Origin of the sequence: Moraxella sp. E33BD (assembly GCF_041807865.1) — a bacterium.
GTDB lineage: Bacteria > Pseudomonadota > Gammaproteobacteria > Pseudomonadales > Moraxellaceae > Moraxella > Moraxella haemolytica.
In genome coordinates this window covers 94,494-148,732 of the sequence record NZ_JBGTZD010000006.1, presented here as the reverse complement: position 1 = coordinate 148,732, position 54,239 = coordinate 94,494, and the positions used below count along the sequence as shown (strand labels likewise).

The window sequence follows — 54,239 nt, the reverse complement described above, 5'->3', positions numbered from 1 at the left end:
AAGTGAAACGTCTTAGCACCGATGGTAGTGTGGTTCGCCCATGTGAGAGTAGGTCATCGTCAGCATCTTATTTCAAACCCCTCACATTGGAAGATGTGGGGGGTTTATGTTTGGGGGGGTTGACTGAATAATTTCATCTCTTATCTTTGAATTGTCTGTGCTTTTTTGAATAAAAACTGCTACAATACCCTGTTATTATTTTTTGTTTTGTGACCCATCTTACTCATGACAGATCTTACTCATATCCGTAATTTTTCAATCATTGCTCACATTGACCATGGTAAAAGTACACTTGCCGACCGCTTCATTCAGGTGTGTGGCGGACTTTCTGAAAGGGAAATGCAAGCTCAAGTCTTAGATAGTATGGACATTGAGCGAGAGCGAGGCATTACCATTAAGGCCCAGTCGGTTACTTTGTATTATAATCACCCAAATGGTGAGCAGTACCAATTAAATTTTATTGATACGCCAGGCCATGTGGATTTTAGTTATGAGGTTTCTCGTTCGTTAGCGGCCTGTGAAGGTGCATTATTGGTGGTAGATGCTGCTCAAGGTGTTGAAGCACAGAGTGTAGCGAACTGTTATACAGCAGTTGAGCAAGGGCTTGAGGTGCTGCCTGTGCTGAATAAAATTGATTTACCTCAGGTTGAGCCTGAACGAGTGATTGAAGAGATTGAGGATATCATTGGTATTGAGGCGGTAGAAGCACCTCGAGTATCAGCGAAAACAGGTCTTGGTATTGATGAGTTGCTACAAACTTTAGTGGAAACCATTCCTGCACCAACAGGCGATAGAGATGCTCCTTTGCAGGCTTTGATTATTGATTCTTGGTTTGATAATTATTTGGGTGTGGTATCGCTAGTGCGTGTGCGTGAAGGTGAGGTGCGTACAGGCGACCGTATTTTTGTTAAATCAACAGGTGAAAGCCACTTGGTAACTTCTATTGGTGTATTTACGCCAAAACGCTTGGAGACGGGTGTGTTAAAGGCGGGCGAAGTTGGTTTTATTATTGCAGGCATTAAAGACATTCAAGGTGCACCTGTGGGCGATACCATCACTTTGGCTAAGACCCCTGAGGTGGAGAATATTCCTGGCTTCCAGAAGGTAACACCGCAAGTTTATGCGGGTATGTTTCCGATTGATTCAAGTGATTTTGAAAAATTTCGTGAGGCTTTACAAAAGCTACAAATCAATGATGCGGCCTTATTCTTTGAACCTGATACTTCAGATGCTTTGGGTTTTGGATTTCGTTGTGGCTTTTTGGGTATGCTACACATGGAGATTATCCAAGAGCGATTGGAGAGAGAGTATGACCTTGATTTGATTACCACTGCACCATCGGTCATCTATGAGGTGGTTAAGAAAAATGGCGATGTTGTCTATGTTGACAACCCATCTCGTCTACCTGATGTGGGCGTGATAGCTGAATTTCGTGAACCGATTGCCAGATGTCATATCCTTGTTCCACAAGAGTATCTGGGCAATGTCATTACTCTTGCTATCGAACGCCGAGGCGTGCAGGTGGACATGAAATTTATGGCTCGCCAAGTACAAGTAATCTTTGATATCCCAATGGGCGAGGTTGTGATGGATTTTTTTGATAAATTAAAATCTGCTTCTCGTGGTTTTGCGTCGCTAGATTATGGTTTTGAGCGTTATCAAGCAGATAAATTGTCTCGTGTTGATGTGCTGATTAATGGTGAGAAGGTTGATGCTCTTGCCATGATCTGCCATCAAGAACATGCACGCCGTCGTGGCGGTCAGCTGGTTGAGAAGATGAAGGAGTTGATTCCACGCCAGATGTTTGATGTGGCGATTCAGGCCGCCATTGGTAGTCAGATTATTGCTCGCTCCACTGTTAAGGCAATGCGTAAAGATGTTCTTGCTAAGTGTTACGGTGGCGATGTCAGTCGTAAGAAAAAACTGCTTGAAAAACAAAAAGCAGGCAAAAAACGCATGAAGCAAGTAGGCTCTGTAGAAATTCCGCAAGAAGCATTTTTGGCAGTGCTAAAAGTTGATAGTTAATATGATTTGTGAATTTTGGTTGATTAATAAAGTTGGGGTGTTGTTGTGAATTTTGATATCAATTTAATACTGGTACCAGTAACCATCGTCTTTTTATTGGTGTGGTTGGTGGATAAATTTGTCCTAAAACAACATCAAGTCATTAAGTTGTCGGACAAAAAATTAAGGCAGGTACAAAAACAGCTTAATGAAGCTAAGCAAGTCTTGCACGGCCGTTTAAAAGAGCATGGGCTGTCAGATGATATTGATGTATTGATGCCAACACAAACCACGCCCCATGAAGTGATGCAGGCACACAATTCTTATCAGCGTGCTAAGCAAGAGCTTTTGTTGGCTCAAGTGGATAAAGAGGGGCGGTCTGAGAACTTCTTGGTGCGTTGGGCGTACGAATTTTTACCAATCTTATTGTTGATTGTAATTGTGCGTTCTTTTGTTATTGAGCCATTTACCATTCCATCAAGCTCAATGGTACCAACCTTGCATACAGGTGATTTTGTGGTGGTTGATAAGTCATCCTATGGGCTTCGCCTGCCTATTACCCACACCAAAATCTTAAATACAGGCAGTCCAGAGCGTGGCGATGTGGCGGTATTCCGCTATCCTTTAGAACCAAATATGTACTACATCAAACGAGTGATTGGTCTACCAGGCGATACAGTGTCTTATAAAGATGGAAATTTGTCTGTTAATGGCGAACAGGTTGCTACTAAGAAAGTTGAGCATGGGATTGATGATGAACTTTTAAATATCTTGATGCCTAAGCAGATTCAAAATTATGTGCTAAGCGATGATGAGCGTGCTAGACTGGGGCGTGAAGAAGAAAAATTTGCTCATTATTATCAAGAGTCGTTGGGCGAGCATCGCTATTTGGTGCGTTATCTGGGTGATTTAAACTCATCATCACAAGGTGATTTTCTAAAAGAAGTAGCACCTGAGGTCATCGCTTCAGAGGGTAAAGAATGGTCAATTCAAGTGCCAGCAAATCAATACTTTGTATTGGGAGATAACCGAGACAGCAGCAAAGATTCTCGTTATTGGGGTTTTGTGCCAGAGGAGAATTTATCAGGTAAGGCGACTTATATTTGGATGCATAAAAAGCCTGGATTGAATTTACCAAGTTTTTCTCGAGTGGGTGCGATCGATTGATAATATGGATTGTTAGGACGATAAATGAACCAATCAGATAAAATCATGACCCATGGATGCAAGGCAACTTCGTTAGATAAATTGACGCATTTTGCCAATTTTGAACAGGGGTTACCTGTTTTATGCGAAAAATTGGGTTATGAGTTTGATGACCCAAGTTTATTAAGGCGGGCATTGACGCACCGTTCGTATAACCCCAAAGAAAGTTATGAACGATTGGAGTTTTTGGGAGATGCGTTACTTGGTATGATGATTGCGGAGGCATTGTTTTTGCATTTTCCACGCCATGATGAAGGTAAACTCACTCGTATGCGTGCAACTTTGGTACGCCAAGAGACTTTGGTGCAGATTGCCGAACGGCTTGAATTATCTAGACATTTGATTTTGGGTGTGGGCGAGCGAAAGGGTGGAGGTCGTCATCGTGCGTCTATCTTGGCGGATGCGGTGGAAGCAATCGTTGCGGCGGTATATCTTGACAGTGGTGATATCAAGCTTGTCAAAAATTTAGTGAAAACTTGGTATGAATCGCTCATCTTGGAGGTGGGTGAGGAAAAAGTACTAAAAGATGCCAAATCTCGCCTACAAGAGTGGCTGCAGGGCAATCGCATGACCTTGCCAACTTATGAGCTTGATGAGATTATTGGCAATGCCCCCAATCAGGTATTTGTTGTAACTTGCTGTGTAAATATTGAGGACATCAAGCCTATTACACAAATGGGTGAGTCTCGCCGTATTGCTGAGCAAAAGTGTGCCGAGTTGATGATAAATCAACTTAACAAAACCCAAACTGCTTAAATTGGCACATTTCATCATACAAACCTTGATGAGTTTTTTAAACCCGCCTTTTAAATTGGGCGGTTTTGTGCTTTAATAGCATGGACTTTATCTGATTGATTTTAACGCTAAACAAATTTGAATAACAAGGAAAAATATGACTGACAACCGTTCGACTGCCGATAATGATGATGTGATTTTGGCATTTTTTGATGATAAACCAACATTAAATCTAGATGGCTTTAAGTCTGGCTTTGTGGCGATTGTGGGTCGTCCAAATGTTGGAAAGTCCACACTCATGAATCATCTGCTTGGACAAAAACTCTCCATCACCAGCCGAAAACCACAGACGACTCGCCACCGCATACACGGGATTTTGACTGATGAACAGATGCAAATTGTGTTTGTTGATACTCCTGGTATTCATGCCAAAGAGGTCAAAGCGATTAATGAACGCATGAATAAAGCGGCGGTGTCAGCGTTGTCTAATGTGGATTTGGTATTATTTGTTGTTGATGGATTGCAGTGGCGTGAAGATGATTTATTGACCTTGGAAAAACTTTCAGCGACCAATCTGCCTGTTGTACTGATTATCAATAAAGCAGATACCATTAAGGATAAGTCGCTGATGTTGCCTGTGATTGAAAGTTTTAATGAGAGCTTTGATTTTGCGGATATTGTACCAGTCTCAGCACTTCGTGGATATAATTTGCCACGCCTAAAAGAGGTAATTGGCAAGTTTTTGCCCATTCGTCCGCCTATTTTTGATGCCGAACAAATCACTGATCGTTCTGAGCGGTTCTTGGCAAGTGAGATTATCCGAGAAAAAATCATGCGTCAATCAGGCGATGAAGTGCCGTATGATTTGACCGTGCAAATTGATACTTTTAAAGATGAGCCTGCTCATAAAGACTCAGAGACAGGTAAATGGCGTAAGGCGATGACTTTTATTGATGCGACCATATTTGTTGAACGAGCAGGGCAAAAGACCATCATTATCGGTGATAAAGGCAGTCGCATTAAGCAAGTCGGCATCGATGCTCGTAAGGACATGGAGGCACTGTTTGATCGAAAAATCATGCTCACCCTATGGGTGAAGGTGAAAAAGGGTTGGTCAGATGATGAGCGTGCCTTGACAAGTTTGGGTTATTAAGGCAGTGATGAATGTGCTGATGATGCTAGGTGTGCTTGTCCCATTATTTGTGCAAATATTGGTAAGAGAATCAAGTATTGCCTAGACATCATCACATGGCTACTGTGCAATGCCAAATGAATGATGAGTTTTTAAGTAGGTGGTAAAAAGATTTCTTGTAGTTTCTTATTCAAGAAATTCCTAAATCATAGGCTCTTAGACAACCATGAAAAATCAGCGACTGACAGGCTACCTTTTACATACACGACCCTATCAGGAAAAGCGAGCTATTTATCAGCTATTTAGTCATGAATTTGGGTTGGTGCACGGAGTAGGTGCAAGAGGTATGCCTACTTTTGTGTTACTTGAGCTGTTTGCTGGCGGAAAAAATGAGCTTAAGACATTCAGTCAGATTCAGTTGTCAGCACGGTCAGTATTAAAGCCTGTCATGGGGCAGGTGCAATACGCACTACTGTATATGAATGAGGTGCTAAGTCGCCTGTTGCCTTTGGAGAGTCCTTGTCCAACGCTTTGGCAGGTTTATCATGAAGAAGTGATTGCACTGCAAGCATTGGGCAATCTTGAGGCATCAGACAACACTCGCCATCTTAAGGTGTCTTTACGGCGGTTTGAGAGGGCGTTATTTGATGAGCTTGGAGCAAGCATTGATTTTATCTATGATGCTGTGGGTAAGAAGATTGATGCAGAGGCTTATTATCGTTTTGTGCCAGAGATGGGGTTTATCTTGACTACATCATCCATCATTCATCAAGCACAAAGTGAGGGAAAGAAAGTAAGCCGAGTGTCTTATCTGGGTTGTGATTTGCTACTCATGGGGCGGGCAGATGGTGATGAGAAAATCTATTATCAAAAGATAGAAGAATTTGGTCAACTGCAACGAGATGTCATGAATTATCTGCTGGATTATAAACCATTGCACAGCCGAAAATTGTGGCAACAAAGTTTATTTTATCAGCAGTCATCATAGTTGGCAAACTTTGTTGTGTTGGTGTATGTTAATGTAAAAATGGTTAGGAAAAAGGTGTCTTATGTCAAATTTACCACTGCTTGGGGTTAATATTGACCATGTGGCGACACTTCGTAATGCACGAGGGGTTGATTACCCCTGTCCGATACAGGTGGCACTATTGTGCGAGCAGGCGGGTGCAGATGGTATTACGCTACATTTGCGTGAAGATCGCAGGCATATCAAGGACGCTGATGTCTATGCCATGAAAGATAGGTTAGCTACTCGCATGAATCTTGAGATGGCGGTAACCGAAGAAATGCTAGCCATCGCCCTTGATGTCCAGCCAACTTGGGTGTGCTTGGTGCCTGAAAAACGCCAAGAAGTTACCACAGAAGGTGGTCTTGATGTGGCAAATCTAAGAAGATTGCCGGAATTCATTCAAGCCTTGCAAGAAAAAAACATCTTGGTGTCGTTATTCATTGATCCAGAGTTTCATCAGATAGATACTGCCATCGCCTGTGGTGCTGATGCCATTGAGCTACACACAGGAGCGTATGCTGAGGCAGGGCTGTCGGGTAATATGCAACTTGTCAGTGATGAATTGAGTCGTATCAAACAGGCGGTGCGATACGCAAAAGAGCAGAGCGATACGCTACTTATGAATGCAGGGCATGGCTTGACACGAGAGAATGTGTCCAGTATTGCTTGTATCGAAGGTATCCATGAGCTTAATATTGGGCATTCGCTCATTGCAGATGCGATATTCATGGGGATTGACCAGGCAGTCAAAGAAATGAAAACGGCCTTTGCTTCAAAGCCTATTGATATACGCTAAAGTATGCTAAAATAAGTGCTGTTTAGTATTTGCTTATTTTTTGATGAATGGCTGTTTAAAATTTAAGAGCCATTGTAAATAATTAGCATTTTAATGTAATGTTATGTAACGATCATCCAAAAAAAGGTTGTAAAATTCACCCATTGCCGTTAAGCTAGATATATCAATCTTTAAATTAAGGGTTGTCTGCGAAAGTAACTGTTGGCAGATGACCAACTTAATGGTAGAATAAGACATTGGTAATGTTATATTACATAATTTTTTAAAACCAACCATTCCTTCGGAGGAAGTTATGAAATTCAATAAAATCGCTCTAGCGGTACTTGCTACTGCAACGACCGCAGCTTCTGCTGGCGTAACTGTGAGCCCACTACTACTAGGCTATCATTATAATGATGAGGCTCATGACAAACAGCGTGAAGTGTTGCGTACTGGTAAAACACTTGAGACCAACCAAAAGCATACTGATGGTGTTGCTCTTGAGAGTGATCTATGGGTAGGTGCTGCACTTGGCGTAGAACTAACCCCATCTACCCAACTACAAGTTGAGTATGGTTTGTCTAGTGCGGATGCACAAGCTTCTAAGAAATCAGCAGAAATGGCCGCAAACCGTTTTGATTCAGAGCAACAAACTATTAGCGGTAACTTCCTAATCGGTTTGGGTAATTCTAATGCCAAGTTAAAGCCATATGTTTTAATTGGTGCTGGTCAACAAAAAACTAAAGTTGAGAACCAAGTAGCTTATACTGCTGACGCAGCAAACGCACCTTATGGCGACATCGCTCAAAATCAACAAGTTGCTGCAGGCACTAAAGTTACTAGCTCAAAAGATACGATTGGTAACATCGGTCTAGGTGCTCGCTACCTAGTAAATGACGCATTGGCTCTTCGTGGTGAGGCTCGTGCGATCCACAACTTTGACAACAAATGGTGGGAAGGTCTAGCTTTGGCAGGCTTGGAAGTAACTCTAGGCGGTCGCTTGGCACCAGCTGCTGTGATTGTAGAGCCTGTAGTTCCTGTAGTTCCTGTGGTACCTGTAGAGCCTGTAGTTCCTGTGGTTGAAGAGCCAGTGGAAGAAATCACTGTTGTAGAACCTGTTGAGACTATCATTGATAGCGATTTTGATGGTGTGCCAGATCACCTAGATGCTTGCCCAGATACGCCACGCAATGTAGTGGTTGATGCACGTGGCTGCCCACAAACTGTCGTACTAGAGGAACAACTACGCCGTGAACTACGCGTATTCTTCGACCGTGACCAGTCTGCAATCAAACCACAATTCCGTGAAGAAGTTGCAAAAGTTGCACAGTCTATGAATGAGTTCCCGAATGCTACTGCTGTTATTGAAGGACATGCATCTAAAGACAGCAACCGTTCAAGTGCTAAGTACAACCAACGCCTATCAGAAGCGCGTGCAAACGCTGTTAAGCTAATGTTAGCTAACGAGTTTGGTATCGCACCTAACCGTCTAAGTGCTATTGGCTACGGCTTCGACCGTCCAATCGCTCCAAACACTACTGACGAAGGTCGTGCGTTGAACCGCCGTGTAATCGCTGTGATTACTGGCAACAAATCAACTACTGTAGAACAAACTAAAGATATGGTTATTCGATAATCAATCCCTTGATTATTAAGTGATTAAAAGAACCGTCATGATTGACGGTTCTTTTTTATTTTGGGTGGCTTCTTTTACTATGGCTAAAATCATGATATAATAGTTAACTTTTCTTATTGTACTTAAGTTCTAAGAAGACTGTCCCTATTGGGCAATTTATGCCCATTCAAGTTATTTTTTTGCTGAATTAGCAATCCTTATTTTATACGAGTATTTATGGCAGACGACATTAAGCATTTGCGTAACATCGCAATCATTGCCCATGTTGACCACGGTAAAACGACTTTGGTTGATAAACTATTGCAACAATCTGGTGCGTTAGGCGAGCGTTCAGGTGAGATTGAGCGTGTGATGGATTCCAACGCTTTGGAAAGTGAGCGAGGCATTACCATCTTGGCAAAAAACACCGCCATTCGTTGGACTGATGGTCGCACAGGTACTGAATACCGCATCAATATTGTGGACACCCCAGGCCATGCTGACTTCGGTGGAGAGGTAGAGCGTGTGATGTCGATGGTGGATTGTGTGCTGTTGCTGGTTGATAGTCAAGAAGGTCCAATGCCACAGACTCGCTTTGTTACTCAAAAAGCGTTTGCTCGTGGACTTAAGCCGATTGTTATCATTAACAAGATTGATAAGCCTGCCGCACGAGCTGATTGGGTGATTGACCAAGTGTTTGATCTGTTCGACAGCTTAGGTGCGACTGATGAACAGCTTGATTTTCCTATCGTCTACGCATCTGGAATCAACGGCATTGCAGGTCTTGAGCCAGATAATTTAGCGGCTGACATGACCCCACTGTTTGAGACCATTGTGGATATCGTAGAATCGCCTAAGGTTGATGCCGATGGTCCATTCCAAATGCAAATCTCAAGCCTAGACTATAACAGTTTTGTTGGTGTTATTGGGGTGGGTCGTATTCAGCGTGGCTCGGTGAAAACCAACACACCTGTTACCGTGATTGATAAAGATGGTAATAAGCGTAATGGACGCATCTTAAAAATCATGGGGTATCATGGACTTGAGCGTGTTGATGTTGATTCTGCTCAAGCAGGCGATATCGTCTGTGTAACAGGTTTGGATAGTTTAAATATTTCAGACACCATTTGTGACCCATCTAATGTTGAGGCGTTGCCTGCATTGTCGGTTGATGAGCCGACCGTATCGATGACTTTTCAAGTCAATGACTCGCCTTTTGCAGGAAAAGAGGGTAAGTTTGTTACTTCTCGTAATATTCGTGAGCGTCTTGACCGTGAGTTGATTCATAATGTCGCCTTGCGTGTTGAGGATACTGACAGTCCAGAGAAGTTCAAAGTTTCAGGTCGTGGTGAGCTACATCTATCTGTGCTTATTGAGAACATGCGTCGAGAGGGCTTTGAGCTGGGTGTATCTCGTCCACAGGTTATCATGAAAGAGATTGATGGCGTGATGTGCGAGCCTTATGAGAATGTTACTTTTGATGTTGAAGAACAGCATCAAGGTGCAGTTATGCAAGAGATGGGAGAACGCAAAGGCGAGCTAACCAATATGGAGGTTGATGGCAAAGGTCGTATTCGTATCGAAGCGACAGTGCCGTCACGAGGACTGATTGGTTTTCGCTCAGCATTTTTGACCATGACATCAGGCACGGGCATCATGACTTCAAGCTTTAGCCATTATGGACCTGCCAAAGAGGGTTCGGTGGCAAAACGCCAAAATGGTGTATTGGTATCTATGGTAACAGGTACTTGCTTGGGTTATGCCCTATTTAGCTTACAAGAGCGTGGTCGTCTTTTTGCTAAGCCACAGCTTGAGGTCTATGAAGGCATGATTGTGGGTATTAACTCTCGTTCTGATGATATGGTGGTAAACCCAACAAAAGCAAAACAATTAACCAACATTCGTGCGTCTGGTTCGGATGATGCAATCATCTTAACACCTGCATTGGATTACACTTTGGAGCAAGCTTTGGAATTCATCGAAGATGATGAGTTGGTTGAAGTTACACCAAAATCAATTCGTATTCGTAAGCGTTATCTAACAGAAAATGAACGCAAGCGTCTTGGTCGTAAGAAAGACTGATTTGATTATCCTTAAAAAACTGCCCATGAATAAGCTGTTTCATGGGCAGTTTTTTATTTATTATGTATCATTGATAAGCATAGTTGAGATGGGTGAGCGGTGATGTGGTAAGTTTAAGCATGATATCATGCTTTTAAATAGATGACTATTGAGTGATAAAAATCTATGGTTCTTAAGTTTTGGTGGTTTATGGCTATTCTTTGGTTGTGGATAATGGCTGACAAGTGGGACAATAGACGCTTGCTCGCCCACAGATTTTTTGATTTTCCAGAATACTACCGCATTGGGTGCAGGGCTTGCCGTGATTGCCATAAGCAAGCAAAGTCTGCTGAAAATACCCCGTTTTGCCACCACCTACTGTAAAATCACGCAAAGTTGAACCGCCTTTTTTGATGGCTTCTGCCAAAATCTGCTTGATGTGCTTGACCAGCTTGGCAATTTGCTCTTTGCTGATTTGATGGGCGGGTTTGGCAGGGTGAATGCCTGACAAAAAAAGACTCTCGGCAGCATAGATATTACCCACGCCTACCACGACCGTTTGGTCCATGATGAGAGTTTTAATGGGTTTGGTTATGGCTTTAGTGGGCTTAGCACAAGGACTATTGGTATCATTGAGTCTATGGATATGCCGATATAGATAATCAGTATTAAAAGCATCATCTAAAGGCTCAACACCCAGATGAGCTAAGAATCTATCTTTTGCATTGTCCTTATTATCAAGATGTGCGTCATTATCCGCCCAAAGTATGATGCCAAAACGGCGTGGGTCGTGGTAATGCAGGGCGACATCGCCAAAGCTGATGATGAGATGATCATGTTTTCTGGCGATGGGAGCATTGCTGTTGATGGGGTGTTGTTGCAAGCTACCTGACATTCCTAAATGAACAAGTAGTACCTTATTAGCATTATCTGCATTATGACGAAAATGCAAAAGTAGATATTTGGCTCGGCGTTCTACCAAGGATAATTGAAAACCAATTAAGCCATCTAAATCATGTGGCATCATGTAGCGTAGCTTGGGCTGATGTACATGAACAGCGGCAACGGTTTGATTAAGTAGTGGGTCTAAGCTTTTTTTGGTGGTCTCAACTTCGGGTAATTCTGGCATATCAATCACTATTAGTTGGTACTGCGTCTGGCGTGCAGAACATCAGGTTGTTGTTCAATCTTGGCAAGCAGGCGTGACAAGTGTGCCAAACCTGCCACTTCAACATAAAATTTCATATGACTGATGGTCTCGTCAGATGAGATGGTTTCGGCACGGTGAATATTAACTTTTTCTTTATCAATGATATTGACCAAATCACGAAGTAGCCCTTTGCGATTATAAGCTTCGACATGAACGGTTACAGGCTGATAACGCCCAAAAGATGTCTGCCAATTTGCACTGATATGGCGTTCAGGTTCTTTATCAATCAATCTTAGGTATTCAAGGCAACTGGCGTGGTGAATGCTTACGCCATGCGACACGGTAACAAAACCAGCAATCGGTTCGCCATGCACGGGTGTACAGCACCCAGCCAGATGGATTTCAACATTATCAAGCCCTTGTAAGTCAATTTGATATTTGTTGGGGCGAGATGGCGTTTTGATTTCAATGCTGCCTTCATCAACAGGTGGTGTGTTGAGATTTAGGCGATGACTGATTCTACCAACCAACTGCACCACGCCCACATCGCCCATCACTAAGGAGACGAACAAATCTTCTTCATTTTTGGCATTAAATTCTTCTAGATAGTCGCTAAGCTCTACCTGACTTGGGTTGATGGAAAATCTATCAAGCTCACGCAAGAACATGGCACGACCGAATTCAATGTTCTTGTCTCTATCTTGTTTGTTAAACCATTGGCGAAGTTTGGATTTGGCACGGTTGGTATGAATGTACCCAAGCGAAGCAACGAGCCAATCACGATTAGGCTCTCGGTTGGACTTGGTGATGATTTCTACTTGGTCACCTGTCTTGGGCTGATGTGTGAGTGGCACATAGCGTCCATTAACCTTTGCTCCTTGAGCTCGGTTGCCAACTTCAGTGTGCACATGATACGCAAAATCTAGGACGGTTGCTCCTTTGGGTAGCTCGGTAATGTCGCCATCACGGCTAAAGACATAGATGCGTTCGTTGTCTTCTAAATCGAGTTCGTCATTTAACTCAACATTTTCTAGTTTATCATTGCCAAGTAATTGGCGTAGTGAGCTGATTTTTTGAGTTAAATAGTCGTCTTTTTTGGCTTTTAGACCTTCTTTATAATTCACATGAGCCGCTTTTCCAAGCTCTGCTTCAAAGTGCATGTCAAAGGTGCGTATTTGTACTTCTAGTGTGCGATGATTGGCAATGACGGCAGTATGTAGCGACTTGTAGCCGTTCGGCTTAGGGTTGGTGATGTAGTCATCAAACTGATCTGGAATATGTCGCCATAGTCCATGCACAACCCCTAAGGTGTGATAGCATTCGGTATTGGTATCAACCAACACTCGCAAGGCACGAATGTCGTAGAGCTGGTCAAATGATAGGTTCTTCTTTTTCATCTTACGCCAGATGGAGTAGATGTGCTTGACACGCCCCGATACTTCTGCCTTGATGCCTGCTGTGATGAGTGCGTTACTTAAATCAGCTTGAACAGTTTCAATGTAGAATTCTCGTTCGCTGCGTTTTTCGGCAAGTAGGTTGGCGATTTTTTTGTATTCGTCAGGGGCAAGGTAGCGAAACGCCAAGTCTTCTAATTCCCATTTAAGCTGAGCGATAGATAGGCGGTGTGCCAGTGGTGCGTAGATGGTCATCACTTCACGAGCAACTCGCTTTTGGCGATCGGGGGGTGCAAAAGACAGTTCACGCATGGCAAAGGTGCGTTCAGCCAGCTTGATGAGTACGGCACGAACATCGTTGGTGGTGCTGATGAGCATACTATAAATAGTGGACAGCTGATCTCGTTGTTCGCTTTCAAAATAGTCTTCTAGGCGTTTGTTCTCTTCGATACTTTCAGACAGTCGCCCCATTGCCAGTGTGTCTGCGACCAGATGGGCGATGTCTTCGCCAAAATTATGTCTGATGGTGTCAAGGCTGACCAACTCTCGGCGTGCTGTGCGATAAAGCATGGAGGCAACCAAGGCGTTCTCATCTTGAAATAGATATGCCAAAATATCTGCCATGCCGATGCCTGTGGCATAAGCACCTGAGCGACTAGCGTGAGGCTTGCTTGCTTGCACCCTAACAAAGTCGCAAGCACGGCGAAGCATCGGCAAATCGTCTTTGCCAATGCGTTCAGCAACGGTGGATAACCAAGTTTCCACATCAATGTCGGACTCACTGATGGTGGCAGGGGTCTGCGTCTGCTCGGAATGATCTAGAGTGGTTTTTAGTTTTGGGTGAGCCAGCTGTGCCTTAAAATCTGGGTGTAGCTCTTTGGCAACCAAACTTGCCGCCAATGTCGCACTGTCGGTGTCGCTATTTTCGCCGCTTAGTAGTGGTAAGCCTTCACGAATTTGTACCACGATATGTCCTTTTGGTTGTTTTAGGGCGAATACCAATCCTAGCTTACTTAAAAGTTGATTTTGGGTTCGCCTAGAGTGTCAGTGGGGATATTATGGCATTTTCTGAATATTTTTGAAAGTAAAATCCCATAAATTAGCGTGCATTTATTGAGTAATTATCCATCAAATATATTTTAATATTTCTTCTAAATTGGTATCTTTTGTGATATAATTAACAAACTGTCAACTTGTTAGCCAATGGCTCAATGATGACAATATATAATTGATGACATCGCATTTTTTGAGTTTGTATGTTCGGTGCTTGGATGGGAAAACCCTTAAAAAAGTACACTTACTCTGCCGTGTGGCAAAAATACCTTTCTGATTCGCGATGATTTTGATGAGCTGTTGCTCAATTCCCACCCCGACAAAATGCCAAAATATTTCGCCTTAAACTCGCCATTGATTTGGTGGCTTGATGTTTTTTCTCATCTCGTGGTTTGATATATACAAGAATACATAAAGGTTATTTATGCCCCAATTTGATGATGCAGGTGCAATCGGCACGTTGCCTAATGATTCTGCTGTCCTTGAAAATAGCAAAGAAAAAAGTGAGTCAGATGGTCTGACTTTTGAAGATTTATCACTCAATAAGCCTATCTTAAAAGCTCTGGTTAAAAGCGGCTACACCAATCCAACACCCATTCAAGCAGGGGCGATTCCCCATGCACTATCAGGTCGTGATTTGCTACTGTCAGCACAGACAGGCTCAGGTAAGACTGCGGCATTTGTATTACCTATCTTAGATAAACTGAGTCGCCAAAGCTGTCTTGATAAGCACATCTATGCACTGATTTTGACACCGACTCGTGAGTTGGCTCAACAGGTACATGATAATGTACGCCGTTATGGGGCGAATTTGCGTGGAATGTATAGCATTCCTTTGGTGGGTGGTTCGCCTTATGGTGGTCAGATTCGTGCCTTAAGAAAGGGTGTTCAGGTTGTCATTGCCACACCTGGTCGTCTGATTGACCACATGAACGAAGGTCGTGTGGATTTGTCCAAACTTGAGGTGTTGGTGCTAGATGAAGCCGACCGCATGCTTGACATGGGCTTTGCTGATGATATTCAGACCATCTTGCAAAATGCTCCGGCATCTCGCCAAACCGTCATGTCATCAGCAACTTGGGATGGTGCAGTGGGCAAGATTGCCGAAAGTTTCACTAACAATCCTGAGAAAGTCTCTATTAAGGTTGAGAGTGGACATATTGAAGAGTCGGTGTATTTTTGTGATGATTTTCATCACAAAAATAAGATTCTGTTGGAGCTGTTGGGCAATCAAGATATTAATCAAGCCGTGATTTTTGCTGCCACCAAACGCAGTACAGAACAGCTAACTCAGACACTGACTGACGCAGGGCTAAAAGCACGCTATTTACATGGTGATTTACCACAAGGTAAAAGAAACCGCATCATCAGTGATGTCAAAAGCGGTAAATGCGACTTTTTAGTGGCGACCGATGTGGCGGCACGAGGCATTGATATCTCCGCCATCAGTCATGTGGTGAACTATGATTTGCCTCGTCAGGTTGAAGACTATGTACATCGTATCGGACGCTGTGGGCGTGCAGGGCGTACAGGTGTGGCAATGAACTTGTGTAGTTTTGATGATCGTGGGCAATTAAGAAATATTAACCGCTATCTAAAACGCACCATGAGCGAAGAGACCATTGAAGGTTTTGAGCCTAAGCGTCCCCCATTTGAACAAGAAGAATGCCGTAAGAATAACCCACGAAAAAAAGACGGTCGCCGTTTTGAGGGCAGACGAGCTGAGCAAGGTCATCGTCAGGACCGCACAAACAAAAAAGCGAGATCTTCTTATGACCGACAAGAACGCCAAGATTGGCATGACCGTCCAAAGCGTCAAGATCGTCGGCAGGAAAATTATACATCAGATGCTCCTCGTGAGCGTACCTTTGAAAGTAGGGGGCGTGAGTTTGATGGTAATCGTAGCTACCATCGCCAAAGTCACCACCAAGATGGTCGCCAATCTCGCCCACAACATGACAGACGCACAGATGGCTTGTATGCCAATACGCATGAGCATGGTAATACACGCCCTAAGCGTCATTCTGATAAAGAATCAGGGTATGGCGGTCATGGCGAATTTCGCAATCGCTCTCGCCAAGAGCATCGCAATGAGCGTCAAGATAGACCAACAAACAAGTTGTACAAGACGCCAAATCAGGGCATGAAAAAGCCAAGAGTGGTAGAAGAGGTATTTTCTTCTAAGCGTCAAGATAGGGCACCAAAACGCCGCTTCCAAGTAAACTAACAAAACCCAAATAAAAAAGCACGCCAATTGGTGTGCTTTTTTATTTGAGCTGACTTTATGATTGGTTGTTTTGAGTTGGGCTGATGGGGTGGATTTTTTCAAAGCGAGCAATGCTCTCAACATGACCTGTATGGCAGAACATATCCATAACGCCAGTATGCGTGAGACGGTAGCCTTGGGCGATGATGGTAGCGGTGTCTCTGGCAAGCGTGATGGGGTCGCAAGAGACATAGACGATGCGTTTGGCTTGAAAGTTGCCTAAATACGCCATGACGGTAGCAGCCCCTGAGCGAGGTGGGTCAATGAGCAAGGCATCAACACGCTTTGCCCAAGGCTTGTCTGAGAAATCTTGGCTTAAATCCTGAGTGTAGAACTCGGCATGACAAATGCCGTTTTGTGCTGCATTCATGGTAGCACGCTTAACCATCTCAGCACTGCCTTCAACACCTATGACACGCCCTGTTTCGCCCACACAGCGAGCCAAAGGTAAGCTAAAATTACCCAGACCGCAGAACAAATCAAGCACGGTCTCGCCTTTTTGTAAGTCTAATAGGTCGCAGGCGAGCAGAACCATTGGTGAGTTTACCGAAAGATTAACCTGCGTAAAATCAAGCGGTGAGCATTCTAAGCGTATGTCAAAATTTGGCAGTTGATAAAACAGCCCACCTGATGGCGGTGTACTTTGAGTGTTTGGCAATTCATTGCTATCAATACGATGCACACTGTTTTCACCATGCGGTTGTAAATACAATTGCCAGTTTAGATGTTGACAGAGCTTGATGAGTGATTGTCTGTCTTGTTTGTTGAGCTTTTGGGTATGTCTGATCACCATTGCTACTTGTGATGACTCATCACCTGTGGCAAATTCAAGGTGTGTAATACCACCAACTCCTTTAAGCTGGGCGAGCATGGCTTTTAGCGTCTTAAGATGATGGTTGATTCGATTATCCAAGATGGGGCAGTCATCAATATCGGTGAGAAAGTTGCTGTTTTTTTTACGAAATCCAACAATGAGCTGCCCACTTTTTGGTAAATGGCGAACACCAAGTCTGGCTTTAGTGCGATAGCCGGTACGCTTGCCGACCACAGGAGTGAGCCAATGGTTTGGGGTAACTTTGGCGTGATGAGTAAGATGATTGGCAAGCACGGACTGCTTATGTTTTAGTTGCTCATCAGCGTGCAGATGTTGCAAACTACAACCACCACACACACCAAAATGCCGGCAAAAAGGCATCTGTCTTTTGGGGCTGGGGCTGAGCACTTCTATAGCTCGTCCTTCATCAAAGGATTTTTTATTGCCTGTGATGGCGACTTTGACTGTTTCATTGGGCAAGGCAAAATCAACAAAGACTTTTTTGCCACTGTTGTTGCCATGTGTGTCGTCATAGCTTGCGATACCACGCCCATCGTGTGTTAAAGCATGGATGTTTAGGATAACAGGCTGTGTTTGGGTTTTTGCGTGCTGATGAATGGGGCGATGCTTGGTCATGCTAAAAGAGCTACTGATGAATTGCGGTTATTATAGCATGAAATGATGATGCAAAATCATCATAAAAATCATGATGACAGGGTTGTGTTATTTAGATGGTGCAACCAAAAAAGCCCACCATGACGGCGGGCTTTTTATGAGTTAGGCAATTTTTTTGACTTTTTTGCCTTTAATGGCACGGTAAATTGGTAAAATAACCATCACCACTGCCAATGCCCAAAGCACCATTGAAATTGGGCTTTGCCATAGTATGCCTAGGTCGCCTTGAGAGATGGATAATGCACGGCGAAGGTTGGATTCCATCAGATGACCAAGTACATAGCCTAAAATGAGTGCTGATAATGGGAAATGTAGTTTACGCAGGAAGTAACCAAACACACCCAATGCAATCATTAATGCCAAATCAAAAATGGTACTGTGAATTGAATACACACCCACGAAGCTCACTGCAGCGATGGCAGGTATTAAGATGTAGTTTGGAATGTCTAGTAGCTTGGCAAAAAACTTAACAAGTGGTAAGTTTAAGGCAAGCAAAATCACATTACCGATGAATAATGACGCAATCAAACCCCACACGATGTCAGGTTGCTCAGCAAATAGTTGAGGACCTGGCGTGATGTTGTAAAGCGTCAACGCACCCATCATGACCGCTGTTGTGCCAGAGCCAGGCACCCCAAGAGTGAGCATGGGAATGAACGAACCGCAGGCAGACGCATTATTAGAGGCTTCTGGGGCGGCGATACCACGCAAATCGCCATCACCAAATTTGCCGTTTTCGCCTGCAATCTTGCGTTCATTAGAATAAGTCATGGCAGAGGCGATGGTAGCACCTGCACCAGGCAAAATACCGACCACAAAGCCAGTCAGACCACTACGAATGATTGCACCCAAAGAGAATAGAAACTCTTTAAGGTTTACCATGCCACGCTTGCCCTGTTCTAGAGCCTTTTGACCAGCACTGGTGTTTTCTAGCATGATTAAAATTTCGCTCACACTAAAAAAACCAATCACAATCGTAGTAAAAGCAATGCCGTCTGATAGATTGACTGAACCGAAAGTGAAGCGATATACACCTGTAACAGCATCAACCCCTACGGTTGCAAGTAATAATCCGATAAGAGCGGCGATGCCTGTTTTTAATGGTGCATCACCCACCAGACCACTTAGGCAAGTAATGGCAAAAACCATTAAAGCAAAATACTCGGCAGGACCAAATGAAATCGCCCATTTTGCCAAGAGTGGAGCAAACAATACCACACCTGTGATGGCAATCATTGAGCCAATGAAGGAGCTTAAGGCGGATAAAGATAAAGCAATACCGGCTTTGCCTTGCTTGGCAAGCGGATAGCCATCTAGTGTGGACATGATTGCCGCTGCATCACCTGGAACATTGATTAAAATTGCCGAGATGCGACCGCCATATTCACAGCCTAAATACACAGCAGCCAATAGGATTAGGGCACTTTCAGGTGGTAGACCTAAGGCATATGCAATCGGTAATAAAATCGCCACGCCATTGATTGGTCCTAGACCTGGCAACATACCCACAATTGTCCCAATGAATGCTCCGATGAGAGCAATCAGTAGGTTTTGAGGTGTGGTAGCAATGGCAAAGCCATGCATTAAAAAATCAAAAGTTTCCATCATTTACCCCAAAATTGACCCAAGTACACCTGCAGGTAAGCTGACCTCAAGCGGACCATTAAATAAAAAATAAGTAGCAACTGCCATAATGGTTGATGCAATTAGGGCTTTTAGCCAATGCCCGCCAAACAGTACGCCAACAACCCATGCCATCAAGGCGGTGGCGATGATGTAGCCCAACATCTCAAAAAGAACAGCATACAAAATCATGGCAATAGTACATAGTACTAAATTTTTGATGATGGGAATATTTAGTCCAAGCTGAATTTTTTCGCTAAATTTAGCAGGGCGAAAAGCGATGATGGCGGTCAATATTGCCAATAAAACCAATAGCATGACAGGGTAAGGTCGTGGACCTATTGGGTCATATGAAATTGGTGCGGTATAGCCCCATGCAATAACAAGCAAAATGAGAGATACCAAAAGCATGAGCCCTGAAAATATACGGTCAACCATACAGTTTCCTTTTTTCCTTTAGAAAAACCAAATCCTAATAGATAGGATTTGGTTTGTGATGAAATAGTAACAGGAGTATTACTTGGCTTGCTCAGCGGTCTTTACCAAATTAAATTCATTAGATAGAGCGTGTAGCTTTTGTGTTTCATCATAAATGTATTGCGTCAGTTCATCACCTGTCATAGCAAATGGGAATAGCTCACGATTGGTGCGAAGTTCAGCAAACTTCGGATCGGCAAGCATTTTGTCAAACTGACCTTTCCACCAGTTATAAGACGCATCAGATGCTTCTGGTGCCATGTAATAACCACGAATTACAGGCCATTGAATATCAAAGCCTTGTTCTTTGGCAGTAGGAATATCTTTAAAGCCTTCCCCCTCTAGACGCTCTGGAGCGAACACAGCAAGTACACGCAACTTGCCTGCCTTAACATGTGGCATCACCTCAGCTAGACCTGCTGACACAACTTGGATGTGATTGCCAAGTACGGCTGTAACCGCCTCGCCACCACCTTCCATCGCCACATAACCCATGGCATCTGGGTTGATTCCTGCTGCTTTAGCAAGTAGGGCTGTTTGCATCCAATCTTGACCACCGACGCTACCACCTGCACCGAAAGTTACAGATTTAGAGTCTTTTTTTAAGGCGTCTACTAGGTCAGCTAGGTTCTTGTATGGTGAGTCAGCATTAACCGCCACCATGCCATAATCTGTACCTACTGCTGCAAGCCAACGCACATCTTTTTCGGTGAATTGACCGAATTTGCCTTGTGATAGATTTAGGATAGAGCCTGTTGAGAAAGCAACGATTGCATCGCCATTTTTACGGTCATTGGCAACAATTTTGTTATAAGCTACTGCACCTACGCCACCAGGCATATAAGTAACACGCATTGGTTTATCAATCAGTTCTAAATCCTGAAGACCTGATTGGGCAAGCTTACAAGTTAAATCAAAACCACCACCTGGCTTGGCAGGAGCGATACACTCTGGGCGTTTAGGTGCTTGTGTCACTACTTCTGTGCCAGCTGCAGCATCCGTGGCTTGTGCTGTTTCTTTTTTGTCGCCACCGCAAGCAGCTAGGGCAAGAATAGATAGGGTGATGGCACCGTGCTTAAATAGTTTCATAATATCAACTCCGGATATAAGATATAAGAATTCTCAATGGGTCTGCTGTTCAGATCTATTGGGAAGTATGCAGTAAGACTGTAAAAAGCCGTTTTAGTCTTTTTGAAACTATATGTATTATAGCGGAAAGAAAAGTAGCTTGGCAATTACAAAATAGAAAATATTTTTATAAATATGCCATGATTGAGATAAAATAAGACAGACTTGTGTTGTGTTGTTTTTGTTGTATTTGCTTTTAGAGTTGATGTCGGTGTTGTTTGTTGTTGAGCTTCTTGGCTTGTGTTTTTTAAGAATGTTGCTACATTATTCTCCCTATCATCGGTGCGTTTGTTATGTTAGATCATCTTATTTTGGTCATCATTAATTTTTTTACTTCGGCTTTGGCGGGCATCACAGGGCTAGCAGGCGGTACGATTTTACTTGGGTTAATGCCCATGTTTTTGTCCGCCAGTGCAATCATTCCTATTCATGCCACCACTCAGCTAGCAAGCAATGTAAGTCGTGTTTGGCTTGGCAGGCGTGATGTGGTGCTGACTTATTTTCGCCCATTCATTGTGGGAGCATTGATAGGGGTGTTGTTTTTTGGCATGGCGGTAAAATTTGTTAAACTTGACTTAATTCCGTTATTTATTGCCTTTTATATCCTTTTGACTCAGTGGTCCGGCACTGTCAATCGCTTATTAAAAAGTTTAGAGAATTTTTATCTGATCGGTTTTGTGCAGGTGGGTATTGGGCTGTTTGTTGGTGCTCCTGGACCTTTGCATATACCCATGTTGATGAAAAAATATGATAATAACGATGTCATTGTTAGTACAGGTTCGTTGATGATGACTGTTGTGCATGTTTTTAAATTGATTGTTTATATCATTTTAGGTTTTAGTTTCATTGAGCATTGGCGATTGATTGTACTGATGGCGTTATCGGCATCATTTGGCTCATGGGTTGGCGTAAAACTGCGTAACCGCCTGCCGATGGCATGGTTAAAAGCTACCATGCCATGGCTACTTAGTGCCATTGCCATTAAGATTATTTATGATAATGTGGATAAATTGGGTGTGTTTTGATGGGTGGAATGGGGGCTCTTAGGGTTGGTAGGGCAGACAAAATAAAAAGCAGGTAAATGACCTGCTTTTTGGTTGATGTCTAGTTGGTTTGCCATGCTTGCAAAAAGCGTTCGTGGCGAAGTGTGCCATCGTCATTGGTGATACTGGCAACAAACTCATGTGTCTGCTCGCTGATACGCTGGCAAAGCTGTGTATCCGCCTTGCCTGTTAAGATAAGCCAGCGTAGATAAACCAACCAAGTGTTTAATACATCAGATTCACAGTAGGTGGTTAGCTTTCGCCATTCGTTATTTTGCACCATTGGCATGACCTGAGAGCCATCTATATCGCCCTTACCTGCAAAGCCACACAGTGAAGCGATGGTGTCTAGCTTTTGTTTGTTGTAGCCGTTATAAAGCGATAGCTTGTCCATTAGGTCAATGTGCATCTCGCCATAGCGATACAGATAGTCGGGTTTTTTATCGGCATTAAACAATGCAGGAGCACTGATGCCATGATGTAAAGCACGATACAGCAACACAGGAATGTCAAAGCCTGATCCATTCCAACTTACCAAAGTGGGTTTTTTGTCAAAAGCACGAAAAAAACTCGCCAAAATCTCATGCTCGTCTTTGTTGTCCAATGATAAAGATTTTAGGGTAAACTGTCCATGTTCCACCCAAAGAAATGACAAACAAGCAATTTTATGCAAGGGCAGACGCATAAAGTCATTTCCTGCTTCGGCATGGCGTAGGGCTGTGAGTGCAATCAAGGCATCATCATCATTTAACCCCTGTAGTTCAGGATAAAGTCGTCTGCCTGTCTTAATATCAGGAATGGTTTCGATGTCAAAGACCAAAACAGGATTATTCATGTTCATAATGTGCCTTGTGAATGCTTGTTTGGTAGATTGGTCAGTTGTCCACTACACCGAATAGACCTGTGGATAGATATCGGTCACCACGGTCGCAGACGATAAAGACGATAACTGCATCAGGGTTGTCTTTAGCGATTTGGTGGGCCGCCCAAGCTGCACCCCCTGATGACACCCCACAAAATACCCCTTCTTCTTTAGCAAGTCTACGCATGTAGGTTTCGGCATCTTGTTGATTGACATCCATCACCTTATCCACCAAAGACGCATCAAAAATACCAGGTAGATATTCTGTTGGCCATCTGCGAATGCCTGCGATACTAGAATGTTCGTCAGGCTGTAGACCAATGATTTGTATGGCGGGGTTTTGCTCTTTTAAAAATTTGCCAACCCCCATAATTGTGCCTGTTGTGCCCATTGAACTGACGAAATGGGTGATTTTACCGTTTGTTTGTGCCCAGATTTCAGGGCCTGTGGTCAGATAGTGTGCTTCTTTGTTATCGTTATTATTAAACTGGTCAAGCACGATGCCAAGCCCATCTGCTTGCATTTGTAGTGCCAAATCTCGAGCTTCTTCCATGCCTTGCTCTACTTCAATCAAGGTCGCCCCATAAGCAGTTACGGCATCTTTACGCTCTTGGGTGGAATTTTTTGGCATAATTAGGGTCATCTTATAGCCTTTCATGGCGGCTACCATGGCAAGAGCGATGCCTGTATTGCCACTGGTTGCCTCAATGAGTGTATCGCCTGCTTTAATATCGCCACGCTTTTCGGCTTGGTCAATCATGTTAAAAGCAGGGCGGTCTTTGACAGAGCCTGCTGGGTTATTGCCCTCTAGTTTGGCAAGTAAAGTCGCCTTAGTATCCTTGTTCAGTCGATTTAGTTGTACTAAAGGGGTATGCCCCACACAATCTGCCAAAATGGTGGTCTGGGTGATGAAATTACTCATAAACAATCCTGTTGTTATTATAAACGACAAAGAAGAATTATCGGACTAAAAATTAGTCTATTATAACACACTCTTTTTTCAAAAATACGCCAAAAGCGTGCTAAACTACCCCAAGAGACAATCTGTGGTTGGTAGATGATGGCTTGTGTATGAATAAAGTGCGTTTTGGTCTAAAAAGTGCCTACGGGCAGTTGATTTTACTGGTGTTTTTGCCCATTGCGGTACTGGCGATGGTTGGTGGTTATTTGGTGTTTAGTGAGGTGCGTCGTGCGGTCTTATCTGAGCAAGACATACTGGCACAAGCGGCATTGCTTCGTTATGAGACAGCGGCACGACCACGATTAGAGCGATATGGACTGACACAGGTAGAGGCTTTTTTTGATGAAGCGTTTGTTAATGCGGTACTACCTTATAATGCCCATAACCATCAAAAAACCACGACATTAAGCGATACATTAGAAAGCCTAAATCAAATGCGGCAGCAGCGAGTACAGCGTCTTGCCATCATGAATGATAAAGGAGAGCCTTTGCATTCATTTGGTATGAATGCTGATGCCAGTTGGACAAGTTTTGACGTATCAGCACCTCATGTTCTAAGGCTTAAGACCTCACAGGGTGTGGCGTATGGCAATCCTGTGAGTGTCAATGGCAAGCAGTTTTGGTTGTTTGTTGAAATGGACAACAAGCCTTTGACCTTGACCTATTATCATGTGTGGCTTGCTTTGTCCATCACAGGATTGATGACGATTTTGTTGCTCTTATTGATTTTAAACAGCTACTCAAAACGCTGGATTACTCCAATTTATGAAATGCGACTGTATCTACAGCGACTTGATGTAACAAATCTATCAAACCCCACCTCAGTTAATGTAGATGGTGAGTTTTCTTTATTGCAGAAGGATTTTTTAAAGGCATTAAAACGGTTGGATGGCAGCTTTAATGAACTAAAAAACCATGCCGAAGAGACGGAAAGGGATTTGCAACAAGCCTTTGACGAGATGGAGATGCAAAATATCTCCATTCGTAATGCTCGTGATGCAGCCGTATCCACCAGTCAAGCCAAATCGGCATTTTTGGCGAACATCAGCCACGAACTAAGAACACCACTGAACAGTATTGACGGTTTTATCAACCTACTGGCTCGCAAACAAGGACTAACAAGCGAACAAAATCTATATGTGCAAACCATCAAAAAATCATCAGCACACCTATTGGCTTTGGTGAATGATGTGCTTGATTTTTCTAAGATTGAAGCAGGAAAACTTGTACTTGAACATCATGAGTTTGACCTGTATGCCACGATTTATGATGTGGTGGATATGTTATCTCCAGCAGGACTTGAAAAGCACCTGCGACTGGCGGTGTTATTTTATCATGATGTGCCAACCAAAGTGGTGGGCGATAGTCTGCGAGTGAAGCAGATTTTAACCAATTTGGTGGGCAATGCGATTAAGTTTACTGACGCAGGCGGTGTGGTGGTGCGTGTCGGCTTATCTGATGTTCACGATGGCTATCTAAATATTGCTGTTGAAGACACAGGCAAAGGTATTAGCGAAACGGACAAAGCACAGCTGTTTAAGAGCTTTAGCCAAGGGGATTTGTCGGTAACTCGCCGTTATGGTGGTACAGGTCTTGGGTTGGTGATTTCTAAACAACTTACCATGATGATGGGTGGCGATATTGGCTTTTTTGACAATAACAGCGAAAATATCGCACCAACAGGGGCGACTTTTTGGTTTGAGATGCCTACCAACATAGATATTCCTGACGAGATGAATGGCGAAATGATGGCTAGTAAACCAAATATGAACGCCAATGTGTTGGTTTGGATTAACCATGCTCCTGCGGTGCAAGTATTAAAAGCAAGTCTTGCAGGGACAGGCGTGGTCATCACAGAGGCGATTGGTTTGGCTGATTTGCTTGAACAGCTAGATGATACGCACGAATTTGATTGGGTGATTGTTGATAACTTTGGACAGGATGCCGCCCAAGATGATATTGGGGCGATTTTAAGGCAGATTCGCCTTCGCTATGATGGCAGACTGATGGCGTATGGTTATCAGGTGGGTATGGATGCTGCACTGCTTGAACGCTATCATGCTAATGCTCTGTATGAACCGATGGATAAAAGACAGCTGTACGAACTGTTGTCAAATCAGCCCAACCAGTTGGTCGCCAAACCCATCAGACAGCAGAGATTTACAGGCACTCGTGTGTTGGCGGTTGATGACCATTTGCCAAATCTGCTTGTGCTTGAGGCATTGCTTGGAGAGCTTGGGGTGGAGGTTGTCATGGCGGGCAGTGGCTTTGATGCCATTGAAATTATGACCAAGACTGCAACATCGCAGGGGTTGCCGATTGATTTGATTTTTATGGATGTGCAAATGCCTAGAATGTCAGGGCTTGAAGCAAGTATTGAAATTCGCAAAATTGAACAAGCCCACCTGTCTAAGCCTGTGCCGATTATCGCCTTGACTGCACATGGGCTATCTGATGAAAAAGACAGGTTGGTCGCTGCAGGATTGAATGATTATGTGGGTAAGCCTATCGGTCATCAACAGCTACTGCAAACTTTACAGCGTTGGCTTGGGCATGATGATGCGGATAAGGCGGTGTTGCTTAATCAGCAATCTGATGACATGCCATATCAAGAGATGCAGTTGTTTGATGATAAATTTGTCAATAAGATTGATGGCATGACTCATACGACAACACCAATCAACACCACGCCTAGTGCCACGATGGAGCTTTTGGACATTGACTGGCAAGATGCCTTAAGTCGTGCAGCAAATAAAGCTGAGCTTGCTGAGAAACTACTGACCATGATGATTGATAATGCCGAGCAAGAAAAACAGTTGCTTGAGCGTGCATGGGCAGACAGAGACAGAAAGACGCTTGCCGACCTTACGCATCGTATGGTTGGGGCATCACGATATACAGGTGTACCCAGACTGCGTCAGGCAGCACAGGACTTTGAGAGTCGGTGCCGAGCTGATATTACAGAGGTGAGTGCTAGCCATTTTGTGAGTATGCGTCCTAGCTATCGTGCGTTGATAGATGCACTTGATGATTTGGGGACGGTGGACCTAAAGGGACAGCTTGCCAAGCAGGTACTTGATGAGAATAAAATGAATTGGAAAATGTAGTCTAAGATGGGGCTTTTGTGTTGACTGGATTTGTTGTTTGTCCAAAAGCCAGTAAGCTATAAGGTAATATTTATTCACCGAATGATGAACACATGGCTCAATTTAAATTACTGGTTTAATGTGATTATGGATTTTTAGAATGTGTTGAAATTTTGTGCGATTTTTATGGGCAATTTGCCTTGATTGCCTAATAAAAAATCAGTGATCATCTGTTATATCTTGGATTATCTGTTATAATGGCAGTATTTATTTTTCATCATTTGACAAGGGCATTGTTCATGATTAGTACCATCGCAGGACATCGTTTTTTAACGGATTTTCAAGCCAAGAAATTGGCGACACAGCTTAAGGAGAAAGCAGGACTAAAGATTAGTGCGGTAGACAGTCAGCAGGTTTATGTTTTTGATGATATCGTTGATGGCGATGACCATAAAAAGGTCATCAATTTGCTTAATCAGGGCGATGAAGTTGCTCTAAAGACTGCCCAAAAGGGTCAGATGCAAGTGGTGGTATCGCCACGCTTTGGGACGATTAGCCCATGGGCATCAAAGGCAACTGATATTTTCAATAATTGTGGCATTAAGGTTAATCGTCTTGAGCGAGTGGTGGTTTTTACTTTATCAGGTGACAATCTACCTGCTAAATTGCCCGCCACTGCCGAAAATATCCTACATGACCGCATGACCCAAAGTTTGGTGTATGAGCTAGATGATGTTAAGGCTTTGTTTGTTGATGGTGAGCCTGCCCGCCTAGAGTATGTAAACATCATGCAAGATGGTCGTGATGCTTTGGTGCGTGCAAATATTGAATTTGGTTTTGCCTTGTCTGAAGAAGACATTGATTATTTGGTGGATAATTTTACGCAGTTGGGACGCAACCCGACCGATGTAGAACTCATGATGTTTGCTCAGGCGAACTCGGAGCATTGCCGTCATAAGATTTTTAATGCCGAATGGACGATTGATGGTGAGGTGCAACCAAAATCATTATTCAAGATGATTAAAAATACGCACGAGAAAAACGCTGATGGCATTTTGTCTGCCTATAAGGACAATGCAGCGGTGATGTCAGGCTTTGCGACATCTCGTTTTTACCCCAAAAAAAATGCGTCAGGCGAGTCGCAGTATGGCTTTCATGACGAACAAATTGACATCTTAATGAAGGTTGAAACACACAACCACCCAACCGCCATCGCACCATTTTCAGGAGCATCAACAGGGGCGGGCGGTGAGATTCGTGATGAGGGTGCAACAGGTCGTGGCGGTAAGCCCAAGGCAGGGCTGGCGGGTTTTAGTGTATCGCATCTGCACCTGCCGAATATGCCTGAAAAATGGGAGGTCTTAGGTCAAGTTTCTACCAAAGACTACGGTAAACCTGAACGCATGGCAAGTGCTCTTGACATCATGATTGATGGTCCGTTGGGCAGTGCCGCCTTCGCCAATGAGTTTGGTCGTCCGAATTTAAACGGCTATTTTCGTAGCTTTCAATTAGATACTTCTGCCAAGCAGGACGGCAGCCAGATGCGTGGCTATCATAAGCCCATTATGATAGCAGGGGGCTATGGTAATATTAAACGCAACTTAGTGCAAAAAAACGCCATTACTGAGGGCGATTTGCTTATCGTACTTGGCGGACCTGCCATGCAGATCGGTCTGGGTGGTGGTGCAGCCAGTTCTGTAGATAGTGGCAAGCTTGATGAAGGGCTAGATTTTGCATCGGTGCAACGAGATAATGCCGAGATGGAGCGTCGTTGTCAAGAAGTGATTGATGCGTGTTGGGCGATGGCAAAAGATGGCGAGGATAACAACCCTATCATTTCTATCCATGATGTGGGTGCCGGCGGATTATCCAATGCCATGCCAGAATTGGTCGATGATCATGAACTGGGTGCTCACTTAAACTTAAGAAAAGTACCATCGCTTGAACAAGGCATGTCGCCGATGGCAATTTGGTCAAATGAAGCTCAAGAACGCTATGTGCTTGCCATCTCGCCAAAGAGTGAGAAACTTTTTGATGAAATTTGTGCTAGAGAACGCTGTCCTTATGCCATCTTGGGTACAGCAACAGCCGTGCGTGAACTAAAAGTTGATGACAGTCTGTTGCCAGAGCAACCTGTGGATATGCCAATGCAGGTGTTATTGGGTGGTACGCCACGCATGAAACGCAGTTTTAACCGCACGCATAGCGAGCTTTGCCCACTAGATGTATCAGGTGTTGATGTTCGTGAAAGCATCAAAGATGTACTACGCCATCCAACGGTCGCTAGCAAGTCGTTTCTTATTAGTATTGGCGATCGTTCCATCACAGGTATGGTAACCCAAGATCAGTATGTCGGTCGCTATCAGGTGCCTGTGGCAGACTGTGCGGTAACAATGTCAGGACTGCTGGCTGATACAGGCGAAGCGATGGCGATGGGCGAACGCACGCCTGTGGCACTCATTAGCCCAAAAGCATCAGCTCGTCTGGCGGTGGGCGAAGCATTGACCAACATTGCATCAGCACGCATCAATAAAGTGTCAGAGGTTACGCTATCTGCCAACTGGATGGCAGCGTGTGGCGATGACAAAGAAGATGCAGCCTTGTTTGATGCTGTACACGCCATCGGCGAAGAGCTTTGCCCTGCCTTAGGTATTACCATCCCTGTCGGTAAAGACAGCCTATCCATGAAAGCAGGCTGGAGTGATGATGGCATAGAAAAGAGTGTCAGCTCACCCATGAGTCTTATTATCACAGCTTTCGCCCCTGTTCAAGATGTCGCCAAGACCATGACGCCTGAGCTTGCGAATGCGGACGCTAGCTTGTATCGTTTGGATTTATCAGGCGGAAAACTGCGTTTGGGTGCATCCATCTTTGCCCAGACATTAAGTCAGCTTGGCGATGATTGTCCTGATGTAGAAAATCCGTCCACTCTGGCCAATTTCTTTGCGTTTATCCAAGCGGCGAATGAAGCAGGCGTGATTTGTGCGTATCATGACATCAGTGATGGTGGTATGATTGCAACGGTTGCTGAGATGCAGTTCGCAAGCCGTCTAAAAATTTTATTAGAGCTTGAGGATAATCATCTATTAGGGCAGCTGTTCGCTGAAGAGTTGGGCGTGGTCATTCAAGTGCTACCACAAGATGAAGGGCGACTGATTGAGCTGGCAAAGACGCATCAGGTGGCAGATTTACTCAGTGTGATTGGTCATAATTTTGCAACACCAATCGGTGGGGCAAACCAAGATACGCTTGATATCATCACCTCAACGCTGTCATTGACTTTCACTCGTAGCGAGTTGCAACAAGAATGGAGTAAGGTAAGTCATGCCATCGCTTCCATGCGTGATAATCCTGCTTGTGCTGACCAAGAATTTGCCTTGATTGCTGATGCCAACCATCATGGTTTGATCGCTGATGCGAATTTTGAGTTGGATTTGGCGGTGGAAGCTCCTTATGTGAATAGTCGCACCAGTCAGCCTAAGGTTGCTATTTTGCGTGAGCAAGGTGTGAATGGTCATCTAGAGATGGCAGCAGGCTTTGTGCGTGCAGGCTTTGATGCGGTGGATGTGCACATGAGCGACTTGATGAGCGGACGCATTAACCTAAGGGATTTTGAGGGTTTGGTGGCGTGCGGTGGTTTTAGTTATGGTGATGTGTTGGGTGCAGGCTCTGGTTGGGCGAATTCTGTCTTATTCCATGATGAGCTTCGTATGCAGTTTGCTAGATTTTTCCATCGCCCAGAGACTTTCGCTCTAGGTGTGTGCAATGGCTGTCAGATGATGAGTCAATTAAAAGAGTTGATGGTTGGTGCAGAGCATTTTCCACGCTTTACTCTTAATCAATCAGCACGCTTTGAAGCACGCACGGTCAATGTAAGAGTAGAACGCACCAAGTCTGTCCTACTAAAAGGCATGCAAGGCAGTATCTTGCCGGTAGCAGTGGCACATGGTGAGGGCTATGCACAGATGAACGATAGGTCGATGAATGAGCTTATCCGTCATGGTCAGATTGCACTACGCTATGTGGATTCACAAGGCTGTCCGACTGAGCATTATCCACTTAATCCAAACGGCTCGCCGCAGGGCATTACAGGTGTATGTAGTACTGATGGGCGTGTTACTTTAATGATGCCACACCCAGAGCGTACACTGCGTGCGGTGAATCACTCTTGGAAGCCTGATGAATGGAAGAATGATGGTGCGTGGATGCGTCTGTTCCGTAATGCTCGTGCATTCCTTCGTTAGTCTTTGAGCTATCTTAAAAACGAACATCTTGATATGTTCGTTTTTTTGTTTTATGGTGCTACATGGGGTTGGGTAAGATTTTGCAATCGCAGAGTAAACTTGTTACAATACACGCCGTTTAAAAAGGCAATTGTATTGGAAAGTAGCAACCATATCTTTTAAGATGGATATGTTATGCGTGCCTTTTTTGAGATTTTTGTTTTTGGAGTTGTTATGGAAATTGTATTAAATGGCTATTATACCTTGATTTTAGCCACGCTGGTCTTGCTACTTGGCAAGGTACTGGTTAAGAATATTAAGTTCTTGGAGCATTTTAATATCCCTGAACCTGTGGCAGGTGGCTTGGTGGCGGCAGCTGTTATCTATACGCTACACGCAGTTTTTGGTTATTCTTTTATATTTCAAAAAGAGCTACAGACTGCCTTTATGTTGATGTTTTTTGCATCTATCGGACTGTCAGCTGACTTTAGCCGTTTAAAGGCAGGTGGTGTACCATTGCTTGTGTTGTCTGCTTTGGTATCAGTATTCATCATTGTTCAAAACGCCGTTGGTGTAGGCTCAGCGATGCTACTTGGCATTGATCCAATGTTGGGTCTGGTGGCAGGCTCTATCTCATTGACGGGCGGTCATGGCACGGCAGGTGCATGGGGTGCGACACTTGAGCAAACCTATGGCGTGGCGGCAGCGACCACATTGGGTATTGCGTGTGCGACTTATGGTCTGGTGTCAGGCGGTATTATTGGTGGACCTGTGGCACAACGCCTCATCAATCGATTAGGAATCAAACCTCAGGCTGTGACGGCGAACACCGCTCATGGCAAATCGCTAGATGGCGAGCCAAACATCAATGAGAAGGACTATGCTTCTGAAGAGATGTTTGAAAAAGCAGATAGCACTCGCTTGATTACCGCCATCTCTGCGGTTGAAACTTTGGCATTGTTTGCGGCGTGTTTGGCATTTGCCGATATCATGACAGGCATAGCAAAAGGTACTTGGTTTGAGTTACCGACCTTTGTTTGGGCGTTATTTGGCGGTGTGGTGATTCGCAATGTCTTGACCACTATATTTAATTTTGATATGTTTGACCGTGCCATTGATGTATTTGGTAATGCTGCCTTGTCGCTATTTTTGGCGATGGCACTGTTGTCATTAAAACTTTGGGAGCTTGCTGGTCTGGGCTTGCCAATTTTTATCATTTTGGCGATTCAAACAGTGGTTATGGTACTGTATGCGATTTTTGTTACCTTTAATGTCATGGGTCGTGATTATGATGCAGCGGTACTTGCAGCGGGTCATTGTGGTTTTGGACTTGGGGCAACACCGACGGCCATTGCTAATATGCAAGCAATCACTGACCGCTATTTGCCATCACACAAGGCATTTTTGATTGTGCCGATGGTGGGAGCGTTTTTTGTGGATATTGTAAACGCCATCGTATTGCAGATATTTACTAAACTGCCATTTATGTAATTGATGCATGTGTATCATGTGTCATATTCATATGACATGATTAACCAAAAAACCCTGCATGATGTGGGGTTTTTTGTGCTTGTTTTTTCAATCAAATGTGCTACAATCCTTGCTAAAATGACCAATACGCATCCATCAAAATGAAGAATCTATTAAAATACACGCTGTGTGTAACGACTGGGCTAGCAGGAGTTGTTTATGCCCAAAATCCAGAAACGGTGTCCGATGAGATGGGTGCGTTATCTGTGCCAAGAGATGAGATGCGGACGACTTGGCTGGATAAAAAACGCTACGATACCAAAGACTATCTAAACAAGACCGCTGATAAGTTGGACCGATGGTTTGGGCAGACCGACCCAAGTAATCCTGCCTATGCATCATTAAGAGTGATGGCTGATATACATTGGGATGAGTATGATGGCACAGCCATCAAACCCCGTGTTCGTGGCAAATTAAAACTGCCTACCCTAGAGAATCGGCTGAGTGTCGTCTTTGGTGATGATAATTTGGATACCGATACCAAAGGTGGTATGCATAATGATGGGCGTGCAATCACTCGCACCAATCGGCGGTTTGACAGACGCCAAAGCCGACAAGAGAACTCATCGCTTGGGATTAGATGGTCAAAATTCCAAGAAAACAAAAATATTGAGACTGACATTGATTTGGGTGTGCGTTCTGATGATGTTTATCTAAAAATGCGTGCAGGTAAGCGATGGGAGCTATCACAAGGAGTCAATGCCTATTTTGAGCAGATGTACCGCTATGGCTCAAAAAGCGAACACTATGGGCGGACGACTTTGGAATTTAGCCAACCGCAATCAGACAGTCGTACTCTCATTAACCGTACGCATTTGCATTACACCCATCAAGATGTTGAGGATTTAAACTGGGCAAATAGTTTTTATCAGCAACATCATTGGTCAGCCAAGTACGGTCAGCGTGAATTTAGCTACGGCATTTATGCAGGTGGTCATATCGAAAATAAAAAAGTCAGCCTAAATGTCTATGGTCCTTATGCCAGCTATCGTCAGCCTGTATGGCGTAAATGGCTGTTCTTACAAGGTGATGTTAGCTATTATAATAATAAGTCTGAAAATAAAGACCATCGTGTCGGTGTGTTTGGGCGTGTGGAGATGGTATTTTAACTGATTGGATAACCAATGGTGTGTATAATTAAAAAGACAGCTGTTTAGGCTGTCTTTTTAATTATAACTGTCGTATTAAAGTTTATCGTATTAAAACTTGAGAGTTAAATTCCTAAAATGTTGGTGATGATACTATAGTGATCTTCAAACATTTTTTTGCCATCTAGAGCATGAATGGGCAGCCAAAACACGCCTTTGGCATCATCGCCTGCTTTGACGGTGGGTAGGTCATCGCCTGTCAATTCAAAATGAAATACTGTGGTAATCGTGCGACCTCGTAAAGAGCGGTCAGGTGCATCAAAAGTATGGCGAGATTTTAGGGTGTTGTGGTTAATACTTAGTCCAGTTTCTTCAGATAGTTCACGCAACACACAATCAATCAAACGCTCGTCAATGTCCAAAAATCCCCCAGGTAATGCCCATAGCCCATTGCCGTATTCACCTCCACGCTCAACGAGCAAAATGTGTCCTGATTGCACGATTAGGGCATCAGCGGTGGTAAAGATGGGTGGATATGGGGTGTTTTGCCATTGTTTCTTAAATGCTTGAATATGGTGGTATTCATCATATAGCTTAACATAGCTTGTTGTATGCTTAAATGCCTGTAAAAACTGCCAAGAGGCATCAGGCATACGCTCATCAATGATATCATCGGCGAAGTACAGCTTTCTAAGTGGTGTGGCGGATAAATTCTCAAAGCTAGGAAGTTCAATCGCTCCCCAATTTGGAAAAAGCGATAAATAATACGAACTGTCATCTTTATTGTGTCCGATGATGCCGATGCGTGCGTTCGCTTCTGTGGTGTGTGCGATGGCAGACTGGATATTTTGTAACCATTTGTGGTCATTGTACAGTGTGTCATCAATGGGTAGGCAGTGGATTCTTTTGCGGTCAGTATCACCGAATGCACTGAGTATCATCTGGGTACGCTCCTCAAAAGTAAAGGGGTTTTTGATGGTGCGTGGACTGTTGGCAGAGCCGATGAGCATGATGACTTGCCGAGCTTTGCTTAATGCTTTTTTAACGACAAATTCATGCCCATGATGAAAGGGTTGAAATCGTCCAATAAAAACCAAATAGTCAAATTCGTCATTCATGTCAGTCATATATTATACCTATCGTCAGCCATAAAACCACTCAATAATAGCAGAAAAATCCATAAAATGAGAAAAAAGTTTATCAAGCCACCTTGATAAAGTCCTTTTATGTTACCATATAAATGGCAATAAACCGACTGATTTGGTCAAGATTATCATTATTGACAACTTGTCTAAGCTTTTTTAGGTTTCTCAATCAACTCATTTTTATATCAATACAGAGAACAGTCATGAGCGATATTCAAGAAGACACCCAAGATACCCCATTAAGTAGCAATATCATCATCACGCCATCGGCACAAGGTTATCTTGCCGAGCTACTTGCTAAACAAGAAGTTGAAGGCATTGGTGTGCGTATCTTTGTAGAGTATCCTGGTACGCCTCGTGCGGAATGCTGTATGAGTTATTGCCAGCCTGATGAGGTTGATGAATCGGATTTGCAGATTTTGTTTGAGGCATTCATTGCCCATATTGACGCACCAAGCATTCCTTACCTACATGATGCAGTCATTGATTATAATAAAGACCGCTTTGGCGGGCAGTTAACTTTCCGTGCACCAAATTCAAAAGTACCGCAAGTCGGTGCTGATGCCAGTGTTGAGGAGCGCATCAATTATGTCCTACAATCAGAGATTAACCCAAACCTTGCCAGTCATGGCGGTATGGTAGAGTTGGTAGATTTGATTGAAGATGAAGCAGGCTTGACAGCGGTGCTGAAATTCGGTGGTGGCTGCCAAGGCTGTTCAGCGGTGGATGTTACCTTGCGTCAGGGCGTAGAAGTGCAACTAAAGCAATCAATCCCAGAGCTAACCCAAGTGGTGGATGATACCGACCATAGCATCTTGGATAATGCGTATTATAAATAATTTAAAATCATTCAAACGCTTTGGAATGATTAATGGGAGTAAGTACTTACTCCCATTTTTATATTCATCAAAAGCCATCTAAAATCAAAAGTTTGTCATTTTTTTTGGTGATATTTGTCATCAGCCTAAAATCTGGGCTTTAATGGACTGGTACTCTTGGGTAGATAGGCGAGGACCGAACTGCATGACGATGCGACCTGCAACATGGGTGGCAAGTTTTCCACATTGTTCTAATGAATGACCGTTGGTCAATGCGTATAAGAAAGCTCCTGCATAGTTATCGCCTGCACCATTGGTATCAATGGGGCTATCGATTGATAGTGATGGTACACTAAGTATGTTGCCAGATTGGGCGATGAGCGTTGGTTTGTTGCCATTGGTAATGACTACCAAATCGGCAAATTTGCCTAAAGCTTGAATGGCTGTCTCTTGGCTGGTTGCACCTGTGTAGAGTATGGCTTCTTTGCTGTTGCAAAAGATGGCATCAACACCGCCTAAAAGCATACCATCTAACCCATCTTTGGCGAATTTGACCACTGCAGGGTCGGCAAAACTGACGGCCACTTTGACACCTTGCTCTTTTGCTTGCTGGCGTAGGCTTGCGATACCGTCCGTGATGGATGGCGACATGGCAAGATAGCCTTCTAAGTAAAGCCACTTTGCCCCTTGTAGGGCGTTGGGATTGATATTTGTCTTGTTAATCTGACTGCTTGTGCCTAGATGTGTCTGCATGGTGCGTTCGCCATCTGGTGTAACCAGTACCACGCACGAGCCTGTTGTGCCGTTGGTATCGATGGCAACACTGGCATCGGTGGTAACGCCTGATTGCTCAAGGTCGGATAAATAAAAATCGCCCATGTCATCGCCACCCACTCGGCAGTTATAAAATGCACGACCACCTAAAGAGGCAAATGCCACCATGCTGTTGGCGGCCGATCCACCGCCTGCTTGTTTGGCAGGGTGGTCGCCTGCTTGAGCGAGTGTGGCAAATAGAGTGTTTTGGGTGTCTGATTCGGCAAGTGTCATATTGCCACGAGTTAAGGTGGTGGCGGTTAGGGTTTCGTTACTGATTTTAAATTCGGTATCCACTAGGGCATTACCTATGGCAACAATATCAAACATGATGTTCCTAAGTTTAGTGTAAAAATGATAAGACAGTCAATAAAATAGGGCAATCACGCCCAATGCACTCATCATCAAGGGGTTGTGTGCATGATAGTTTTTCATCTTTAATCTGAATAAAAGATGAAAAACTTACTCAGTGGCCAACTGTACGACAAGCAAGTCGCTATCAACATCAGGTAAGATGCTATCAGCAGTCGCTCCTGCCAACCATGCCGATAGCCCTGTGCGTTTATGGCGACCGATGACCACAAGGTCAATGGCGTTATTTTTACAGTAATCCACGATGCCTTTGCGTCCTGAGATGGCGGTTTTTATTTTAACATTATGGGCGTGAAGGCTGTTTCTGGCTAGCACTTGGGCAAGGCGGAAGCGTGCTTCTTGACAGCGTTTGTTATCAATCTCTTCGTGCAGTGCCGATGCCGGTATCAGCTCATAGCCAAAGCCAAACATGGTCTCTTCGACAATGTGCAGTACAGACAGTTGGGCGTTTGGCGATGCGTCCAAAATCCATTTTGCCTTGGTAGCAACCAAGTCTGTATCATCTCTTAAATCTGTTACCAGTAAAACATGTTGATACATTACGACTCTCCTGTGGTTGATGAGCAGATGCTCAAGGTGAATGATTTATCGTTAATGAAAGGATTATCTTATTAGTACAATTTTAGTATAACAAAAAACCTGACCACCGTCAGCTAAATTCTATTAAAAATGAATTTTTGACTACTTGAATGATTTTGCCATACTTATGCGGATAATTACTTAACTAATTCTTTTTTGGTGTTTTAAATTTTGATGATTTATCACTAATATAATTGAGTCAATCATTTCTTATGATTATATATTTTTCATGATTTGTTAGTTTTTTGGTTGTTATTTTCAAGGATTTCATATGACAGCACAGATTCTGATCATCAAGCCTATCAAACAAACCATCGGTGCCATCATCGAGGGCGTGAATCTAAACGAGCTAACCGATGAAGCATTTGCTCAGATTAAGCAGGCTTTGTTGGATCATCAGGTAATTTTCTTTCGCAATCAGGATTTGACAACTGACGCACAAGTCAATCTTGCCAAATCATTTGGTAGTTTACATATTCATCCAGTCTTTCCAACTGTGCCAAATGTGCCTGAAGTCATCGTGCTAGACAGCCATCAGACCGACCTAAAAGACAATGAGCTTTGGCATACTGATGTTACTTTTAGTAAGACGCCACCACTAGGCTGTGTACTAAGAGCGGTCAAAATCCCACCATCAGGTGGTGATACCCTATGGGCAAGTGCAACGGCAGCATTTGAAGCACTAAGCGGTGATATCCAAGAAAAAATCAAAGGCTTGACCGCACTACACGATATTCGCCTGTCATTTCCAAAAGAGCGTTTTGGTGGTGTGAGTGAAGCAGAAAAAGTCCGTTTAGAGGAGATTTATCATAACAACCCGCCGGTGGTACATCCTGTGGTGCGTACCCACCCTGACACAGGCAAGCCAATTTTGTTTGTGAGCGAGGGTTTTACCGCCAAGATTAACGATTTGCCAGAAGAAGAGGGTAAGGAGCTGTTAGATTTTTTAACACAGCACGCTGTCAAAGAAGAGTTTCATCTGCGTTGGCAATGGCAAGAAGGCGATGTTGCTATTTGGGATAACCGTTGTACACAGCATAAGGCATTGTTTGATTATGGTGATGCCCATCGTATCATGCACCGTGCTACCATCAATGGCGATGAGCCTTACTATGTGATTAACTAACCATGTTATCAGCTAAAAAATCTGTGATAATGCACTAAGGATAAGCGATGAGTGGTTCTGGTCAATCTCATAAAACATCAAATCAAGGATTTAAAGCCAGTTGGGTCTATGCCATGGCGGTAGGCTCTGCGGTTGGTTGGGGTGCTTTTGTACTGCCTTACGAATGGCTTTTATCATCAGGACTGATTGCGGTTGTTGCAGGCTTTGTGATTGGGACACTGCTTGTTGGTGTGATTGCCATCAACTATGGTTATGCCACTAGGTCTTTGCCTGTAACAGGCGGTGGCATTGCTTTTGCTTTAGCGACTTTTGGGAGAGTGCATGGCTTTATTGCAGGATGGGCACTCATGCTTGGCTATATGGGTATCATCGCCCTGAATGCGTCAGCGGTTACTTTGGTATTAAGACTTGTTATTCCTGATATGATGATGCAAGGTGCGTTATATGAAATTTCAGGTTGGACTGTCTATGCTCCTGAAGTCTTGGTGGCATCACTGTTTTTGGTGGGATTTGCTTACTTGAATATAAAAAATACCGCTATCTCTGGACGGGTGCAGGTCTTGGCGGTCGTGCTGATGCTTTTGGCGGTGGCAACTGTGCTGTTTGGTACTGGTATCCATTATGTTACACATCAAGAACGACTACCGCTACTACCACCTGATGGTGTGGGGTTTTGGTCGGCAGTGGGGGCGATTGTTGCTTTTGCACCGTGGGCGTATGTGGGTTTTGATGGCATTCCACAACTGGCAGGCGAGTTTCGTTTTTCTGCAAACAAAATCATGAGACTGCTTGTTGGCAGTATTGTCAGTGCCAGTTTTTTGTATGTGGCGGTTATCTTGTCGGCGGCATTCGCCTTAGGTGGGCAGATGGCGTCATTTGCTGGTAGTTCATGGGAGATAGGTCATGCCATCTCATCGGTGATGGGTAGGTTTGGTTTGGTGCTGATGGTTTTGTCGGTTAGCATGGGTGTTTTGACGGGTTTGAATGGTTTTTATGTGGCGGCAAGTCGTGTTATCTTGACCTTAAGTCGCAGTCAGATGCTACCTGCATCACTTGGGCGACTTCACCCCATATACGGCACGCCATCTTATGCGTTTTATGTTGTCATGGCAGTCTGCCTGATTAGTCCTTGGTTTGGTCGTGCGGCACTGCTTTGGATTGTGGATATGACCAGCGTTGGTATTGCTGTTACCTTTTTTTATACTTGTGCCTGTGCTTATAAATTGGGTCGTGATGGGGTGGTATTTGGTATGAGCGTTCAACAAAAGAGCAATGCACAAAGGATTATTGGTATCTTAGGCATGGTCATCTCGGTAGGGTTTTTATTATTGTTGCTATTGCCGAATTCAGCTGGTGCTCTTAGCCTGCCATCACGATATATGCTGGTGCTATGGGTGCTACTTGGTATTTTGTTTTATGTTGTTAGGCGGGCTGATTTGTATCGCACAAGTGATGCTGAGTTAAGACAGGTGCTGTTTGATCAGGTTTATTGATGGAGTAAAATCAATGCAGAGTGTCATTTGATATTTTTTAGATTGGGTTAATTTTTTATGAGAATTTATCAAGATTGGGTAAAAAAAGTATTTGAAGTATTGCATAAATAAAACAAATTATTAATATAATCAAGATAACAAGAAAAAATAATGGACTTTGATGGGTGAAGCTGTTATTGTAACTGCATAAATTTTTAAGTTAATCTTAGTCTTAAGGAGAGTTTGATGATGAAGCGTATCATATCAACCTTAGCATTATCAGTATTTGCCATGTCGTTTACTGCGACTGCATCAGCTGATGAAGACAGACGCATCTATCAACAAAATAAAGCTCAATATATCTCACACGCCAAAGCAGGCGAGATTGCCAAAGCTCATGTTAAAGGCACTGCTGTTAAGCAAGTTGAATTTGACCATGACAGAATGTACGGTGCTCATTTTGATGTAGAGATAATAACTGCACAAGGTGAGTATGATGTCAAAGTTGATGCTAAGTCAGGCAAAGTCATCTCAAGTAAATTTGATGACTAACCTAGACACAACCAGTCATACCAAAAGCAGTTAATTAAAAAAAATCGCAGGTTTTAGACTTGCGATTTTTTTAATTGCGTTTTTATTCATGATTCAAAGATTGGAATGTTTAAATGTATATAAATAAGACCATGCAAGCATTCATTTTTTGGGTTAAATTATGCTAAACTATGGCTTTTTACTGCTATTTTTATCGTTTCACCAGTAAATTGGTAACCAATTTTTTAAGCAACTTAAGATAATAAAAGCAAGGAATTAATCATGATAACCACCAAATCCGACAATACCCCTAAACAATACCCAAGCCCAGCCTTTGAATGGCTTGGCACCACAAAAATCGAAGCCTTAGATATTGATGTTGAGCATTATCGCCATAAAGAGACAGGGCTGGTGCATTTTCATCTTGCTTGTCAAAATGATGAAAATGCTTTGATGATTGGCTTTGCTACCCAACCAATGACTTCTCGTGGCGAAGCCCATATCTTGGAGCATGTGGTTTTATGCGGTAGTGAAAAATATCCTGTCAGAGATCCATTTTTTAGCATGATTAAGCGTTCATTGCAGACTTTTATGAATGCGATGACGGCGGCAGATTGGACGGTTTACCCTTTTGCGACACAGAACAAGAATGATTTTTTTAATCTATTGTCCGTCTATGCTGATGCGTGTTTTTTTCCAAATATTCATGAACTGGATTTTGCCCAAGAGGGTATTCGTGTTGAGATCAATGATGACGGAAAGCCTGAGTACCACGGCATTGTTTTTAATGAGATGAAAGGAGCGATGAGTGGTGAGATTGATCAATTATACTACGCTTTGACACCGCATCTATTCCCAACAACTACCTATCATTATAATTCAGGTGGCGATCCAGAGCATATCATCAAGCTAACCCATGAGGATTTGTTAAAATTTCATCAGGCACATTATCACCCATCAAATGCCATTGTGATGAGCTTTGGTAACATTGAGGCAGTCCAAATCCAAGAGCATCTACAAAAGAATGTACTGGTGCGATTTGATGATGTCAGTCGCCCTAAGATTGGCAAAAAATTCGCTTCTGTGCTTGAACAGCGACTAGATGAGCCAGTAAGAGTTTTTGATACTTATACCGCTGATGATAATGGCGGACAAAAAACCCATCATGTGCTGTCTTGGCTACTTCCTAGTATCAAAGATCCAAAAGAACGCTTGGCAATGCGTCTAATGGAAGGGGTGCTTGTTGAGCATTCAGGCTCGCCGCTGCGTGCCTACCTAGAAAGTTATGCCCATGCAACCGCTCCTAGCCCACTGCTAGGATTGGATGACAGTCATTATGAGATGGTGTTTTATGCAGGGGTGCGTGGTTCGGATGTTGATTATGCTGATGATGTGGAGGCGGGCATCTTAGGTCTGCTACAGCAGGTGGTCGCAGATGGTGTGAATCTTGAGACAATCGAAACGGTGCTACATCAAATAGAGCTGGACCAACGACACATTGGTGGCGATAGTATGCCTTATGGGCTAACACTCATGCTTGAGGCGTTTAGCACAGTGGTGCATGATGGCGATCCTTTAGATGTTTGGCAGATTGACGAGCATCTAAACTGGTTAAGACAACAGGCGACAGACCCAAGTTTTATGCCATCACTCATCCAAAAACACTTAATTGACAACCCTCACCGAGTGCGTTTGACTTTATCACCTGACAAGGATAAGGCACAAGCACTCATTGATAAAGAGCAGGCGACAATAGATGCACTTGATCGGTCATTAACTGATGAAGATAAGGCAGATATTCGCCAACGCATGATGGACTTACAAGCTCGCCAAGCGATGGCGGATGATGTTGATTTGTTGCCAAAAGTAGATTTATCAGATGTGCCAAGTGATATCGCATTTGTTCATGCTAATAAGCAACCCATTGCCTTAGATGGTGAAATGCGTACTTTGTATGAATATCATGCAGGTACGAATGGGCTTTATTATTATCAAGTGGTGTCAGAGCTTGGTGGGTATGCTGATGAGATTTTGGGCGATCCATTATTGCCAATTTATCTAACCTTGCTATCAGAAGTGGGTACAACTCAATATGATGCCAGAGCATTTCAGGCAGTGCAAGCAGCCCATTCGTCAGGCGTAACAGCACGCATCAGTCAGCGTACCGATGTGGCAGACAAAGACAAGATGAGTAGTTATTTTGTGGTAGCAACCCGAGCATTGAACCGGAAACTTGAGGCGATTGATTTGGTCAGTCAGGTGCTTGATGAGACGATTTTTGGTGAATCAAATCGCATTCGTGAATTACTACAACAAAAACAGACCAGTTGGCAATCTCGCTTGACTGGAGCGGGTCATGCCTATGCGATGCAAACCGCCAGTCGCAATATGAGTCAGCTTGCCAAGATTGAATATGCTTACTCTGGGCTACCTGCATTGTCTGTATTAAAGGCGTTTTTAGCAGAAAGCGGTGATGAAAAATGGTCAATTTTATCGGCACGATTGGCAGCCTTGCACGCACGCATCACCGCCTTGCCTAAAGATGTGATTTTGGTCTGTGAAGCTGAAGCTTCCGATGTTTTAAAAGGCAAGATAGTAAGTACGCTTCATACCAAGCCATTGGATGCTATGCCCACTTTAGCACCGATTATTTTTGATGAGCTGGCGGATATTGCTAAGCAGGGTGATGATGAGGACATTGCTTGGCTTATTTCAACCAATGTTTACCACAATGCCGCTGCCTATGCTGCCACCACTTCAGATGGTCCTGATGCGGCCGCACTTATGGTGTTGGCGTTGTTTTTGCGTAATGGATATCTGCATACTGCCATTCGTGAGAAAGGTGGTGCGTATGGCGGTGGAGCGACCTTTGATGGCAATGCCGCTGCCTTTAAGTTCTTTAGTTATAGAGACCCAAACTGTGCAGCAACTTTTGAGCATTTTACCAATAGCATTGACTGGTTACTTGACAATGAGCATCAAAATGAGCAACTAGAGGAGGCGATTTTGGGCATTATTGCAGGTATGGATAAGCCAGGTTCACCAGCAGGCGAGGCGGTCAAATCCTGTTTTGCCATATTACACGGCAGAGATAAGGATTATCAGCAGAGCTTGCGTGCTAAGATTTTATCAGTCGGTATCGATGACTTAAAACGAGTGGCTCGCATTTATCTAAAAGATAAACCATGCACAAAAGCAAGTCTTGCACCGCTTGAGCAAGAATCGCAAATGACCGAACTTGGTTTTTCTATCAAAAAACTTTCTTAAAATACACCATAAAAAAGCCCTGTTATCAAGTAGGGCTTTTTTATGTGGTGAGTGCTATTAGACGGCAAGCTCACCCACATCCGCCACACTCAAAAACAGTTCACGCACTTGCTTTAACAAGGCAAGGCGGTTGTTTTTTAGTGCCGTATCATCAGCATTGACCATCACCGTATCAAAAAATTCAGTGAGTGGCACATCAAGACTCACCAAAGTTTTTAAAATACCTTGGTAATCAGCCTTGCCTAATAGGGGTTGGCACGCATTTTGGGCATTGGTAAGGGCGATAAACAATGTCTTTTCGGCAGGTTCGCATAGTAAACTGTCGTCAATATCCGCCTTAATCTCACCATCAGCTTTTGCCAAAATATTGCCCACTCGCTTGTTATTTTGTGCCAAAGTTTTGGCAGATGGCTCGTTCTTAAAGTTCTCTACCGCCCAAATGCGTTCATCAAAATCAAGGGGTATATGCGGATTGATGGCTTGCACCGCCAAAATCGTATCCACCGTTACGCCTTTGTCTTCGTACATTGGACGATAGCGAGCTTGGATAAACTCCATGACATCGGTCAGGGTTTTTGTTGCGTTATCTAATTTGCCATCATAACCCAAAATTGTTTGTTCAATTAATTTGGTCAGATTCAGCGGTAATTTCTTTTCAATCAAAATTCTAAGCACGCCGATGCTAGCACGGCGAAGACTAAACGGATCTTTTGAGCCTGTTGGTGCTTGATTGATACCAAAAATCCCCACCAATGTATCTAAGCGGTCGGCAAGTGCTAAGCATAAACCAATGCTGGTTTTTGGTAGCTTATCGCCTGCAAACTTAGGCAGGTACTGCTCGCCAATCGCATCTGCCACATCGCTAGGCTCACCACTAATGCGAGCGTAATAAGTGCCTGCAATGCCTTGTAATTCTGGAAATTCGCCAACGAGTGTGCTTGCCAAATCGCATTTTGACAAAAGAGCTGCACGAGTAGCATTATCCACATCAGCACCGATTTGTGTGGCGATAAAGGCAGATAGCTTGGCAATGCGTTCGCACTTTTCCCAAATTGTGCCAAGTTTTTCTTGAAAGACACGAGTTTTTAGGTTGTCGGATAATGCAAATAGGGGTTGTTTTTGGTCTTGCAAAAAGAAAAACTCAGCATCTGATAAGCGTGGTCGGACGACTTTTTCATTGCCCAAAATTACCGCAGATTTATCTTTGCTGTCAATATTACTAATAAAGATAAAATAAGGCTGTAATTTACCATCTTTGGTTAGGCAAAAATATTTTTGGTCAGCTTGCATGGTGCTAATCAAAGCCTCTTGCGGTACTGCCAAGAATCGCTCTGGGAAAGTCGCTCGTAATGCCACAGGGTAATCCACAAGGGCGGTTACTTCATCCAATAGGTCGCTAGGCACGATGGCATCCACCCCCACTTCATCGGCAAGGCGGGCAACTTGCTTGCTAATCTTGTCTTGGCGTTTGGCAAAATCAGCGATGACATAGCCAGCTTCAAGTACGCTTTCGTATTCATCAGCACGAGCAATCTCCACAAAATCAGGAGCATGAAAGCGGTGTCCGCAGGTTTTGTTGTCTGTTTTTAACCCTTGAATGGTGGCGTCAATCACCACATCATCACGCATCAGCACCACCCATTTGACAGGTCGTACAAACTCGTGCTTATCAGCACCGCTTCGCATCCGCTTGGCAATCGGTAAATCATCTAAGGCTTTTTGGATAAGGCGTGGTAATAACTCATCTATTCTTTCGCCTTTGACTGTCAGCTCGTAGCCGATGTATTCGCCTTTTTTGTCAGATAAGGTGATTAAATCATCCTTGCTAAGGTTTAGACCATTTGCATTAAGCCCTTGTAAAAAGCCTTGACCTGCTTTTGTTAGCTCGCCTGTCTCATCAAAAGCGGATTTGAGTGCCGGTCCTTTTTTGATTTCGGTTTTGTCAGGAGTAACCTCCCCTACATTAAAAATCTGCACCGCCAAACGGCGTGGACTAGCATAACTTTTGATGCCATCAAAGGCAATTTGAGTATCTGCAAGCGATTTTTCAAGGCTTGCTTTCAAGGCGGCTTCTAGGTTTTTTAGGGATTTTGGCGGTAATTCTTCACAGCCAAGTTCAAATAAGATTGTGTTCATTGTTTGACCTTTTTTACTTATATCTGACAAATTGGGTTTATTGTGATTTATTTGCTAAGCGTTTTTCTAAAATTTACAAAAATTTATCAACGCTTAATTGTTCTTTTCTAACAGACGGCATAGGTCTTGGCTTGGCATTTTGTAAGTCATGCAAAAACTGTTCAATCGCTTGTTCATCACGCACAATAAATTGTTTGTCAAAGGATGCGGTACTCATCGTTTTTCCTTTTACATACTCATTCGTTATTTTCCGTTGGCAACCACTTCTCCAATGCTTCCTTTCTATGCTCTTCATCGGCAAGTGGAAAGCCCAATTTGGCACGAGCTATCGTGTAGCTTTCTGCTACTTTACGAGCCAGTGTGCGTACTCTTAGAATAAATCTTTGGCGTTCGGTAACCGATATTGCCCCACGAGCGTCAAGCAGGTTAAAACTGTGGCTTGCCTTTAACACCATCTCATAGGCAGGCAGTGGTAAGTTGACACCCACCAAGCGGTCAGCTTCTTTTTCATAAAAATCAAACAGTTCAAACAATTTATCCACATCGGCATATTCAAAGTTATAAGTGGACTGCTCTACTTCATTTTGATGAAAAACATCGCCATAAGTAACCTTGCCAAATTCACCGTCTGTCCATACCAAATCATAGACGCTATCTACGCCTTGAATGTACATGGCAAGGCGTTCAAGTCCATAGGTAATCTCGCCTGTTACAGGAAAGCACTCAATGCCACCCACCTGTTGAAAATAGGTAAACTGGGTAACTTCCATGCCATTTAGCCACACTTCCCAGCCTAGCCCCCATGCTCCTAAAGTTGGTGATTCCCAGTTGTCTTCTACAAAACGCACATCGTGAGTAAGGGTATCAACCCCCAAAGCCTTTAACGAACCTAAATACAGCTCTTGAATATTGGCAGGATTGGGTTTTAGAATGACTTGAAACTGATAGTAATGTTGTAGGCGGTTGGGATTTTCGCCATAACGACCATCGGTGGGGCGGCGAGAAGGCTGAACATAGGCAGCGTTCCATTTTTCGGGAGTTAATGCACGCAAAAAGGTGGCGGTGTGAAAAGTCCCTGCACCCATTTCCATATCATAAGGCTGTAAGATTACACAGCCTTTTTCTGCCCAGTAGTTTTGAAGAGTTAGAATGATTTGTTGGAAAGTCATGATAAATAGTACCCAATAATTGGTAAAAAATAATTTGATTAAAAAACTTATTACTGTACACAAAAGCGGTAAAATTAGCAACCGCTTTTTGGTAAATGAGGCTGTTTGGATGATGCTGAAAATCTCTAAAAATTTGATTGATTTTTTTATTGGTAGGTATTATTATTGAACAGACGAATGGATTTTTTAGGTGCTGCAAATACAACCTTGTTTGCTTAGCAAACTAAAATTTGCTGTTATAAGCTAATGTTTTTATCAAAGAAGAAAGTATGAAAAAAACATTAAGTTTGGTTTCAATCGCTCTATTTGGCATGTTGTTTTATAATACATCTTATGCGGACTCTTCTGTCTTGAGCGATAATTCAAGTACTACCATCTCATCTTTGACAATCCCATTTGCATCAGATAACATACCATTGGTATTGGTGGCGTTCAAAATATTGGAGGTTATAACGACCGATTTTTCGGTGAGGGTAGCGATGCGTTTGCAAGGGAGAGGGTGAGCGGGGTAGTTGGTCATCAAGAACCCAGCCAAGCCGCTGGTGTTGGGCAGCTAATAAAGCATTTTGGTAGGGGTTATGAAATTGTAGATACTACCTATGAAATCGGCAAGCATTTCGTTGAGCGACAAAAAGAAAGATGGGATGAGCAAAAAGAAGAGAGAAAGATTAGAGACAGTGAGCAACAATATAAGGAATGGCGTAGAGAATGTCGGACAGGATGCCAAATTCCGCCCAGAGTAGAATATATGGAAAACGGTCTATTTAGATAGCCATGAAACGCAATCAACTTAATGTCAAGATAAGCAATGCAGGAGGAATGATTGTGAGCAATCTACTACTAAACCCACCCAAGCATCAGTGCCATGAATGTCAAAGCCAATGTGATCACCATCTAAGCATTGGTAAATACGCCATTTTTAGCTGTCCAACTTGCGAATCTAAATTTTCAATTTGGCGAAGTTTTGCTTACTTTGCAGGTGTGTCGCTGTTGGTAAGGCTGATTTTAAGAATGCTGGGGATTACAAGCATTTCTGATACTTTTCTTGTTGCCTTGTTCGCTATTGGTATGGCGGTTTTGGTGGCATTTAGTGCTTTTGGCAATCATATTTGGACGCTGAAAATTAAAAGACTCGAATAGTTTTGGGAATGATATTATCAATAAAAAAGTTGCCTTATGATAGGGCAACTTTTTTATTTGATCAAGCATCAATAAGGCTGATGCTCTATGGCGTAGGAGCTGGCAGTCGCTTCGGGCATGACCAGCCACATCAATAGATAGGTAAGTGTCGCCATTGGCAAAGTAACACCTGCACTAAAAATGATGATTGCCCAAAATAAAAGCCGAATATGGGTAGGCTTCCAACCTAGATACTCTGCCAATCCACCCAGCACTCCAGCGAGCAGGCGGTTCTTTTTTGAGCGATGCAGACGATGTAAACGATGCGATTTAATCAATTGTGCCATAAAAACCTTATTTATTTTGTTAAATTAGCGAATTGTCTGTATAATACAATGCGGTTAATCCATACACTTTACAAGCCGATTTGGGGTATATTCGCCTATTGTTACAAAAGTCATACCCAACTTCACCAATGACATTATATTATGACAGCGCATGGACTTCTTATTGGGCGATTTGCCCCATTGACCCAATCTCATCTACAATTCATCAATGACTTAGCAGGCAAGGTTGATGCCTTACACATCGTTGCTTTAGCTCCCAATCACGCCACCGTTACCGCTCAAGACACCGCCCGCTGGCTACAAGTATCCTATCAGGGTTTGGGTTTTATTCACATTCACACACTAGCAAGTCTGAATTTGACCAATGCTGATACAGATGCCATTTGTCAAGTGTTAAACCTTGACCGTCCTCAGCTCTTTGATAATATCACCCCAACTACGATCCACTTTGAGACGCTTGCCCCTGCTTGTCGTTATTTTTATAGCACCAAAATCGCCCTTGTCGGTGGAGAAAGCTCTGGCAAAACCACGCTGATTGGCAAATTAGCAGGGCATTTTGGGGCAGATGTTGTGCCAGAGATGGGGCGACTTTATGCAGGTACGCATCTTGGTGGAACAGAAGTGGGTTTGCAATACAGTGATTATACTGCCATCGCAACCAATCATGCCACTGCTATTTATCAGTCCTGCCAAAGTGCTTTGACGCTTATTGATACCGATTTTATTACCACGCAGGTTTTTTGTGAGGTTTATGAAAACAAAACCCACCCTGTCGTTAATGCCTTTATTGATGAGTTTTATGATGACAACAACCCTTTTCAAATAACCCATACCATTTATTTGGATAATAATGTCAAATGGGTTGCTGATGGCATGAGGCGACTTGGTAATCAACGAAGTGTTTTTGCCCAAAGGTTGTTGGATAAATACGCCACTTATGACAGACCTTTATATGTCATTGATAGCGATGATTACCATCAAAGATATTTAAAAACGGCAGAAATCATCAATGATATTTTAAAAAACAAAACTTATTAAGGGTAATAGATGCGTATTCAATTTTTAGATAATTTATTGGACAAATGGGCGACAGCTTGGATAGTTGGTTGGTTCGTCTGTGGTGTGTGTGCATTGTTCGCAGGCTTTTGGCTAACGACAGAGCGAACTACTTTGGATTGGTTTTATCTTGGCGTATCTGTTGTTGGACTACTTTGCGTGGTGGGTTTATCATTTCGCAAAAATTTCGTGGGCAATGGCTTTGGTATGCTTGCCACAGCAGGAGAGGTTGTGGTGCAGGGTACAGCAGGGGCGGTTGGTCTGATGCTTGCTCCTATTTTTAACTTTTTTACGCACACTTACGGTATGATTAACTGGTGTGCATACACCAATGATGATGGTGAGATGTTGCCAAAGTCTTCTAATAAATACATTTGGAGTATCACGGCGGTATTTATCGCTGTAGGCTTGATGTTATTTCCGATTATCAATGAGTGGCTTGTTGCCCAAGGCTATGGCATCGTTGAAGATGATGGCAGTAGGTTTTTGGGTGTGATCAGTTTCTTTTGGATAAATGTGGCTGCTTTTGTGTTGTCCATCACAGCACAAGTGGCGATGATTTTGCGATATTCATTTAACTGGTGGCTGTGGATTTTGGTGAATTTTGTTTGGCTGATTGTCAATATCATATCGGGTAATATTATTTTTGCCATTCAGACAGTGATTTATCAGATTAACGCCATTGTTGGTCTATACGGTTGGCAGCGTAGTGAGTACGACTAAGTTATTGTGATGGGCAACTAAAATAAAGAACCCATCAAATAGCAGATGGGTTTTTGATATTTTTGGGCTTGAGTTGGTAGTATCAGGGCTGTTTGAGATAGGGCCATGCCGCCTTTAAATAGATCATCATTGACCATAAGGTTAGCACGACTGCAATCACCATAAGTACATAACCAATGAGTTCTAGGCTTTGCCAATTTAGGAGTAGTACTGAGATGGCTATCATTTGGAATGTGGTTTTTAGTTTACCTACATAAGACACAGCGACACTTGTTCTTGCTCCAAGCTCTGCCATCCATTCACGCAGTGCAGATACTGCAATCTCACGAGAGATGATGACAATCGCACAAGTTGCCATAACGATGTTGGCGTGCCATTGCACCAAGATAACAAGGGCGGCTGCCACCATGAGTTTGTCTGCCACGGGGTCCAAAAACCGACCAAATGCTGAGGTAATATTCATCTTGCGTGCCAAATAGCCATCAAGCCAATCGGTAATCGCTGCCAAAATAAAAACGAAGGTCAATAAAAAATGACGAAGCATGCTGTCGCTATATTCTAGCATACCAAGCCGTGCGATGGCGTTATTGGTGATGGCAGGTACACCGATACCTAGTGCAGGTGGCCAATAAGCAATGGCAATGAATAGCGGAATCATGACAATACGGGCGATGGTGAGATTGTTTGGCAGGTTAAAAATAGTGTCTTTAGACTGGCGATGGTCGGTCATGGACTTCTCTTTACTAGACTGGCTATGCGGTTGTTTTTGGTGGCTTATGATACCTTAATTTCTGCCATTTTTGGCGAATTATTTGTATATTTTGGTGAAATTGGTATTTTTTTGGACTGCCATCAGTAAGATGGGGTCGTCTTATTGATGGTATTTTTCAACTGCCAGATAAACAATTAAGCAATCGCCATAATATTTTTGAAAAATTTAAATATTTTTAAAAAAATATATTGACAACAAAATAAAAATCTATATAATACGCACCCATACAATGATTGTTAGATTTAATAGTTTGTTAAACTAAATTGCGGGAATAGCTCAGTTGGTAGAGCACAACCTTGCCAAGGTTGGGGTCGCGAGTTCGAATCTCGTTTCCCGCTCCAAATTGCAACACTTAACTCATGCGGGAATAGCTCAGTTGGTAGAGCACAACCTTGCCAAGGTTGGGGTCGCGAGTTCGAATCTCGTTTCCCGCTCCAAATTCTAAAAAGCCTAAATCGAAAGATTTAGGCTTTTTTATTGTTTAAATTCAATGGGTTATAATAAAAATTTATTTATAAAAAATTACTCAGGGAAAGAGAGGCGATTCGTGCTTAGAGCTTTGCGTGACCAAAACGTGACCATCGTGAAAATTTCATATTTTTTAAAAAGCCTGAATTGACACTAACCCTCATTTTTCATTTCGCCTATTTTTTATTCATTTTCATCATCTTTTTCATAGATAATGATGTCTCCCGGTGTGCAGTCTAACAACTTGCAAAGCTCATTCAGAGATTCAAAATCTATACGAGTCACTTCGTTGTTGTACATTCTATACAATGTAGATCGTCCTAATTTTGACATTCGATCTGCATCGGCTACTCGTATGCCTTTTTGGGCAAATAAAACTGGTAAATTAAGCTTAATCATCAAAAAATCCCATAAATGATAAAAAAATACTTGCAAATGATAATTTTATAAGATAAAATATGATCATTAGTGATAATAAAGATATTACTAATGAAAACTTTATCTTAAATGGAGAGTCATTATGACACAAACCTACCTCACAACTCAAGAGCTTTCCCATCGCATCAAGTATGATGAGAGAACCATTCGCAACCAATTAAAAGACAGTGTTTTGCTTGAAGGTGTGCATTACATACGTCCCTTTGGCGGTCGTAAAATCCTGTACATCTGGGAGCGAATCGAAAAAGACATGGCGGAGTATTTTAATCAATCTTCACTTTGTATGGCATTACAGTAATAGGAGGCATTATGGCCAGTATAAGAGAACGCTACGGGTTTCTTGTTGTGGACTTTCGTTACATGAACACCCGCTGCCGAGAAAAAACCAATCTAACCGACACACCTGCCAATCGAAAGAAGCTTGCAAAGATTCTAGAGAGAATGGAGGCTGAAATATTACTTGGTAGTTTTTGCTATGAGCGGTATTTCCCAAAAAGCGACAAGGTTGACTATTTTGAAGATCTGAGTGAAAGACGACAAAACTTACAAAGTGGCGTACCACTCTTTGGAGAGTTTGTTTGGCAATGGTTTAATGAAAGGTGTATTGAATGGCGGGCAACTTATCAAGAAAAGCTTAGAATCATCATCAATAAGTATTTAATACCTGTCTTTGATAAGCGTGCCATATCAAGAATAGATAGAGCGGATGTGTTGGTGTTTCGTGCTTCTCTCGCCAAAGTGACCCACAAAACGACCAAACACACCCTGTCAGCTACCAGAATTAACTCAATCATGGCAACTTTGTACATGATACTAAAAGAAGCGTCAAAACGCTACAACTTTAATGATCCTACTGTTGACATCAGACAGCTTAAGGTTGAAAAAAGTGACATCACGCCACTAAGTATTGATGAAGTATGGCGTTTTATTGGTGCTGTCAGAGCTGACTTTAAAAACTACTACATCGTCCGATTCTTTACAGGAATGCGAACCAGTGAAATTGATGGATTGACATGGGAGCATGTAGACTTTGAGAAGCGTCAAATCAAAATCAGACAGGCGCTGGTCAATGGTGTGATGGGCCCTCCTAAGACCACCGAATCCTCTCGTGAGATTGACATGGCTCCATTTGTGTGTGAGGCACTCTTGGCACAAAAGAAAGTGACCTTTGATAAGTCTGAATTTGTGTTTTGCACCCGTGATGGTGAACCACTCAGCTATCGCAATGTAAATCGCAGGGTCTGGCATCCTACCTTAAGGTTTTTAAGACTAAAAGCAAGAAGCGCCTATCAGACACGTCATACAGCAGCCACGCTATGGCTTGCAGCAGGAGAGGCACCAGAGTGGATAGCTAAGCAGATGGGTCATGTTAACACCATGATGCTCTTTAAAGTCTACAGTCGCTACATACCTAATGCCACAAGACAAGATGGCAGCGCCTTTCATGCGCTGTTGATGCAAAGCAAACATGGTAAAGATGCGTTTTATTTGGCAAATTTACCCAAGCCAGATACCAACGATTTAACATGGGATAATCACGAATTTGTGCTAATTCCTCCAAATTTCTAGCTTGATTTTTATCGCGTTTGATCTGTTTGATTTTCTCATCAATATCGGCAATCTCTTGTTCGCTTGCCTTTATTTTATCTTCCGCCCATTTATCCAATCTTTGGCTTTCTTGGTTTAATAAGGTACGCTGGCTTTCGCTGTGGCGTGCGGTGAGTGCAGAGATGGCTTGTTTGGCATTGTCAGCCAAATGGCTGGGCATTGTAGAAATGCTTTCGCCCATTGTTGCTGAAACACTCAATAATTTGCGACAAAAATCATCATCAAGCCATTCATTATGAGTATTTTGAGCGGTAAAAACAATTTCTTCATGTGTTTGTTTTTCGCCATAAAACCCCACTTTATCCACCCAAAGCCAACTTGATTGCCCTTGATGTTGCTCAATAATGGACAGCTTACTGTGATGATTACC

General features: G+C 43.2%; 43 protein-coding genes and 2 tRNA genes. 27 read left to right on the top strand and 18 right to left on the bottom strand.

The features are described from left to right. Positions 1-225: 225 nt before the first annotated feature. The 8 genes from lepA (at position 226) to typA (ending at position 10,558) form a co-directional block, all read left to right on the top strand. Entirely contained in the window at positions 226-2,025 is a 1,800-nt protein-coding gene (lepA, locus tag ACERC6_RS05290; RefSeq protein ID WP_373628061.1) for a translation elongation factor 4, read from the top strand. A gap of 45 nt (positions 2,026-2,070) precedes the next feature. After that, complete coding sequence (gene lepB, locus ACERC6_RS05285; protein WP_373628060.1) at positions 2,071-3,171, top strand: signal peptidase I; 1,101 nt, start codon at positions 2,071-2,073, stop codon at positions 3,169-3,171. 24 nt (positions 3,172-3,195) lie between these two features. Then, on the top strand, positions 3,196-3,966 hold the full coding sequence (gene rnc / locus ACERC6_RS05280) for a ribonuclease III (protein WP_373628058.1): 771 nt from the start codon (positions 3,196-3,198) through the stop codon (positions 3,964-3,966). A gap of 136 nt (positions 3,967-4,102) precedes the next feature. Beyond that, positions 4,103-5,098, top strand: a complete 996-nt coding sequence (gene era, locus ACERC6_RS05275; RefSeq protein ID WP_373628057.1) for a GTPase Era — start codon at positions 4,103-4,105, stop codon at positions 5,096-5,098. Positions 5,099-5,303: 205 nt separating this feature from the next. Continuing rightward, a complete protein-coding gene (locus ACERC6_RS05270) occupies positions 5,304-6,065 on the top strand; it encodes a DNA repair protein RecO (protein WP_284673781.1) in 762 nt (253 codons plus the stop codon). 61 nt (positions 6,066-6,126) lie between these two features. Beyond that, on the top strand, positions 6,127-6,882 hold the full coding sequence (locus tag ACERC6_RS05265; RefSeq protein WP_373628056.1) for a pyridoxine 5'-phosphate synthase: 756 nt from the start codon (positions 6,127-6,129) through the stop codon (positions 6,880-6,882). 292 nt (positions 6,883-7,174) lie between these two features. Next, positions 7,175-8,497: an OmpA family protein gene (locus ACERC6_RS05260; RefSeq protein WP_373628055.1), complete on the top strand. Its 1,323-nt coding sequence runs from the start codon at positions 7,175-7,177 to the stop codon at positions 8,495-8,497. Between the two features lie 216 nt (positions 8,498-8,713). Beyond that, on the top strand, positions 8,714-10,558 hold the full coding sequence (gene typA, locus ACERC6_RS05255) for a translational GTPase TypA (RefSeq protein WP_284673784.1): 1,845 nt from the start codon (positions 8,714-8,716) through the stop codon (positions 10,556-10,558). Positions 10,559-10,751: 193 nt separating this feature from the next. On the opposite strand, the gene mutM is transcribed toward typA, so the two are convergent. Next, a complete protein-coding gene (gene mutM / locus ACERC6_RS05250) occupies positions 10,752-11,666 on the bottom strand; it encodes a bifunctional DNA-formamidopyrimidine glycosylase/DNA-(apurinic or apyrimidinic site) lyase (RefSeq protein ID WP_373628054.1) in 915 nt (304 codons plus the stop codon). Positions 11,667-11,677: 11 nt separating this feature from the next. Beyond that, positions 11,678-14,047, bottom strand: a complete 2,370-nt coding sequence (locus tag ACERC6_RS05245; protein WP_373628053.1) for a bifunctional (p)ppGpp synthetase/guanosine-3',5'-bis(diphosphate) 3'-pyrophosphohydrolase — start codon at positions 14,045-14,047, stop codon at positions 11,678-11,680. Positions 14,048-14,558: 511 nt separating this feature from the next. Between ACERC6_RS05245 and ACERC6_RS05240 the strand changes: the two genes are divergently transcribed. Beyond that, positions 14,559-16,361 (top strand): DEAD/DEAH box helicase, encoded by a 1,803-nt coding sequence (locus tag ACERC6_RS05240; RefSeq protein WP_373628052.1) that lies wholly within the window; start codon positions 14,559-14,561, stop codon positions 16,359-16,361. Positions 16,362-16,416: 55 nt separating this feature from the next. On the opposite strand, the gene rlmD is transcribed toward ACERC6_RS05240, so the two are convergent. From rlmD to ACERC6_RS05220, 4 genes are all read right to left on the bottom strand, one after another. After that, positions 16,417-17,850 (bottom strand): 23S rRNA (uracil(1939)-C(5))-methyltransferase RlmD, encoded by a 1,434-nt coding sequence (gene rlmD / locus ACERC6_RS05235; protein ID WP_373628050.1) that lies wholly within the window; start codon positions 17,848-17,850, stop codon positions 16,417-16,419. 141 nt (positions 17,851-17,991) lie between these two features. Then, positions 17,992-19,494 (bottom strand): tripartite tricarboxylate transporter permease, encoded by a 1,503-nt coding sequence (locus ACERC6_RS05230; protein ID WP_373628049.1) that lies wholly within the window; start codon positions 19,492-19,494, stop codon positions 17,992-17,994. 3 nt (positions 19,495-19,497) lie between these two features. Next, positions 19,498-19,950, bottom strand: a complete 453-nt coding sequence (locus ACERC6_RS05225) for a tripartite tricarboxylate transporter TctB family protein (RefSeq protein WP_284673789.1) — start codon at positions 19,948-19,950, stop codon at positions 19,498-19,500. 78 nt (positions 19,951-20,028) lie between these two features. Next, positions 20,029-21,078 (bottom strand): tripartite tricarboxylate transporter substrate binding protein, encoded by a 1,050-nt coding sequence (locus tag ACERC6_RS05220; protein WP_284673790.1) that lies wholly within the window; start codon positions 21,076-21,078, stop codon positions 20,029-20,031. Between the two features lie 332 nt (positions 21,079-21,410). Here ACERC6_RS05220 and ACERC6_RS05215 point away from each other — a divergent pair, with 332 nt between their 5' ends. Further along, complete coding sequence (locus ACERC6_RS05215) at positions 21,411-22,142, top strand: sulfite exporter TauE/SafE family protein (RefSeq protein ID WP_284673791.1); 732 nt, start codon at positions 21,411-21,413, stop codon at positions 22,140-22,142. A 79-nt stretch (positions 22,143-22,221) separates the two neighbouring features. Here the strand turns inward: ACERC6_RS05215 and ACERC6_RS05210 are convergent, their stop codons facing one another. Together ACERC6_RS05210 and cysM are read right to left on the bottom strand one after the other, a co-directional pair. Next, complete coding sequence (locus ACERC6_RS05210) at positions 22,222-23,001, bottom strand: 3'-5' exonuclease (protein WP_373628048.1); 780 nt, start codon at positions 22,999-23,001, stop codon at positions 22,222-22,224. A 34-nt stretch (positions 23,002-23,035) separates the two neighbouring features. Further along, the gene (gene cysM / locus ACERC6_RS05205; RefSeq protein WP_284673792.1) at positions 23,036-23,944 is read right to left on the bottom strand and encodes a cysteine synthase CysM; all 909 of its coding nucleotides are present in this window, start codon (positions 23,942-23,944) and stop codon (positions 23,036-23,038) included. Positions 23,945-24,093: 149 nt separating this feature from the next. Here cysM and ACERC6_RS05200 point away from each other — a divergent pair, with 149 nt between their 5' ends. The 4 genes from ACERC6_RS05200 to ACERC6_RS05185 all read left to right on the top strand — a co-directional run bounded on the left by ACERC6_RS05200 (position 24,094) and on the right by ACERC6_RS05185 (position 33,931). Then, positions 24,094-27,090, top strand: coding sequence for an ATP-binding protein (locus ACERC6_RS05200; protein ID WP_373628047.1), 2,997 nt, complete (start codon positions 24,094-24,096; stop codon positions 27,088-27,090). A 278-nt stretch (positions 27,091-27,368) separates the two neighbouring features. Further along, entirely contained in the window at positions 27,369-31,313 is a 3,945-nt protein-coding gene (purL, locus tag ACERC6_RS05195) for a phosphoribosylformylglycinamidine synthase (RefSeq protein ID WP_373628046.1), read from the top strand. Between the two features lie 213 nt (positions 31,314-31,526). Continuing rightward, complete coding sequence (gltS, locus tag ACERC6_RS05190) at positions 31,527-32,783, top strand: sodium/glutamate symporter (protein WP_284673795.1); 1,257 nt, start codon at positions 31,527-31,529, stop codon at positions 32,781-32,783. A 140-nt stretch (positions 32,784-32,923) separates the two neighbouring features. Next, complete coding sequence (locus tag ACERC6_RS05185; RefSeq protein WP_373628045.1) at positions 32,924-33,931, top strand: hypothetical protein; 1,008 nt, start codon at positions 32,924-32,926, stop codon at positions 33,929-33,931. Positions 33,932-34,035: 104 nt separating this feature from the next. Here ACERC6_RS05185 and ACERC6_RS05180 read toward each other — a convergent pair whose 3' ends face one another. Beyond that, positions 34,036-35,037 (bottom strand): bifunctional nicotinamide-nucleotide adenylyltransferase/Nudix hydroxylase, encoded by a 1,002-nt coding sequence (locus ACERC6_RS05180; RefSeq protein ID WP_373628044.1) that lies wholly within the window; start codon positions 35,035-35,037, stop codon positions 34,036-34,038. A 221-nt stretch (positions 35,038-35,258) separates the two neighbouring features. On the opposite strand from ACERC6_RS05180, the gene nfuA reads away from it, so the two are divergent. Then, positions 35,259-35,894 carry a Fe-S biogenesis protein NfuA gene (gene nfuA, locus ACERC6_RS05175; protein WP_284673798.1) on the top strand — a complete coding sequence of 212 codons (636 nt, stop codon included), beginning with the start codon at positions 35,259-35,261 and terminating at the stop codon, positions 35,892-35,894. 120 nt (positions 35,895-36,014) lie between these two features. On the opposite strand, the gene ACERC6_RS05170 is transcribed toward nfuA, so the two are convergent. Both ACERC6_RS05170 and ACERC6_RS05165 read right to left on the bottom strand, forming a co-directional pair. Next, positions 36,015-37,016: an adenosine kinase gene (locus tag ACERC6_RS05170; protein WP_373628043.1), complete on the bottom strand. Its 1,002-nt coding sequence runs from the start codon at positions 37,014-37,016 to the stop codon at positions 36,015-36,017. Positions 37,017-37,148: 132 nt separating this feature from the next. Continuing rightward, on the bottom strand, positions 37,149-37,598 hold the full coding sequence (locus tag ACERC6_RS05165; protein ID WP_373628042.1) for a universal stress protein: 450 nt from the start codon (positions 37,596-37,598) through the stop codon (positions 37,149-37,151). Positions 37,599-37,908: 310 nt separating this feature from the next. Here ACERC6_RS05165 and tauD point away from each other — a divergent pair, with 310 nt between their 5' ends. From tauD to ACERC6_RS05145, 4 genes are all read left to right on the top strand, one after another. Further along, positions 37,909-38,763, top strand: a complete 855-nt coding sequence (gene tauD, locus ACERC6_RS05160; protein ID WP_373628041.1) for a taurine dioxygenase — start codon at positions 37,909-37,911, stop codon at positions 38,761-38,763. A gap of 47 nt (positions 38,764-38,810) precedes the next feature. Continuing rightward, positions 38,811-40,256 carry an APC family permease gene (locus ACERC6_RS05155; protein ID WP_373628040.1) on the top strand — a complete coding sequence of 482 codons (1,446 nt, stop codon included), beginning with the start codon at positions 38,811-38,813 and terminating at the stop codon, positions 40,254-40,256. A 225-nt stretch (positions 40,257-40,481) separates the two neighbouring features. Continuing rightward, positions 40,482-40,787: a PepSY domain-containing protein gene (locus tag ACERC6_RS05150; RefSeq protein WP_284673803.1), complete on the top strand. Its 306-nt coding sequence runs from the start codon at positions 40,482-40,484 to the stop codon at positions 40,785-40,787. Between the two features lie 261 nt (positions 40,788-41,048). Beyond that, positions 41,049-44,033, top strand: coding sequence for an insulinase family protein (locus tag ACERC6_RS05145; RefSeq protein ID WP_373628039.1), 2,985 nt, complete (start codon positions 41,049-41,051; stop codon positions 44,031-44,033). A 57-nt stretch (positions 44,034-44,090) separates the two neighbouring features. Here the strand turns inward: ACERC6_RS05145 and glyS are convergent, their stop codons facing one another. From glyS to ACERC6_RS05125, 4 genes are all read right to left on the bottom strand, one after another. Next, positions 44,091-46,169, bottom strand: coding sequence for a glycine--tRNA ligase subunit beta (gene glyS, locus ACERC6_RS05140; RefSeq protein WP_373628038.1), 2,079 nt, complete (start codon positions 46,167-46,169; stop codon positions 44,091-44,093). 73 nt (positions 46,170-46,242) lie between these two features. Further along, the gene (locus ACERC6_RS05135; RefSeq protein WP_284673806.1) at positions 46,243-46,386 is read right to left on the bottom strand and encodes a hypothetical protein; all 144 of its coding nucleotides are present in this window, start codon (positions 46,384-46,386) and stop codon (positions 46,243-46,245) included. A 19-nt stretch (positions 46,387-46,405) separates the two neighbouring features. After that, positions 46,406-47,338, bottom strand: coding sequence for a glycine--tRNA ligase subunit alpha (glyQ, locus tag ACERC6_RS05130; protein WP_373628037.1), 933 nt, complete (start codon positions 47,336-47,338; stop codon positions 46,406-46,408). A 331-nt stretch (positions 47,339-47,669) separates the two neighbouring features. Beyond that, positions 47,670-47,858: a hypothetical protein gene (locus ACERC6_RS05125; protein WP_373628036.1), complete on the bottom strand. Its 189-nt coding sequence runs from the start codon at positions 47,856-47,858 to the stop codon at positions 47,670-47,672. Here ACERC6_RS05125 and ACERC6_RS05120 point away from each other — a divergent pair. Next, the gene (locus ACERC6_RS05120) at positions 47,838-48,110 is read left to right on the top strand and encodes a hypothetical protein (protein WP_373628035.1); all 273 of its coding nucleotides are present in this window, start codon (positions 47,838-47,840) and stop codon (positions 48,108-48,110) included. The two genes, ACERC6_RS05125 and ACERC6_RS05120, sit on opposite strands and share 21 nt — an antisense overlap. 2 nt (positions 48,111-48,112) lie before the next feature. Further along, positions 48,113-48,478, top strand: coding sequence for a hypothetical protein (locus tag ACERC6_RS05115; protein ID WP_373628034.1), 366 nt, complete (start codon positions 48,113-48,115; stop codon positions 48,476-48,478). A 68-nt stretch (positions 48,479-48,546) separates the two neighbouring features. On the opposite strand, the gene ACERC6_RS05110 is transcribed toward ACERC6_RS05115, so the two are convergent. Then, positions 48,547-48,804 carry a PspC domain-containing protein gene (locus ACERC6_RS05110; protein WP_284673810.1) on the bottom strand — a complete coding sequence of 86 codons (258 nt, stop codon included), beginning with the start codon at positions 48,802-48,804 and terminating at the stop codon, positions 48,547-48,549. Between the two features lie 141 nt (positions 48,805-48,945). On the opposite strand from ACERC6_RS05110, the gene nadR reads away from it, so the two are divergent. Both nadR and pnuC read left to right on the top strand, forming a co-directional pair. Continuing rightward, complete coding sequence (nadR, locus tag ACERC6_RS05105; protein ID WP_373628033.1) at positions 48,946-49,842, top strand: multifunctional transcriptional regulator/nicotinamide-nucleotide adenylyltransferase/ribosylnicotinamide kinase NadR; 897 nt, start codon at positions 48,946-48,948, stop codon at positions 49,840-49,842. Positions 49,843-49,851: 9 nt separating this feature from the next. Then, a complete protein-coding gene (gene pnuC / locus ACERC6_RS05100; protein WP_373628032.1) occupies positions 49,852-50,583 on the top strand; it encodes a nicotinamide riboside transporter PnuC in 732 nt (243 codons plus the stop codon). Between the two features lie 82 nt (positions 50,584-50,665). On the opposite strand, the gene pgsA is transcribed toward pnuC, so the two are convergent. Next, complete coding sequence (pgsA, locus tag ACERC6_RS05095) at positions 50,666-51,313, bottom strand: CDP-diacylglycerol--glycerol-3-phosphate 3-phosphatidyltransferase (protein WP_373628031.1); 648 nt, start codon at positions 51,311-51,313, stop codon at positions 50,666-50,668. 307 nt (positions 51,314-51,620) lie between these two features. On the opposite strand from pgsA, the gene ACERC6_RS05090 reads away from it, so the two are divergent. Both ACERC6_RS05090 and ACERC6_RS05085 read left to right on the top strand, forming a co-directional pair. Further along, positions 51,621-51,696 (top strand) — tRNA-Gly (locus tag ACERC6_RS05090). A gap of 20 nt (positions 51,697-51,716) precedes the next feature. Continuing rightward, a tRNA-Gly gene (locus ACERC6_RS05085) sits at positions 51,717-51,792 on the top strand. A 214-nt stretch (positions 51,793-52,006) separates the two neighbouring features. On the opposite strand, the gene ACERC6_RS05080 is transcribed toward ACERC6_RS05085, so the two are convergent. Next, on the bottom strand, positions 52,007-52,222 hold the full coding sequence (locus tag ACERC6_RS05080; protein ID WP_046699028.1) for a helix-turn-helix transcriptional regulator: 216 nt from the start codon (positions 52,220-52,222) through the stop codon (positions 52,007-52,009). Between the two features lie 121 nt (positions 52,223-52,343). Here ACERC6_RS05080 and ACERC6_RS05075 point away from each other — a divergent pair, with 121 nt between their 5' ends. Both ACERC6_RS05075 and ACERC6_RS05070 read left to right on the top strand, forming a co-directional pair. Next, the gene (locus ACERC6_RS05075; protein ID WP_373628030.1) at positions 52,344-52,559 is read left to right on the top strand and encodes a hypothetical protein; all 216 of its coding nucleotides are present in this window, start codon (positions 52,344-52,346) and stop codon (positions 52,557-52,559) included. Positions 52,560-52,570: 11 nt separating this feature from the next. Next, the gene (locus ACERC6_RS05070) at positions 52,571-53,830 is read left to right on the top strand and encodes an Arm DNA-binding domain-containing protein (RefSeq protein WP_373628029.1); all 1,260 of its coding nucleotides are present in this window, start codon (positions 52,571-52,573) and stop codon (positions 53,828-53,830) included. The last annotated feature ends 409 nt before the right edge of the window (positions 53,831-54,239 follow it).

What these genes read in the sequence shown, in the direction of transcription:
- nfuA (WP_284673798.1), top strand. Translation starts at nt 35,259, where the DNA reads ATGAGCGATATTCAAGAAGACACCCAAGATACCCCATTAAGTAGCAAT.
- ACERC6_RS05265 (WP_373628056.1), top strand. Translation starts at nt 6,127, where the DNA reads ATGTCAAATTTACCACTGCTTGGGGTTAATATTGACCATGTGGCGACA.
- typA (WP_284673784.1), top strand. Translation starts at nt 8,714, where the DNA reads ATGGCAGACGACATTAAGCATTTGCGTAACATCGCAATCATTGCCCAT.
- rnc (WP_373628058.1), top strand. Translation starts at nt 3,196, where the DNA reads ATGAACCAATCAGATAAAATCATGACCCATGGATGCAAGGCAACTTCG.
- ACERC6_RS05150 (WP_284673803.1), top strand. Translation starts at nt 40,482, where the DNA reads ATGATGAAGCGTATCATATCAACCTTAGCATTATCAGTATTTGCCATG.
- ACERC6_RS05220 (WP_284673790.1), bottom strand. Translation starts at nt 21,078, where the DNA reads ATGAAACTATTTAAGCACGGTGCCATCACCCTATCTATTCTTGCCCTA.
- ACERC6_RS05125 (WP_373628036.1), bottom strand. Translation starts at nt 47,858, where the DNA reads ATGACCAACTACCCCGCTCACCCTCTCCCTTGCAAACGCATCGCTACC.
- pgsA (WP_373628031.1), bottom strand. Translation starts at nt 51,313, where the DNA reads ATGACCGACCATCGCCAGTCTAAAGACACTATTTTTAACCTGCCAAAC.
- ACERC6_RS05200 (WP_373628047.1), top strand. Translation starts at nt 24,094, where the DNA reads ATGAATAAAGTGCGTTTTGGTCTAAAAAGTGCCTACGGGCAGTTGATT.
- ACERC6_RS05080 (WP_046699028.1), bottom strand. Translation starts at nt 52,222, where the DNA reads ATGATTAAGCTTAATTTACCAGTTTTATTTGCCCAAAAAGGCATACGA.
- ACERC6_RS05170 (WP_373628043.1), bottom strand. Translation starts at nt 37,016, where the DNA reads ATGTTTGATATTGTTGCCATAGGTAATGCCCTAGTGGATACCGAATTT.
- ACERC6_RS05070 (WP_373628029.1), top strand. Translation starts at nt 52,571, where the DNA reads ATGGCCAGTATAAGAGAACGCTACGGGTTTCTTGTTGTGGACTTTCGT.
- ACERC6_RS05230 (WP_373628049.1), bottom strand. Translation starts at nt 19,494, where the DNA reads ATGGAAACTTTTGATTTTTTAATGCATGGCTTTGCCATTGCTACCACA.
- ACERC6_RS05115 (WP_373628034.1), top strand. Translation starts at nt 48,113, where the DNA reads ATGAAACGCAATCAACTTAATGTCAAGATAAGCAATGCAGGAGGAATG.
- ACERC6_RS05135 (WP_284673806.1), bottom strand. Translation starts at nt 46,386, where the DNA reads ATGAGTACCGCATCCTTTGACAAACAATTTATTGTGCGTGATGAACAA.
- ACERC6_RS05165 (WP_373628042.1), bottom strand. Translation starts at nt 37,598, where the DNA reads ATGTATCAACATGTTTTACTGGTAACAGATTTAAGAGATGATACAGAC.
- lepA (WP_373628061.1), top strand. Translation starts at nt 226, where the DNA reads ATGACAGATCTTACTCATATCCGTAATTTTTCAATCATTGCTCACATT.
- ACERC6_RS05225 (WP_284673789.1), bottom strand. Translation starts at nt 19,950, where the DNA reads ATGGTTGACCGTATATTTTCAGGGCTCATGCTTTTGGTATCTCTCATT.
- ACERC6_RS05075 (WP_373628030.1), top strand. Translation starts at nt 52,344, where the DNA reads ATGACACAAACCTACCTCACAACTCAAGAGCTTTCCCATCGCATCAAG.
- tauD (WP_373628041.1), top strand. Translation starts at nt 37,909, where the DNA reads ATGACAGCACAGATTCTGATCATCAAGCCTATCAAACAAACCATCGGT.
- ACERC6_RS05215 (WP_284673791.1), top strand. Translation starts at nt 21,411, where the DNA reads ATGTTAGATCATCTTATTTTGGTCATCATTAATTTTTTTACTTCGGCT.
- ACERC6_RS05260 (WP_373628055.1), top strand. Translation starts at nt 7,175, where the DNA reads ATGAAATTCAATAAAATCGCTCTAGCGGTACTTGCTACTGCAACGACC.
- mutM (WP_373628054.1), bottom strand. Translation starts at nt 11,666, where the DNA reads ATGCCAGAATTACCCGAAGTTGAGACCACCAAAAAAAGCTTAGACCCA.
- ACERC6_RS05110 (WP_284673810.1), bottom strand. Translation starts at nt 48,804, where the DNA reads ATGGCACAATTGATTAAATCGCATCGTTTACATCGTCTGCATCGCTCA.
- ACERC6_RS05180 (WP_373628044.1), bottom strand. Translation starts at nt 35,037, where the DNA reads ATGACTGACATGAATGACGAATTTGACTATTTGGTTTTTATTGGACGA.
- ACERC6_RS05270 (WP_284673781.1), top strand. Translation starts at nt 5,304, where the DNA reads ATGAAAAATCAGCGACTGACAGGCTACCTTTTACATACACGACCCTAT.
- glyQ (WP_373628037.1), bottom strand. Translation starts at nt 47,338, where the DNA reads ATGACTTTCCAACAAATCATTCTAACTCTTCAAAACTACTGGGCAGAA.
- ACERC6_RS05185 (WP_373628045.1), top strand. Translation starts at nt 32,924, where the DNA reads ATGAAGAATCTATTAAAATACACGCTGTGTGTAACGACTGGGCTAGCA.
- ACERC6_RS05145 (WP_373628039.1), top strand. Translation starts at nt 41,049, where the DNA reads ATGATAACCACCAAATCCGACAATACCCCTAAACAATACCCAAGCCCA.
- era (WP_373628057.1), top strand. Translation starts at nt 4,103, where the DNA reads ATGACTGACAACCGTTCGACTGCCGATAATGATGATGTGATTTTGGCA.
- pnuC (WP_373628032.1), top strand. Translation starts at nt 49,852, where the DNA reads ATGCGTATTCAATTTTTAGATAATTTATTGGACAAATGGGCGACAGCT.
- purL (WP_373628046.1), top strand. Translation starts at nt 27,369, where the DNA reads ATGATTAGTACCATCGCAGGACATCGTTTTTTAACGGATTTTCAAGCC.
- nadR (WP_373628033.1), top strand. Translation starts at nt 48,946, where the DNA reads ATGACAGCGCATGGACTTCTTATTGGGCGATTTGCCCCATTGACCCAA.
- ACERC6_RS05210 (WP_373628048.1), bottom strand. Translation starts at nt 23,001, where the DNA reads ATGAACATGAATAATCCTGTTTTGGTCTTTGACATCGAAACCATTCCT.
- gltS (WP_284673795.1), top strand. Translation starts at nt 31,527, where the DNA reads ATGGAAATTGTATTAAATGGCTATTATACCTTGATTTTAGCCACGCTG.
- ACERC6_RS05155 (WP_373628040.1), top strand. Translation starts at nt 38,811, where the DNA reads ATGAGTGGTTCTGGTCAATCTCATAAAACATCAAATCAAGGATTTAAA.
- rlmD (WP_373628050.1), bottom strand. Translation starts at nt 17,850, where the DNA reads ATGACCAAGCATCGCCCCATTCATCAGCACGCAAAAACCCAAACACAG.
- cysM (WP_284673792.1), bottom strand. Translation starts at nt 23,944, where the DNA reads ATGAGTAATTTCATCACCCAGACCACCATTTTGGCAGATTGTGTGGGG.
- ACERC6_RS05240 (WP_373628052.1), top strand. Translation starts at nt 14,559, where the DNA reads ATGCCCCAATTTGATGATGCAGGTGCAATCGGCACGTTGCCTAATGAT.
- glyS (WP_373628038.1), bottom strand. Translation starts at nt 46,169, where the DNA reads ATGAACACAATCTTATTTGAACTTGGCTGTGAAGAATTACCGCCAAAA.